The sequence below is a fragment of the Pirellulales bacterium genome, from assembly GCA_036267355.1.
Classification (GTDB): domain Bacteria; phylum Planctomycetota; class Planctomycetia; order Pirellulales; family DATAWG01; genus DATAWG01.
The window spans coordinates 57,672-115,342 of the sequence record DATAWG010000003.1; the positions used below are offsets into that span (position 1 = coordinate 57,672).

Consider the following 57,671-nt stretch of genomic DNA (forward strand, 5'->3'; position numbering starts at 1 on the left):
CCCAGCAACACCAAGTGGCCGGCGACCATATTGGCCAACAAACGCACGCCGAGCACCGCATGGCGGATCAGCGTGCCCAAAATCTCCAAAACAAAGATCAGCGGCCAAATGATGATCAGAATCGGCCAGGGCATCTCCATGTGCGGAACGAAGTGCGTGAGCCAACCGATGGGGCCAAGCTTGTAGACGCCCATCAGCACCCCGGTTGCTAACGTCACCACCGCCAACGCGAGCGTGACACTGGCCGAACCAGTCGGCGAACCCGCCCACGGGACAAGCCCCATCAAATTGCAGCCGAGAATGAAAAAAAACAGTGTCCATAGCAGCGGCACGAACCGATCCGCATCGTGTTCGCCGATCGAGGGCCGAGCCACTTCGTCGCGCAAATAGACCAAAAACGCTTCGAGCAAGTTCCAAATCGTGCCGCGCGGCCGATCGCCGTTGCGAGCTCGCGACGCCAGCCTTGTGAACACGAAAACGAGTACCACGGCGACGAATAGCTCGATCACCATGAATTTCGAAACACAAAGTCCGCTGCCCGGCTGATAGAGGGTTCGCGGCGTGCCGAAGAATTGCGGGATGAGCACCTTGCCCGCCATGGCATCGTTGAACTGATGGACGTTCACGATTTCCGGGTGTTCGGCCCGGACGTATTCTGGAACCTCGGATAGCTTCGTCCAATGATGATGCCAAAGGCTTTTTGGCACCTGAAAGAAATAGCCGTCCTTGATGTGCAGCAGCGGCTCAGCCATGCGTCGCGCTCCCTTCGGCCGGGGCCGATCGGGCGCAAACCGCTTGCGGGGCCGTTCGCATCAAGGCCACCGAGAGACACGTCTCGATCGCCAGCGTTACCAGGTAGAACACGACCAACTGGCCGGCCAAACCGGCTTCGGCAAGCCGTCCGCCCTGCATCGTCGCCGCGGCGATGATCCCCAATGGAATCGTCATCCGCACGAGCATGCCGAGCATCGCGCCGGCCATCGGCGAACCACGCATCCGCAGCACGTGCAGCAACACGAGCGACACCATTGCCCCGATCCAGCAGATTGCTGCCGCCAGGGCGCTGACGGCCCAAGTCGAGCGGTCGGCGAGATTCGTCGTCACGATCGCATCGACCATCCAGGCGGCGGCGAGCAGCCCGCTCAAAATCGCGCACGCCCCGGCGAGGCCAAACGCTCGGCTTCGGCTCGCAGGCGGCTTTATAACTGGCAGCGGGTCACTCACGCGTCGAATTCCTTCGGTAATCTTCTCAGTGTTCTTTTGGGTGTTCGTCCCCGGATCGGTCCGTTTCGCCGGGGGGCGATTTTCGCGTCGGACTGGTCTTCTTGCGATCCGCGGCCGTCATGGCCAATAGATGGACAATCCCGATCCCGATGCCTACCGCAAATCCGAGCAGGGCGAACAACGGTTTGACATGCAACCGGTCGTCGAGCCAGATCCCGCCCAGCCCAAACACCACCATCTCAATGCCGACCACGGTCAGCCGAGCGACCCATTCCGCCGCCATGCCGATTGGCGAGGAGTCGTTTGGCTTCGGTGGCACGGCTCACCGCTGCGGGTGGAATCGGATGTGCGTCGACCGCTTGATTGGTGTGCGGCTCTTTTGCAGAGGAGGGAGCCGCGCACGAAGAAAGCGGAATGATCGCTGCCCCGTCCAAGGCGCGAAAAGTAGGTGCCGCTCAAGTGTTAAACCAAGGTGGGGCTCAATCTAACGGACGATTTTGGCGCCGTCAACGAGTCGCCGCCGGAATTTGTGATTTTTTTCACAAATCAGTATTCGTTGATGAATCAGAATTTTCTCCTGCGACGCAACTTTCGCCCCCCCAATGTTTTGGAACTCCAGAACCACGCCTGCCCGCAATCCGTCGCCCCGCCGAAAGTTGCGTTTTGCAAGGCAAATGGTTAGACTGGACCGAGTGGGTGGTAGAGGCGGACCCAAACGCCTACGGACTACCCCCAAGCGGGGGCGCGGGCGTTCGACAATCCCAACGAGAACACTCTCCTCGGCATGGATGCTTTGAGGACGGTCAATCGCGTAACTCAATCCCACAGTCAGGGACGACTCCCGAAGCGAAACGTTGCCTGCGCCCCCCCTTCCCGGTGGCCACGCGGGCACAGCGGAGGAAGCCCTGATTTATGACCGCTACCACCCTGCGAAGCTACACGCTCAAAGACCTCGGCCAACTGGCCAAACGACGTGGAGTCAACGGCTGGCACTCCATGCGCAAAGACCAGTTGGTCACGGCCATCTTGCGGGTTAAGAAACCGAAGCCGGTCGCCAAGGCGGCGCCGGTCAAGAAGACATCTGCTTCTGTCCGCGGGATCGCGGCGGCAAAGAGCGCTGCTCAAAGCCGCAACGGAGCTCGAGTTCGTGTCGCAGGCTCGTCACGAGCGGCGGCTGTATCCCGCAGCGGCACATTGGCCCATGTCGGTGCCGCACGCCGCAACGGTGTGGCTGTTCATAATGGCGTTGCCAAGCGCGGTGGCGTCGCGGGGCGCAGTAGCGTCGCGGGGCGCGGTAGCGTCGCCAAGCGTAACGGCGTCGCGGGGCGCAACGGGGCAACGGTCAACGGCCGGTCGTCGGCCAGCCATTCCGCAGCGAGCCATTCCGCAGCGAGCCATTCCGCAGCGAGCCACGCAGCAGCCCTGCGGCGCGACACTTCGCGGCGGCTTGCCGAACGGGCACAAGTCGCTCATCGAATCGAGCAAGCCAAGCTCCGCCTGAGCCGATCGAAGAATCTGGCCTTCGAGCAAGCCCAAGGCAAGGCGGCAGCGCCGACCAAAGATCGGCTGGTGGTCATGGTGCGGGGGCCGTTCTGGCTGCATGCCTATTGGGAGCTCACGCCGCAAGGAATCGTTCGAGCCCAGGCCGCATTGGGGCAAGAATGGCACGGGGCCCAGCCGATGCTGCGGGTTTTGGTTGTAACCTCGGGAACGGCAACGACCACGTCGGAGCGCGTGCTGCGCGAGATTCCGATCCACGGCGGTGTGCAGAACTGGTATGTCGATGTGCAATCGCCGCCGCGAACGTATCGGCTCGAAATCGGCTATTTGACCGCCAGCGGAAAGTTCCACTCGTTGGCCCGCAGCAATGTCGTGAGCACGCCTGCCGGCGCCGCCACCGACACGCTCGATGCGCATTGGGACGACGTTTTGGGAGATTGCGACAAGGTTTATGCCATGAGCGGCGGTTTCGCTAGCGAAGGATCTACCGAATTGCAAGAGTTGTTCGAGGAACGGCTGCACCGTCCGATGGGCAATGGCAATGGCAATCAGTTTGGCGCCGGTGCGGAATGCCTTGCCCCGCGGATGAAAGAGTTGCGGTTCCAAGTCGATGCAGAAATGGTGATCCACGGCACGACGCAAGCCGATGCCCGGGTAACGCTGCAAGGCGAGCCGCTGAAATTGCGTGCCGATGGCAGCTTTTCCGTTCGGGTCGATCTGCCCAATCGCCGGCAAGTGATTCCCTTGGTGGCTAGCACCAAAGACGGCGCTGAACAGCGAACGATCGTTCTGGCCGTCGAGCGAAATACGAAAGTGATGGAACCGCTGACGCGCGATTCCGGCGACTAGGCCACCATCGACGAATGCCTAAGGACGAAATGCCTCAAGGATGACGAATGACAAAGGCCTAATGGCAGTTGTGGGCCACGTGTTGGCTCCTTCCCATTCGTGCTTCGTCATTCTTTAGACATCGTCATTCGTGCTTCGTCATTTCTCGCCGGCCGTTGGGCACGAAAGCTGCTCTAGTTGAGCCGTTGGCCAATTCATCGTTCGTTCTCCGCACAGGAGGTGGGTTTCATGGCAAATCATACCCGGTCGGCCCATGCCGATCCGCTCAAGCGCCGTCTCCATTGGCCGTTTCTCAATGCCCAGGCGGTATTGGGTGTGCCGCTCGTGTTTCAGGACGACGAGCATGCCGACACCTTTACCGACTATTTTGCCGCGGCCATCGACGAACTCGATAAGGTTCTTGCCGCTTCCGGCGCGGCTCCGGCCGGCGCGATCCGCCAATGGATGATGCAACTCACGCCGGAGCAACAGCAGCATTTGATTCTCGGCCTCTATTCTGGTCCGGTGCCTGATTTCATCGCTTCGGCCGGCAAGGTGCTCGAATCACACAAGACGCACTATGGCGAAAAGGAGCCGCCGACCGAAGGGCGCTGAGCAGAAAACCCATCAGGCTTGAGAGAGCCCATCAGGCTTGAGAGAGCCCATGGCTTGAGAAATGTTCTGTCGCGGCGGCGGCCGATCGCAGTTGCGTTCGTGGCGCGCCGCAGCCCGCCAATCGAATATCGTTTCGTTTGCGGACGACGGTCAACAAACGGCACACGAAAGCCAACTCGCGCAGAGGCGCGGATCCGCGGAGAGACCAGTGGATCGAAGTGGCGAAGACACATTAGCCCGCAGCGCAAGCAAGGAAGAAAGAAAAACCGCTTGGAATTGCGGCGTTATTTCCGCATGCTCCACGTCCAATGCCGATCACTCGTGGCCTGTACGGTTGCGGACGGACACTCCAGTGTTTCGACAAGCATGCGAATTTCCTCCAGGCTGAGCGCGGCACGGAGCGATGCATCGAACAAGGCTCGTTGGCGTTCGTTGGCTCCGGCGGCATACGTCTCGACCAAATAGCCGACCGTTGCGTCGTCGGCCGGGCGGAGCAAATCGCGCACGAAAACCAACCCGCCGCGGCGAACCACGCGCAGCGCCTCAGCCAGCACGCTGCGCGGCTCGGGAATATGATGCACGATGCTGTTGGAAATCACGGCGGCAAACGAGCCGTCGGCATACGGCAGCCGCTTGCCATCGACGCGCTCGAGCCGAATCCGAGTCTGCATCCCGGCCCGATCGACATTTGCCCGGCCCAATTTCAGCATCTCTTCAGCCAGATCGATGGCCACGACCTGCACGCCGCGGTTCCGCCGACAAAGCTCGACCGGAATCAGCGCCGTGCCGGTGCCGAGATCGAGCATCTCTGTTGCCGCGGCGCTCGGAGCTCCGGCCAAAGAGAGGAACAGCCCCGCGTTTGCCGCCGCTTGCAAAAGATCCTCGACGAACGCGCGATTCACGGTCGAATGGTCCATCGAGTCGTAATCGCGCGCTTCCTCGGCCGAATCCATCACCTCCGGTTCAAGAATGCGAGCAAGCATGGCAAACTTAATCGTCGCTGTCGTTGATTGTCGCCGAACGAGGCCATCGATCGCGGCGCCGATCGGCGCACCTTGCCGATCGAGCCGTCTCAGGCCCACCAACCGCTGCAATGCCGCGAACGCGAAATGGAATTCTGATTTTCGGCAATTTACCGCTGGCACAATTCTTGAAGAAACTTTGCCGAGGTCGTCCTCGTCCAATCCCTCCGCACAACCGCCGCCTTCGCTTGCGGGCCCCTCGCCCTTCGCCCCTCGCCGCTCGCCCCTAATCGCTCGCTCCTTTCCTCTTCCAGCCTAGACTTTCCGCACTGCGTCTGCTATAGTTTGACCAGTTCGATCCTCTAGGCACATGGCCATTGGATTACTGCCAGGTCCAATGGCCTTCAAGTACGGACGCAAATTTGCGTCCCTCGCCTTCGGTCCTGGGAAAGCTCCCAAGAGACCGGCCAGCCTTTGAAAAAGGGGACTGGCTCCGAGCCGCGTATTGGCTCACAGGCTGTTTTGCGTTGTTCCAGTGCCTGTCCCCTTTTTCAAACCCCCCACGCAATACCGCCAACGTCGCGAGCGGTAAGCCGTCGCCGAGTTCTTGAAAACTCGGCCGTAGCGGCAGAGCGTCGGAATTCGCTTTGAATTCCGCTACGTGCGACAGAATTTTTTTTAGGAAGTCAGAATGAGTTTTGATGTGTTCGGGCTGGCGCAGCCCATCTTGCGCGCCGTTGCTGCCGAAGGCTACACCACGCCGACGCCGATCCAATCGCAGGCCATCCCGCATGTGATCGCCGGCCGCGACCTGTTGGGCTGCGCCCAAACAGGCACCGGCAAGACCGCCGCCTTCGCGCTACCCATATTGCACCGCTTGCTGCAATCCGCCCCGGCTCCGGCCGCCGCGCACGCAACCGGCCCCACCGGCCATCACGCGGGCCAAGCCGGCGATTCCCGCAAGCAGGGCCATGCCTCGCGCAGCCATTCGACGCGCAGCCGCCGCAAGATTCGCACGCTCGTGCTTTCGCCGACCCGCGAATTGGCCGCCCAAATCGGCGAAAGCTTCGCCGCCTACGGCCGGCACACGGGGCTGCACCACACGGTCGTATTCGGCGGCGTGAATCAACGCCCGCAAGTGCGCGATTTGCAGCGCGGCGTTGACACGCTGGTCGCCACGCCCGGCCGGCTGTTGGACTTGATCAACCAGGGATTCATTGATCTGGGCACGGTCGAGATTTTTGTGCTCGACGAAGCCGATCGGATGCTCGACATGGGCTTCATGCCCGACGTTCGCCGCATCATCAGCCGCCTGCCGCAAAAACGGCAGACGCTGTTTTTCTCCGCCACGATGCCGCCGGAAATCGAGCGGCTGGCCGACGCGATCTTGCACGCGCCCGAGCGCGTGCGCATCGCTCCGGTGAAGGAAACCGCGGCCCTCGTCGAACATTCGGTTTATTTCGTGCCCAAGGCCGCCAAGCCGCAATTGCTCACCGCCCTGCTGTCGCAATCGGCGATCACTCGGGCCTTGGTCTTCATGCGCACCAAGCATTCCGCCGACCGCGTCGCCCGGCAATTGAACCGCGCGGGCGTTGGGGCCGAAGCGATCCACGGCAACAAAAGCCAGGCCGCTCGGCTGCGAACGCTGGCCAATTTCAAGTCGAATCGGCTGCGAGTGCTCGTGGCCACGGATCTGGCGGCTCGCGGCATCGACGTCGACGGCATTTCGCACGTGTTCAACTTCGATTTGCCGCACGAACCGGAAACGTATGTCCACCGCATCGGCCGCACCGGGCGGGCCGGAGCGACGGGCAGTGCCGTGTCGTTCTGTGCCGGCGACGAACGGAAGCAACTCATGCACATCCAACGCCTGATCGGCCAGCGGTTGACGGTCGAAAAATCAATGCCCGAGGGGATGGCAGCGATTGCTGATAGTTCGCAGCAACAAGAGCCCCAGGATGACGATGCAAGGGGCCACGACTCAGCCAACAGAAGCCATCAGGCGGCGAGCGGCGAAAAGCATTCCGCTCATAGCGCCGGTGGTGGATCCCATTCTAACGGCCGCAATGGCGTCTATTCCGGCGAGCGGCGAAGCGGCGGCTACGGCGGCCGCAGCCGTGCCAGCAGTGGCCGAGGGACATCAGGCCGTAAGCCGAATGGCGGGCATGCCGGCGGCTACCGCGGCGGTAAAAGCCACAAACGCGCGAAATCGGCTGCGGGAAGTTGATTGCAGCAGCCTGTTCCGGCCCCGGCTGCGGCTCTTGACGGACCCGCGAACGGAAGTCACATTTACAGATCGGCCAAACCGCATTGGGCTTGGCCTTCTGCGGGCGATTAGCTCAGTTGGTTAGAGCACCAGCTCGACAAGCTGGGGGTCACAAGTTCGAGTCTTGTATCGCCCATGCCCCCGTTTTGCGGGTTGTCGCTTTTATTCGCCGACCTAGCAAAGCCGGGGCTTTTTCATGCGCGGTGTTCGGCTCATGCGCTCCCCACTACGCTCCGCACATAAATGGAACGTCCTGCGGCGTGCGTCCCTCGCTAACGCTTCGGGCTACAATGCAATCGCCGGTGGCACACCGGTTCCCTTCTCCCCCTTCGCGGGAGAGGGGCTAGGGGTGAGGGGGCGTTCGCCGGTGTGCCGCTGGCCAGCGCAGTCGGCCAGTGCGAGCGCCGCTTGAGTTCGCACATAAATGGAACGTCCAGCGGCGTGCTCCCTCGCTAACGCTTCGGGCTACAATGCAATCGCCGGTGATTCGTACCTCAAAGTCTCGCAGTCTCAAAGTCTCACAGCCTCCCGAAGCGGCGTTGCACTGGGTTGGCATTCGCATAAAGCCGTCTTAATCCGCACTGTGAATGGGCCATAAAAAGCTTTGCTATGCATCGATTCATGGCAAGCTTTTTATTACGCATTCGGGCTCGGCACACTCCGTGTGCCGTCTGCGCTTCGCGGTGGGTTGGGCACAGAGCGGGGCAGACGGCACACGGAGTGTGCCTGCTACGTTGGGTGCGGCCTTACGGCCGCGCGCTACGCGGCTTTGATTTCGACGGCGATATTTCCCGGCAATGCCATCGCGCCGATCGCGTTGCGGGCGACGATGAATTTCGAATAAGGCACCAACGTAGCAGGCACACTCCGTGTGCCGTCTGCGCTCCGCGGCGGGTTGCGCACAAAGCGGGGCAGACGGCACACGGAGTGTGCCTGCTACGTTGGGTGCGGCCTTACGGCCGCGTGCTACGCGGCTTTGATTTCGACGGGGATATTTTCCCGGCAATGCGCCGGCGCTGACCGTGCTGCGGGCGATGATGAATTTGTCGAGGACGAAGGCGTCAACGTAGCAGGCACACTCCGTGTGCCGTCTGCGTTCCGCGGCGGGTTGGGCACAGAGCGGGGCAGACGGCACACGGAGTGTGCTTGCTACTTTAGTTGCGGCCAAAGGCTGCGCTGTGTGCCGTCTGCGCTCTGCGGTGGGTGGCACACAGACCGAGGCCCCTTGAAAACGGTTTTCAGCCACTGGCCGGCTCTCCGCCATGTTGACACCCCCCTTGGACGCCTTAAAATAGCGTGTTTCCTCCGGCCGCGGGCGCGATGCTCCGCGGCGTTTGATTTTTGAGGGACCGCGGCTTGGCCGACACCACCCAACAACGTGCCATTCACAAAGCCGACGTGCTCATCGAGGCCCTCGGCTGGATCCGCCGGTTCCGCGATAAGGTGACGGTCATCAAAATCGGCGGCAGCGTGATGGAGTCCGAAGCCGCCCTCGGCCACCTGCTGCTCGACATCGTGTTCATGGAAACCGTCGGCATGCGGGTCGTGCTCGTGCATGGCGGCGGGGCAGCCATCAGCCGGGCCATGGATGCCGCCGGTCTTCAGCCCCGCTTCATCCAAGGCCGCCGCTATACCGACGACGCCACGCGCGACATCGTCGAGCAAATCCTGGCCTACGAAACGAATGAAAACCTTGCCGCCAAAATCGAAGAATTCGGCGGCCGGGCCATGCCGCTCAATTTCCGTACAACCAACGTGCTCTTCGGCGAACGGATGACGCTCGAAGGGCCGGGCGGCGCGCCGATCGATCTGGGGCACGTCGGCCGGGTGACGCGCGTCGACCGCACGACGATCGACAATCTTTCGTATGCCGGCACCGTGCCCGTGATTCCATCGATGTGTCTTGGCCCCGACGGCGGCAAGCTGAATGTGAATGGCGACACGGCCGCCACGGCCGTGGCCCAAGCGCTCGGGGCCGAAAAGCTCGTATTTCTCAGCGACGTCAACGGCGTGCGGCTCAAGAAAGACGATCCCTCGACGCTCGTGCATTCGCTCACCGCACGGCAAGCTCGCGAACTGATCGGCAACGGGGCGATCGAATCGGGCATGATTCCGAAAGTCGAGGGTTGCTTGGAAACGCTCGACAAAGGCGTCCGCAAGATCCACATCATCGACGGCCGCCTGCGGCATTCGCTGATGCTCGAAATTTACACCAACCAAGGCGTGGGAACGGAAATGGTTCGCGATGAGTGAGACAGGGATCAGAGGCCAGGGGTCAGGGGCTAGGGGTCAGGGGCCAGATGACGCGCAAGCGGATGGATAAGAAACTCGGTTCGAAACCTGTGCCCTATTGGTCCAATCGTAATCACTCCTGCTGCTTTCTGGCCCCTGGCCCCTGACCTCTGACCCCTTGCCTCAGGATTTTCCTATGGCCACTGCGACTGGGATGACGACGGCGGAAACGCTCGAATTGTTCAACAAATATGTCGTGCCGAACTACACACGATATCCGATCGTGCTCGTGCGCGGCGAAGGCTCATATGTGTGGGACAACGAAGGGAATCGCTATCTCGATTTCTTTCCCGGCTGGGGCTGCAATCTGCTCGGGCATTGTCCCGAGCCGGTGGTGCGGGCCGTGCAGCAGCAAGTGGCGACGTTGATCCATGTGCCCAACACTTGGCACACCGAGGCGCAAGGGCTGTGGGCGCAGGCGCTGTCGGAGCGAAGTTTTGGCGGAAAGGCGTTCTTTTGCAATTCGGGGGCCGAGGCCAATGAAGCCGCGATCAAGCTGGTTCGCCTGCATTCGCCGAAAGAACGGTACAAGATCATCACGTTTCGCGGCGGTTTCCACGGCCGCACGTATGGCGCCACTACCGCGACGGCGCAGCCGAAATATCACGAAGGCATCGGCCCGCTCTTGGCCGGCTTTCAATATGCCCCGTTTGGCGATTTGGGTGCCGTGGCGAAGCTGATCGATCGCGAAACGGCCGCGATCATGGTCGAGCCGGTGCAAGGGGAAGGGGGCGTGCAGATTCCACCCGACGGCTTCTTGCAAGGCCTGCGCAAATTGGCCGACGATCACAAACTGCTGTTGGTGTTCGACGAAGTGCAAACCGGCTGCGGGCGCACGGGCGAATGGTTTGCCTATCAACATTTCGGCGTGACGCCCGACATCATGACGCTGGCCAAGGCCGTTTGCGGCGGCATCGCCGGCGCCGCGATGCTCACGACCGCCGAAATCGCCCCCAGCCTGCGGCCCGGCATGCATGCGGCCACGTTCGGCGGCAACCCGATCGCCGCCCGAGCCGGGCTGGCAGCCATCGAAATGATCGAGCAAGAGAACTTGTTGCAACAGGCCCAGCAGATCGGCGAGGTGTTTCGCTCGCGGCTCGGCGAATTGCGAGCCCAATGCGACATCCTGCGCGACGTCAGGGTTTTGGGTGTGATGATCGGCATTGAATTGGCCGTCGAAGGCGCGCCGTTGGTCAAGGCGTGCCTAGAGCGGCGGTTGCTGATCAATTGCACGCAGGGAACCGTGATCCGGCTGTTGCCGGCCATGAATCTCACGGTGCAACAAGCACACGACGGCTGCGACATCCTGGCCGAGACAATCAAGGAGCTGGCCGCCGGAGCCAGACACTAGCCCGAAGCGTCAGCGAGGACGGCGACATGTCGCCCTGGAGATCGGGCCGCGCGGCGGCGCTTCCTCGCTGACGCTTCGGGATAATATGGGAGCGGCGGCGCTTCCTCGCTGACGCTTCGGGCTAATATGGGAGCGGCGGCGATTCCTCGCTGACGCTTCGGGATAATATGGCAGATGCCCGAAGTGGTCGCGAGGAAAGCATGGATGGTTTACGATCGATTTTAGTCGCTTTTGAAATGTCTTCATGCGTCATTTAATCACCGTCACCGATTTCTCGGCATCCGAGATCGAGCAGGTTTTCGCAATCACCGAAGATCTGAAGTCGAAATATCAGCAGGGATTGCGCGAGCCGCTCTTGCCGGGTCGGGTGATGGCGCTGCTGTTCGAAAAGCCGTCGCTGCGAACGCGGGTCAGCTTCGAAACGGCGATGGTCCATCTGGGCGGGGGCAGCCTTTTTCTGGGCGACGACGCGGGCTTCGGCGCTCGTGAAAGCATCGCCGATTTTGCCCGGGCGCTGAGTCAATATGTCGACGTGATCGTGGTTCGCGCCAAGCGGCATGCGACCGTGGTCGAGTTGGCCGATTATTGCACGTGCTCGGTGATCAACGGCCTGACCGACCATTCGCATCCCTGCCAGGCGCTGGCGGATTTGTACACGTTGCAAGAACTGGTCGGCCCCTTGGCCGGCCATACGTTGGCCTATGTCGGCGACGCGAACAACGTGGCGTATAGCTTGCTCGAAGGATGCGCGCTTTTGGGAATGCGATTGGTGATGGCGACGCCGGAACAATATCGCTTCAGCGACGAGGCGATCAAAGAGTTGACCGCGTCGTTGCCGCGTTTGCAACTGCAAGTGACCGATGATCCCTACGCGGCGGTGCGCACGGCGACGGCGATTTACACGGATGTTTGGACCAGCATGGGCCAGGAATCGGAAAGCCAACATCGTCGGGCGCATTTCGTCGACTACCAAGTCAACGGAGATTTGATGGCCCATGCCCCCGGCGCGTTTTTCATGCATTGCCTTCCTGCCCATCGTGGCGAGGAAGTGACCGACGAAGTGATCGACGGACCGCAAAGCATCGTCGTGCAGCAGGCAGGCAACCGGATGCACGTGCAGAAAGGCATTTTGGCGTGGCTGCTCAGCCGAGCAGGCGACGATTGACGGCGAGCGCAAATCCACGCGTGCGCCCGTAGACAAGCAATAGCCGACGCGCGAAACCGCAAGCGAGCTTCGTCTCGTAAGTTATCCTGGCCCCTGACCCCCGACCTCTGCCCCTCGCTCTTCCATGCGACTCGACAACCGTGCAGCCGACGAACTCCGGCCGATTCGCATCACGCGGCGGTTCACCCGCACTTCGCCGGGAAGCGTGTTAATTCAAGCCGGCGGCACGACCGTGCTTTGCACGGCCAGCATCGACACGAAGCTTCCCGAATGGATGGCCGGCCAGGGACGCGGCTGGCTCACCGCCGAATACAACATGATGCCCGGCAGCACCTCGCCGCGAAAGCGCCGCGATCGCGACGGAAAAGTCGACGGCCGCACCACCGAAATTCAGCGCCTCATCGGCCGTAGTCTGCGGGCGATCATCGATCTCGACGCGATCGGCGAACGGCTAATTACCCTCGATTGCGATGTGTTGGAAGCCGACGGCGGAACCCGAACCGCCAGCATTACCGGAGCATTCATTGCCTTGGTCGACGCACTGGCGACAATCGAATTGCCCGATCCGAGCCACCGACCATTTTCGACAAATGTTGCCGCGGTCAGCGTCGGGCTCGTCGAGGGCGAGCCGCTCTTGGATCTGGACTATCGCGAAGACGCCGCGGCCGCGGTCGATATGAACATCGTGATGACCGGGGCCGATCGATTTGTCGAACTGCAAGGGAGCGGCGAAGAGGCAACTTTTTCGGAAGAAGAGTTGCGGCAGCTTGTCGCCCTGGGGCGCCGCGGCATCGAGCGAATCACGGCGATCCAACGCGAATCACTCGGGCCTCTCTGGCCCGGCGATCCGGCCGAAAAAATCTAGTCGCACGGGGCCACCCTCGCCTCCCACCGCGGTCAAGTTCCGTCTTTTCGATTTGGGCGGATTGTCGTGGCGGCGCCGCAAGCAAGCCGATGGCATTTTTGCCCATTTCGGGGGCACCCTGGCGTAGTTTACCGATAGAAAATTCTATACAACGTAGCAGGCAAGTTCCGTGTGCCGTCTGCGCTTCGCGGCGGGTTGCGCACAGAGCGGGGCAGACGGCACACGGAGTGTGCCTGCTACGATTGAGCCGTCGCCGCGCGTCGCAAAGATTTCGCATGTTCGTTTCTTACCAAAGTCCACCTCCGAGAATTGCGGGGTAAGAATGACTCTGGTTCAATTCGATCGCGGGGCATTGGTGCTGCCCCCGAAAGCGGTGTTGGATTTCTTGGCGAAACTGGATTCTCACGAACCCGGCGGCCCCGAGCGCCGCAGTTCCAGACGAAAAAATGCCGTGCTGGAGGTCGCAGTCGTGCCGGTCGGCGAGGATCTGAAGCAAAACGACGAATGTTTCCTCGCAATTTCCAAAGATATTTCGGCCTCGGGAATGTCTCTCATCCATACCCGAGCCATCACCTCGGGCAGCGTCGTGGTGGAGCTTTCCAACCGCGACAATCACTCGCTGCAACTGTTGGCCTGTGTGATCCGTTGCCAGGCGATCCATCGCTTCTACGAAATCGGCCTGCGGTTCATCACCCGCCTGGCAGGCAATTAGGTCTCTCGCCCTCCGCTCGAAACCGCGACACCCCGCCGTCAATTCAACATAAGGACGCAAGCATGGGAATGATCAAAGAGTTCAAAGAATTTGCCATGAAAGGCAACGTGGTCGACATGGCGGTCGGAATCGTCATCGGAGCCGCGTTTGGCAAGATCGTCACGTCGTTTGTCAGCGACGTGATCATGCCGCCGCTTGGGCTGCTATTGGGGCACGTCGATTTCTCCGGTCTGATGCTCACCTTGCGCGAAGCGCACGACAAGACGCCGGCCGTCATGTTGCGCTACGGCCTGTTCATCAACACGATCGTCGATTTTACGATCGTGGCGTTCGCCGTGTTCATCGTCATCAAGCAGGTGAACCGGCTGAAGCGCAGCGACGCCCCGCCGCCGCCATCAACGAAGGACTGCCCCTTCTGCCAGGAAAAGATTCCGGTGAAAGCGACCCGCTGCGGCCATTGCACGAGCGAGCTACGCTAGGGGCGAGGGGGGGCTAGGGACGAGGGGCTAGGGGCGAGAGGCGAGAGGCGAGAGGCGAGGGACGAGAGGCGAGATGCGAGAGGCGAGTAAGGGAGCGGGGCATCGGTCGGCGCTAAAGATCGCTGGCTTGACATTCGCGGCGGGTAAATTTGGCGGACAATCGCTTGCAGCGCGTCGTTCTCACTCGTCCCTCGTCCCTCGTCCCTCGCCCCTTCTCGGCTCGCCCCTTCCTGCCGTCATCAGCGACACCACCACCAGCGTCAGGAACCCGAGGGGCACGGTGACCAGCGCCGGTTGCGAAAAGGGAATGAACGACAGCTTCGGATCGATGTGGTACACGTCTTTGTAGCAATCCGCCGACAATAGAATCCACGCCAGCGACGACACGAGTCCGACTGTGATCGCCGCGGCAATTCCTTTCGCGGTCGTCCGTCTCCAGAAAAGCAGCATCACCAGCGCGGGCAAGTTGGCCGAAGCCGCAATGTTGAACGCCCAGCCGACGAGAAACGCCACGTTGAAATTCTTGAACAGAATGCCGAGCACCATCGCCAGAATGCCCAGGGCGATCGCCGCGAATTTGCCATAGAGCACTTGCTTGTGGTCGTCCATCTTGACACGGAACAGGTTCGCCATCAGATCATGGGCGACCGCTCCCGCCCCGGCCATGATCAAGCCCGAGACCGTGCCGAGCACGGTGGTAAAGGCGATCGCCGAGATCACGGCAAATAGCGTGTTCGAGAACGAGCGGGCCAACAGCGGCGCCGCCATGTTGGCGTCGGTCGGATCGAGCGCGCCGGAGGTCATGGCCCCCAGGCCGAGAATCAACGTGAGCACATAAAACACGCCGATCGCTCCGATGCCGACGATTGTCGATTTCCGCGCGCTGTCCTGATCTTTCACCGTGTAGTAGCGGATCAGGATGTGCGGCAATCCCGCCGTGCCGCAGAACAGGGCCAGCATCAGCGAGAGGAAATTGAGCTTCTTGGACAGATCGTTCGAGCGGACGCCGGCGAATTTCGCCGATGCGCCGGGCGTCAGCAGATCGGAGCCCTTGCGAGGCGATTGATAGTAAACGGTGGTGATGTGCCCGTCCGCATCTTCGATCGCTTCCTTCGGCCAGGTGACAATGGTCGAATCGCCGAGCGTCGTGAGAAAGGCCGTGGGACTGAGCGGACCCGTGCTCGACTTATCGCCGGGCAAGGCCGAAATCGTTCCGACCGAATGCAAGTCGTTTTCGGGCGACTGCGGCAGGCCATTGACGAGCGTCTGGCCGTCTTTACTGCTCACCGTCTGAGCCAGGGCAAGCTGGTTCCAATCCGCCGGCGTCCATTGCGCCATGTCGACCGGCAGTTTTCCGACGAAATCTTTCGGCGCCGACGCGACGGCACGGTAGGTTAGCACCCGGTCCGTTGGCGTTTGAATTCGCACATAGGGTTTTGCTTTCCACTCTCCCGATGGCGCGATGAGCCGCGAGCCGGCCGGCACATGCTCGGCCGCCGTCGTTCCCGGCGGCAGCGGCGCGGCGGGAGCCACGGATAGGCCGCGATTCAAGATCATCACCACCAGCACGAAGCAAAAAATCACCAGCAGCGAACCCTTGATGAACTGCACCCACGTGGTCGAAACCATCCCTGCCGTCACGACGATCAGCGTCACGGTCACGCCGACAATCAACACGCCCGACCAATGCGGCAAGCCCAACAGCGGCGTCACCAGTGCCCCCGCTCCGACCATCTGCGGAATCAGGTAGAAGATCGACACCACGAGGGTCGAGATCGCGGCCGTGAGCTTGATGCCGGGCGAATCGAAGGCCGAATCGAGCGCGTCGGCAAACGTGAATTTGCCCAATCGCTTGATCGGCTCGGCAATCACGAATAGGGCGACGATCCAGCCGGCGAGAAAACCGATCGAATACAGAAACCCGTCGTAGCCCGAGAACGCGATCATCCCGCAGATGCCGAGAAACGACGCGGCCGACAGATAATCGCCGGCGAACGCCACGCCGTTCACGGCCCAATGAATTCCGCCGTGAGCCGCGTAATACCCGCGCGATGATCGGGCGCGGCGCCCCAAATAAAACGACAATCCCAACACCACCGCCACGAAGAACAGAAAAATGCCGATGGCGATGGGCGATGTCGTGTAAAGCATAGATCGTTCAAATGCCTAATGACGGAGCTCGAATGAATGCCCAGAATCGCGATCGCCGCATCAGTGCGGCGAATCGGGCGATTTGGAGACAAGCGAATAGATAAACGCCAGCACCAGCGCGGCGACGATCAGGCCGATCCCATAAACGATCGCCAAATTCAAGCCGGCGATCGCGGTCGGCTTCGCCATTTGATCGGGCGCGAACGCCGCCAGGATCATGAAGCCCACGTACAGCGCCACGTAGACCGCGAAGAGAACGAGGCCCCAGCGCGCATTGTGGCGGTCGATGGGCGTTTGCACGGCCGGTGCGTGGCTCGGTTGCGACATCTTTCACCCCTACGAGACGTCGCTTGCAGATGAGAAGCCGAAGCGGCAAGCGAATTTGAACATCCTAGCCACGCTGGCGAGGGCCTGCAAGCATTTTTCCGCTGCAAGGGCCGTCCATCGGCGATTGGTCGGCAGCGCCGCCGCAGAGGGCCTACAACCGCGAAATCTTCACCCGTTTTTTCGCGTTTTCGCGTCTTTCGTGGTTAATTCCGGCTTGTGGTTCTACGCGTCGGCCAGCCGCAGCAGGGCGTATTTTCGCTTGCCGGAGCGGAGCACGATGACGGTTTCGCTCGCCAAGTCTTGCCGCGTCAGCGAGCGGTCGAGGCCCTCGACACGGCGGTTGTTCACGTAGGCCCCCCCTTGCTCGACCGTTCGCCGCGCATCGCCCTTGCTCTTGGCCAGCCCAGACTCGACGATCGCGTCGATGATGCTCAAGCCGGCCCCGTCGATCCGCGAGCGCGGCAAGAGCTTGCTCGGCACATCGGCAAATATCTCGGTCAATTGGGCGTCGCTCAGTTGATCGATCTCGGCGCCGAACAAGATTTCGGTCGCCCGCCGCGCGGCCGCCAAGCCCGATTCGCCGTGGATCAGCCGCGTCAGCTCCTCGGCCAGGCGGCGCTGGCTTTCGCGGGCCTCGGGTTTGGCCCCCCTGGCCGCGTCGAGCGCTTCGATTTCTTCTCGCGATAGCTCGGTAAGCGTTCGCAGGCAACGGCCGGCATCGGCGTCGTCGACGGTCACCCAGTATTGATAGAACTGATAGGGGCTGGTGCGAGCTGCGGAGAGCCAGATCGCTCCGCTTTCGGTTTTGCCCATCTTCGACCCGTCGGTCTTGGTCAGCAGCGGCCAGATGAGCCCGTAAAGTTGCGTGGCAGCGGATTGCGATTGCGCTGCAACCAGCTGCGCCGCCGATTCCAGCGAACGGAGCCGCCGGGCCAAATCGATGCCGGCCGTGATGTTGCCCCACTGATCGCTGCCGCCGGCCTGCAACTGGCAACCGAAATGCTCGTTCAAATAAACGAAATCGTAGGCCTGCAACAGCATGTAGCTGAATTCGGTGTACGACAGGCCGATGTCGGTCCGCTCGAGCCGCGACTTCACCGAATCCTTGGCCAGCATCACATTCACCGGAAAATGCTTTCCCACGTCGCGCAAGAATTCGAGAAAGCTGAAGCGGCTCATCCAATCGTAGTTGTTCACGAGCCGGGCCGGATTCGCGGCGGAATCGAAATCGAGCACGGATCGCATTTGCGACTCCATGCCTGCGACGTTCGCCCGCAGCAATTCTTCCGAGAGCAGCTTTCGCTCCTCGCTCTTTCCGCTGGGATCGCCGATCATGCCCGTGGCCCCGCCCACCAGCACGATTGGCCGATGCCCGGCCCGCTGAAATCGCCGCAGCATGATGAGGCCCATCAAGCTGCCGACGTGCAAGCTATCGGCCGTGGGGTCGAAGCCGACATACAGCGCCCGCGGCTCGGCGGCCAACCAACCGGGCAGCCCGGCGTCGTCGGTCGTCTGCTGAATCAGCCCACGCCACTTCAGATCATCAAAAATATCGAGCGTCATGCGTTTGAAAAATTTGGTTCTTGTAACCGGCGGCTAGCGCCTCGCCGCTAACGAGTTGGCTCGGCGATTGTTAGCGGCAAGGCGCTAGCCGCCGGTGATTTGACGACTCGCAATCCCTCAGCCGCGCCGTTGCCTTCCGCCGTCAGCGCCACATGTCGTCGTTGGCGAAGGGGTGGGCGGGGCCGTTGAATTTTGGCTTCGGCACCGCCGCCAGCGTTTTTTCCGCCAGCCGCAGGTCTTCGCGTGTCGTGATCTTCATGTTGATCGGCGAACCAGGAACAATCGTCACGGCGTGTCCGATCCGCTCGACGAGCTGGGCGTCGTCGGTGGCCTGAAAATCGCCCCGTTTGGCATATGCTTCCAACAGCAGTTCGCGGCCGAACACCTGCGGCGTTTGTGCTTCCCAAAGGTTGTCTCGCGAGACAGTCTCGGCGATCGTTCGGTCGGCGGCGACGCGCTTGAGCGTGCCCGACACCGGCACCGCGAGGATCGCGGCCCCGCTCTTCTCCGCCGCGGCAAACACTTCGTCGATCCATTCCTCCGCCAGGCAAGGCCGGGCGGCGTCGTGTACCGCGATGAAATCGACGTCGGGCTTCACCCGGGCCAACGCCCGCTCGATCGAATCGGTCCGCTGCTGGCCCCCTTCGACGACATCGATTCCCATGATGGCGACGTTGGCCCCGAACTTGAAATTGAAATCCTCGCGATCCTCGGCGCCGATGACGAGCACGACCTGCTTGACATCGTCGCGATTCAGAAATTTCTCGGCCGAATGGAGCCAAACCGCCTTATTCGCCAGCGGCGCAAACGGCTTCTTATAGCTCTGGCTCTTGAACCGGCTGCTTGCGCCGGCGGCAGCAACAATAACGGCAAATTTGGCCACGGATACAAGCTCGAAAAGGCTGGACAGGTTCGACGTTTCAACGGGCGGTTTATTGTGCGATCTGGCGAAGCAATTGGCAAGGCGAGCGAGAAACCGCCCACTTTAGGCAGGTGGCAGGGACACTCGCCGCGACGCGACTTCGACCGATCACGACGACTGGCCACGATGCCGCCGCGGCGCTCGCGCTGGCCGGCTGCGCTGGCCAGTGGCAGACGTTGGTGCGAGATGAAACCACGAAATACGCGAAACACACGAACGATGAAACCGGCTGCCGCTATTCGTATGGCATCAAGATTTCGTCGGGATGCAGGCCGGCGATCGATTGGAAACCGCCGCTGGCGATGTGTTCGCCGAGACAGGTTGCCGTGCGGAAATAGCGGTCGGTGGGTTCACGACCGGTGAACTTGCGCTCGAAATCCTGGCAGATGCAATCGGCCGCCTGGCGCACGATCTCATCTTCGTGCCGGACTGCATACAGACTGGTGGCCAGCATCACGACCGCGTCTTGAATCCGCTGCGAGAGATGCGCTATGCGGCATTGCCGGTCGGCGAGCGCCAATTGGTGCTTGCGCAACACGCCGTCGATCACCAGCCGTGAGCGCTGCAAGATGTGGGCCGCGAATTCGGCATGGGCCCGCAGCGCCGATGGCATCGGCGGAAGCGCTGGCGGCGACGGCCGGCGGAGCCGTTCGGCGGCCTGCCACCGCAAGTAGGGCGCGATTTCCGATCGCAGCGCCCATGCGTGCCGCGGATTGAATGGGTTCGGCTTGCGGATGTTGGCCGTGGCCAGCGCTTTGCCGATCGGCTCGAAGAACCGCTGGCCATGATGTTTCACCAGCGACTTGAAAAATGCCATGCCGAGCATCTCGCCTTCACCTTCGTAAATGCAGGGGGCCAGATACTCGTGCACGTTGTCGCCGAACATGTGCCCATGAAGGAAGGCCCGGCCGCCGTGCGTTTTCATGAACAGCTCGATGGCGGCTTCCTTCTGGGCTTCGCTGCCGAAGATTTTCGCCACGATGCATTCCATCTCGCCGCGATAGCCGGCATCGATCAGGCCGGAACACCACGCCACGAGCGCGTCGCAAGCGACGATCAATCCCGCCAGTCGGCCCATGCGGCGGCGCACCAATTCGCGCGTGGCAATCGGCGCGCCGTAGGTTTTGCGGAACCGCGACCAGGGAATCATGCTCGCCAGCATCAGCCGCATTGTGCCGGCCGCATTCGCGCACAGGGCCACTCGCCCGAGATTCAAGCCGTGATAGGCGATCGTCAGGCCATCGCCGCGCGGCGGGGTGAGCAAGTTCGCGGCCGGCACGCGAAAGTCCTTGAACACGATCCCGTAGTTGTGGGCATGCTTCAGTGCATACAGCCCGTAGCGGCGCAATTGGAATTGGGCGTTTTCTTCCTGCGGCAAATCGACGATCACCACGGCCGGGCGATTTTCCACAAGGGCCACCAAACCGATCGTCCGCCCCGGTAGCACGTTGGTGATAAACAGTTTTTCACCGTTGACGACGAACGCATCACCGTCGAGCACCGCGCGGGTTCGCAGCGCCGTGAGATCGGAGCCAGCGCCAGGCTCGGTCAGCGCAAATGCCGAAAGACTTTTGCCGCTCGCCAAGCGCGGGAGAAAACGCTGCTTCTGCTCGGCATTGCCGAATGTGCGCACCGGATCGACCGCGCCAATGCAGCCATGCACCGACGCCAGTCCGGCCACCGTCGGATCCATCAGGGCCATTCGCGTCAGAAAGGGGGCGAAACTGGCAAACGGCGCCCCGGCTCCGCCGAATTGCCGATCGACCAACAAACCCCAATAGCCGGCGGCAGACAAATCGGCAATCGCGGCAGCGCTGATTTTCCGCTCGGCATCCAATAGCGTCGCCGCCGATCGATGGCGGCGCACGATGTCGAGCGATTGCTGCATCACGCGATCCGCGTCGGGCGATGCCGCGGGCGGCTTGGAAGCGAACAGCTCGACCGGCAGTTGCCGATCCCACACGGCTCGATGCACGGGGCTGTGCGCGGTTTGAAATCGCGCCGCAAACAGCGACTCGACCTGGTCGTCGGCCTTGTCGATCGCGCCCGTGCGCCGCACCTCCTCATCGCTCTTGCCGCCGAGCTTGAGCGCCGTTTCGGCAAACGACGGCTCGCCCGGCGAATGAGTCGCTTCGGTGTCAGCAGCTCGAGCGTTCATAAGACCTCGCACCGGCGGCTTGCGCCTTGCCGCTAACGAATATTACCCGCGTGTTAGCAGCAAGGCGCTAGCCGCCGGTGTTTTGTCGCGCATTTCAGGCCTCCGCCTGACTCAGTTATTATAACGCGGCACGGAGTCGCCGCATTCATCCTGCATACAGCCGGTCGATCGTGTCGGCAAAATGTTCTTGGATCACGGCGCGGCGGAGCTTGAGGGTCGGCGTCAGTTCGCCGCGTTCGGCCGACAGCGCCCGATCCAATAGCGCGAACCGGCCGATTTGCTCATTTGCCGACAGGCAGGCCAACCGCTCGTCGATCCGCTGGCGGTAGATGGCATGCACGTCGGGATGGGCCAGCGCTTCGGCGGGCGAGAAGACGGCAATCCGCCGCGCGATGATTTCGGTTCGCAATGCATCCGGATTCGGCACGATCAGGGCCGACAGATAATTCCGCCCTTCGCCGAACACGACCACTTGCGCGATCAGCGGTTCGTCGGCCAGAAGCGATTCGATGGCCACCGGCGCAATGTTCTTGCCGCTGGCGGTGACGATCAATTCCTTCTTGCGACCGGTGATCCAAAGATAGCCGGCGTCGTCGAGCCGGCCAAGATCGCCGGTGTGCAGCCAGCCGTCGCGGATCACGGCGGCGGTTTCCGTGGGCCGGCGCCAATAACCGAGCATGACCTGCGGCCCGCGGGTTTGAATTTCTCCGTCGTCGGCAATGCGCACTTCGATGCCCGGAATCGGCCGGCCGACGGAACCCATCCGGTCGGTGTCGGGACGCGCCACCGAGATGACGGGCGACGATTCGGTGAGTCCATAGCCTTGCACGAGCCGCACGCCGTGCCGCCAATAGAAATCGGCCGTGGCGACCGGCAACGCCGCGCCGCCGGAGCTGCAAAGCCGCAATCGGCCACCGAGCAATTCCGATAGCGAACTCGCGGAGTCTTTCGGCAACGATTCAAAATGCCGCCGCACTTTGTCGAAAAAATAGGGGACGCCGTTCAGCAGCGTCGGGTGCAGCGATTGGCAGTTGGCCAAAATCTTCTCGCGGCTTTCGGCCAGGGCCAACTGCGTGCCGCCGATGATCCACGTGTAAAGATCGCAAGTTCGGGCATAAATGTGCGAAAACGGAAGAAACGAGAGGCGCAGTTCGTCGGCCTGATTCGGGTATGCCGCCAGCATGCCGCGGGCATTGGTCACCAGATTCCTGTGGCTGAGCATGACGCCTTTCGGCTCGCCGGTCGTGCCCGAGGTGTAAAGGATGGTCGCGAGATCGTCGGGCTTGGTTTCGGTGAGCGCGGCGGCTTCGAGTTCGTCGGCAATGGCGCTTTCATCCGATTCGTCGTCCATTAGCTTGGCCAGTGGAACGCATCGCGATTGCGCGTCGGCGGCGCGATCGAACGACACGCTGTGAAGAGCAATCGGCAGGGCGAGATTATCCGCTGCGAGCTTGGCGGCTTGCTCGGCGTCGGAAAGAAACACGCACCGCGCGTCGCAATCGCGAATTTGCCACGCGATCTGCGGACCCGAGAGCGCCGGGTGAATTGCCACATGCACGCCGCGCACGAGATGCACGGCCACATCCACCAGAATCCATTCGTAGCGATTCTCGCTTACTTGCACGACCCGATCGCCGGGCCGAATGCCGATCTTCGAAGAGAGCGCGACGGCCAGGCGGCGAGCATCGCGAGCGATTTCGGCCCATGTCCGTGTCCACGACGGTGCGTCGCAGTGCGGAATAAGTAGCCCAGCGCGATCCGGCATCGCGGCGACAGTGTCGCGGAAAATCGAGACGAGAGTTTCGGTGGCGTCGGGCATCGTAGGTCAGGGCTTTCCAGCCTGACAAGCATTCGAGTTGAGCCAAATCAGCGGGCAGACGCGACGCGCGAAACCGCAAACGAGCCGCGGACCGCAGCGGGGGCGTCGCTCGGGCGATTAAATCCGCTCGAAGATCGTGGCGATGCCTTGGCCTAGCCCGATGCACATTGTTGCCAGGCCGAAGCGGGCGTCTTGGTCGATCATCGTGTGCAACAGGGTCGTGGCGATGCGGGCGCCGCTGGCGCCCAATGGATGGCCGATCGCGATCGCTCCGCCGCGGACATTCACCTTCGATTCATCGAGCCCCAGCATGCGGATGCACGCCAAAGCTTGGGCCGCAAACGCTTCGTTCAATTCCACGAGATCGATGTCGGCCAACTGCAAACCCGCGCGATCGAGTGCCTTTCGCGTCGCCGGCACGGGCCCGGTTCCCATCACTGCCGGTTCGACTCCGGCGACGGCGGTCGCCACGATCCGCGCCATCGGCTGCAAGCCCAGCGCATGGGCTTTTTTTTCCGACATGATCAATAGCGCGGCGGCCCCGTCGTTCAAGGGCGAACTGTTGCCGGCCGTCACCGTTCCCAAGCCGGGCATGAAGGCCGGCTTGAGCGCCGCCAAACCCTCGGCCGAGCAATCAAATCGCACGCATTGATCCTGTTCGACCAGAATGCGGTTGCCCGCTTCATCATGGCCCCAGATCGGCACGATTTCGCGGCGGAAATGGCCGCCGACATGGGCAGCGCCGGCCAGTTGATGGCTCCGCAGCGCGAATGCGTCCTGGCATTGCCGCGAGATGTCTTGGGTTTGGGCCAGAAACTCGGCGGTGACGCCCATCAGCAGCGCTCCGCGGCTGGTGCGGCGGAATAGCTTCGGGTTCAGATCGAGCCCGGTTTCCATCGGAATGTGCTGCATGTGTTCCAAGCCGCCGACGATCTGCACATCTTCCGCTCCGGCGATGATCGCATGTGCCGCCTGATTGAGCGCCTGAAGGCTCGAGCCGCAAAGCCGATTGACCGTGGTCCCGCCGCATTCCATCGGCAAGCCGGCCATGAGGGCGGCGAAGCGGGCGACATTGAACCCCTGTTCGCCTTGTTGCTGCGTGTTGCCCAGCACGACATCTTCAATCTGAGCGACGTCGATGCCGGTTCGTTTCACGAGCGCCTCGATCACGGCGACGGCGAGGTCGTCGCTCCGAACATTGCGGAAAATACCGCGCTGTGAATGGGCGCGGCCGACGGGCGTGCGCAGGCAATCGATAACGACGGGGCGGTTCATAGTTGGGCGCGTGAGCTGTAGACGGGTTTGTTTTGGGGCGACGCGCGAAACCGCAAGCGCGGTTCGCGGCCGTGGCAGCCGAACTGGGTCATCGTGATTTCGATTGCGGGCATGTCGGTGAGATAACCAATCTTACGGGCCCGGTAAATAGAATGGCTTGCCGGATTTTGCCATTTCCATCAATAGGGGCGTCGGCTGCATGCGGGCCCCGAGCGGCTCGAATGGCTTGAGCATTTCCACGATGCGATCGAGCCCCTGATTTTGCGCCCAAAACAGCAATCCACCCTTGAACGGCGGAAAACCGAGGCCGTGAATCAGCGCCACGTCGATATCGCGCGCGTCGTGAACGATTCCGTCGGCCAATTCTCGCGTCGCTTCCAACAGCATCGGCAGAAACAGGCGAGCCGTGATCTGCTCGGACGTGAAAGGAACCGGCGGCCGGGCGTAGGGTGCGATGATCTCGGCAAGTCGCGCGTCCGGATCGCCGCGCTCCGAATCGCGGGCATAGGAAAAGAATCCGGCGCCGCTCTTTTGCCCTTTCCGACCGGTTTTGATCAGGGCGCCGACGACCGGCGACACCACGGTCCGTTCGGGAAACGCTTCGTACATCACGCGGCCCGCGTAATAGGCCGTGTCGAGGCCGACCATATCGTAAATTTGCAGCGGACCCATCGGCATGCCGAAATTGCGCGCGGCACGTTCGATGGCCGCCGGCTCGGCGCCGTCCAACAGCAATTCGACCGCTTCCGTGAGAAACGGCGACAGCAGTCGATTCACCAAGAAGCCTGGCCCGTCGTTCACCACGACCGGCATCTTGCCGATGCTCTTGGCATAGGCCACGGCCGTGGCGATGGTTTGATCGCTCGTCTTCCGGCCGCGAATCACTTCGACCAAAAGCATTTTGCGAACGGGATTGAAAAAATGGATGCCGCAAAAGCGATCCGGATGCTTTAGCGCGGCTGCCAACTGCGTGATCGGAATCGTCGAAGTGTTCGACGCCAAAACTGCGTCCGGCCGCAAGTTCGGCTCGAGCCGAGAAAAGATCTGCCGTTTGATCTCCGCATTTTCAACCACCGCTTCGATCACCAAATCCGCCATCGCCAGATCGTCGGAATTCGGCGTGGCGGAAAGAAGCGAAGCGAAATGGACTGCCCGGTCGGGATCGGCGTGCTTGGTTTGTTTGTTGTAGGCGGCCTCTTCGAGCAGCTTTTCAACGCCCGAGTGCAACGCATCCGGCGCCGCGTCGGTGATCGACACGGATACATTTCTCTTGAGATTCGCGGCCGCGATGCCGCGCCCCATGATGCCGGCGCCAATAATCCCCACCGACCGAACGGAACGAGGCTGGATGTCGCTGCGGCCGACGCCGGTGTCTTTCTTGTTCCGATCGACCAGAAAAAAGACGTTGATCAACGCGCGGTTCACCGGCGAGCCGAACAGCGCCGCCATTCCCTCGGCCTCGCGAAGACAAGCCGTTTCGATGTCGAGCGACGCGGACTCGAGCATCATCTCGAGCGCCGCGCTCGGGGCCGGATATTGGCCGCGGGTTTGTTGCTGGATGAGCGCGCTGGCCGTCGCGGCCAGGAATGCCAGTTCGGTATCGTTCACCGCCAGGGGCCGGCTCCAGCGACGGCGGTCTTCGAGATAGGCCCACGATCGCCGTTCACTGCGAATCAGGGCCATGGCGGCATCTTGCAGCCGCTCGGCCGGAACGCGATCGGTCGCCAGGCCCATCAAAGCGGCCGTGCGCGCGTCGACCGGTTCGCCGCTGGTGACCATTTCGATGGCGCTCGCCAGTCCGACGATTCGCGACGCCCGCGCCGTGCCGCCCCAGCCGGGATACAGCCCCAGTTTGATCTCCGGAAAACCGAGCTGTGCCTTGGGCAGATCGGCCATCAGGCGGCGATCACACCAGATGGCGAGTTCGGCGCCCCCGCCAAGCGTCAGGCCATCGATCGCCGCCACGGTAATGAACGGCATCGTCGAAAGCCGCTGAAACAGCCGCCGCCCGCGATGGCACATCGCCACGGTCTGCTCGGCGGGCGAATCGAGCGCAGCAACGAACTCGCGCAGATCGGCCCCCACGATGAACGATCCCGGCTTGCCGCTGCGGATCACCAGCCCGGCCAATCCCGGCTGCTTTTCGAGCCGGTCCAGGTGCGATTCGAACTCCGCGAGCACCGCGGTCGAAAGAACGTTGGCCCCTTTGCGCGGATCGTTGAACGTGAGCAGGGCGATGTCCGATTCGGGCATCGTGAGCTGGATCGTCGGCGTATCGGGCATGATTGTCGCTTGCGAGGGACGGGGAAAACCCATCGACAAGCATACGTGTCGCGGCGCGGGGCGTAAACCCTCGCCTCTCCAGCCGCTGGGGCGGAGCCGCCGGTGTTGACAGGCCGAAAGGCACTCCTATTCTAACGGCTATGAAACATAGTGAATGCCAGCGACTAAATGCTAGCGACCGATGCGCTTGGTCGCCAATATCGACCGTGCAGGGATTGTGGGTCGGTATATTCCTCCTGGCGACGGTTTGCGGTTGCTCGGGCAAAGCGGCCACCGCGCCCGATGCAGTTGCCAAATCGCCGGACAGCGCGGCGGCAGCCGCAGATGCGAAGACCGGTGCCCCAAAGCCTGCCGACGCCAAACCGCGCGCGATTGAACTAACGATCGATTATGGCGACGGCGTGGAGAAGCGCTTTGACGATATTGCCTGGAAAGAAGGGATGACGGTGTTCGATGTTCTCGCGGCCGCCCAAAAGCATTCGCATGGAATTTCGTTTTCCTCGAAAGGATCGGGGGCGACGCTGATGGTCACCAAGATCGACGACTTGGCGAACCAGGGGGGCGCTACGTCCGACAAGAACTGGGTATTCCGCATTAACGGCCATCTTGGCGACGAAAGCTGCGGGGTCGTCGTGCTTCGGCCGGGCGACGCTGTCTTGTGGAAGTTTGGACCCTACGAATAAGATAGAGGCGAGCCTTGCGTGCTGAAACCAACCCGACGGAGTTTTTCAAGTGAATCGCGTTCCAAAGCGGGAGTTGCTGCTCGGTGCGTTGCTTGTGGCGACTGCGGTCGCTGTGCGTTGGCTCGGGGCGTCGGCGGAGTGGACGCTGTTGCCGCCGAACGCTACGCCCGTGGCCGCCATCGGGCTGTTCGCGGGATTCTTGTTCGCCAATCGCACGGCGGCACTCTTGGTGCCGCTGGCAGCGCTGGCGATCAGCAATCTCGCACTCGATTCCTACGGTAGCGTTTGGATGGTCGGCGTGGTGTATGGTTCGTTCCTCGCGGCGCCGCTATTGGGCCGATGGCTGCGCGAGCGGCCGACGGCCTATCGGGCCGTCGCGGCGGTTCTGCTTCCGGCGCTGCTTTTCTACGTAACGACGAATTTCGCAACCTGGCTCGTCGGCTTCGGCGGCCCGCATGCCGCATATGCCGCCAGTTGGCACGGCTTGGCGCTCTGCTACGCTCGCGGCATCCCGTTCTTCCGCTGGATGCTGGAAGGCGATATTGCGTTTAGCGCAATTCTGTTTGGGGGCTACGCCTTGGTCGCGGCGTTGGCTGGCAACCGATCGCCGCGATTCAAGCACCGGCGGCTAGCGCCTTGTCGCTAACGCGCGTTAGGCAAGGCGCTAGCCGCCGACGACGTAACCGTCGCCACTTGGGCGCTCGCCTGACGAACGCGTTCAAGTCGCCCGTGCTTGAACGCCGATGTTAGACGATGCCGGTCACGGATGCTGGTCGGACTGCGCGATGTAAATCGCTCGCTCGCGGCACGGTCGTATCGGAGGTGCCGCTGGTAGCGATCGAGCCATCGTGTCGCCAATCGGTAATGGATTGTTTGCAACTTCGGTTGAACATCCATCGAATGGTGGCCCGTGGCGAAGTCGATTCCGGCTTATCTGAAGTTGCATGACGAGGATGGAGCAGCCCCGCCCGCGGCACAGGCTGGCGATTCAGGCGCAATCGCCGAATTCTGCCGGGCCTTCGAGAGCGCGACCGGTTGGCCACTGCGGTTGCCGAACGGAGCCGGCGGGGATTGCGAAGCCGATAGCGTGTTGCCGAAATTATCCGACTCGATGTGTTCCGCCCCGGTCGAGCCGGGCGTTGGAATTTCTCCCGGACACATCAGGGTCGGCTTTAATTCGGCGGCGCGAAAATTGACCGAGCAATCGCACGTTGCGATTGCCGATGCTGCCGCAGCGCCGCGCGCGGCACATCGCTGCACGGCCGAATCTGCCCGCGGACTGCGCGATGCGGCGGAGCGGCTATTCAACCAGTTGGCCCGTGCTCGGCAAATCATTCGGCGCCGGGACGCGGAGTTGGCCGCCCGCCTGCCGGTCGGGCCGCGGGCGCAGGAACCGGAGCAGTTTGATCGACTGCTAAAAAGCGTGCTCCGGGCGGGTGCCGACGCTTGCGAATGCCAGGCGGCGGCACTCTACACGCTCGACGATGCAACCACCTCGCTCGAACTTCGCGCCAGCGTCGGCCTGCCTTCTGATCGGCTTGAGCAACCCCCGCGCCCGCTGAAGGGGGCGATCGCCGATCTCGAAGCGCTGTTGGGCCACGCGGTGGCACTCGAACGGGCGACGGCGTTCGGGCCGTGGCGCGTGCCCGAAGATTTCGCTGCCGCGCTATGTGTGCCGGTGTCGAGCGCCACGACCGAGCTCGGCACGCTATGGCTATTCTCCGACCGCCGGCGCGATTTCACCGATCGCCAAACCAATCTGGCGGAAATCATCGCCGGCCGATTGGCGGCCGAATTGGAACGTTCGGCACTGCTCGGGCAACTCCGCGAACAACAGCGAACCTAGGGCACGCTTGTGTGCCACTGGCAAGCGCAGCCGGCCAGTGCGAGCGCCGCCGAGCGAGCCCCGTATTGCGACGTGGCCGTTCGAGCGACGCTGGACGATCAGCAGGAGAGTTGGCGGTCCATTTGCGGGGCACACTGGCAGACCGCGCTTGCCAGTGGCACACGCGACGTTCACTTTTAGTGGTATCGCAGGCTAAATTCTGCGCAGCAAAAAGCCCCGGGTGGTTAGCCAGGGGCTTGGGGCCAAGTCGATGGATCGCTTTGTCGAATCAGTCAACCGGCGGTAGTTCTTTCTTAATGGTTCGGCTAAGTGTTTTTCGGCCGTTGATGCCGTCGGGCCCTCGCGCCGGACGCCGCAAGAGGTTTTCCTTGAGCGCCGGAACATCGAGGTGAACCTGCGGCTTGGCGGCACGCTTGCCGTTGGTTTGACCGTTGGCGGCCTGCCCGTTCGACCCGTGGCCGTTGGTTGCGTGGCTATTCAACGCGTGGCCATTGGACGCACTTCCGTTGGCCGCGTGGCCATTGGTTTCGTGCCCGTTGGCTGTCGGTGTTGCGGCGTGGCCATTGGATTTCCCGTTGGCCTTGCCGTTGGCATGGCCATTCGAGTGCCCATTGGCGGCCGCGCCGTTTTTCGCAGCGCCGTTCTTTGCGGCGCTCGATGCACTGCCGTTGGCGGCATGCCCGTGACCGTTTGTGCCATTTCCATTCGTGCCATTTCCATTCGTGCCGTTTCCATTCGTGCCATTTCCGTTTGCGCCGTGGATTGAAATCAACGGAGCAATGCTCGACACGATCGGTGTCGCCGCGGCCACTTTTTGCGCGGCAATCTTGCGGCGGCGGACCATACGGGGGCTGCTCTCGGGCATGAGCGGCCGGCCTTCACCACTCAGCACGCCGCTGACGCCGTCGGCAGCGATCGGCTTGGCCGGCTGCTGCTTGTCTTCCGGTGCGTAGCGGAAGATCATGCCCTCGTAGTTTCGCAGGATCACGGCATCGTCGGAGGCCGAGAGCAAGTAGTTGGGCATGACCGGAATCTTGCCCGCTCCATGCAATCCGTCGACGACATACGTCGGGATGCCGAGTCCGGAAACATGTCCGCGCAGGCCTTCGATGATTTCCATTCCTTTCCAGATCGAGGTGCGGAAGTGGCCCGCCCCGGTCACCGGATCGCAATGGAAGAGATAGTAGGGCCGCACCTTGATCCGCAGCAATCCGCGGATCAATTCGCGCATGATCGGCACCGAATCGTTCACGCCCGCCATCAAAACCGAATGGTTGTTCACCGGCATGCCGGCGTTCACCAGATTGCGGCACGCACGAGCCGTTTCGGGCGTGATTTCCACGGGATGATTGAAATGCGTTTGGATCCAAATCTTGCCGGCCGAGGCCAGCAGATCGACCAATTCATTGTCGAACAACCGTTGCGGCAGCGTCACGGGCACCCGGGTGCCGATGCGGATCACGTCGACGTGGTCGATCGCCGCAAGCTGAGTGACGAACCAGCGCAGCTTGGCAACCGGCAATGTCAGCGGATCGCCGCCGGATACGATCACGTCGCGGATCGAATCGGTTTGGCGGACATATTCGATCATCCGCTGCTCGTCGTGGCTGGGAGCGTCCCAACCATCGCGGTCCATGGTGACCCGTTTGCGAGTGCAGAATCGGCAATACATGCTGCACACCGGCGTGGTGATGAGCAGCGCCCGGTCGGGATAGCGATGCGTCACGCCTGGAACCGGGGAATCCCGGTCTTCTTCCAACGGGTCGTCGAACTCCACGCCCGAGATGTTCGAGTCTTCTTTCGACGTCGGCACCGATTGAATCCGGATCGGATCGTTCGGGTCGTCGACATCGATGAGCGAGAAGTAGTAGGGCGGGATGGCCGTCCGATACTTCGCTTCGAGCGCTTCGAGCGCTTTCACTTCTTCGGGGGGCAGGCGGATCAGTTCGGCCAATTGGGTGGCCGAGCGAATGGCATGCTGCCGCTGCCAGCGCCAGTCTTCCCACTGCTCGTCGGGCACATCTTTCCAGAACGGATGCCGGCGGCCGCTGGCAATGCTGGAAGACGCTTGCGGCAACGGTTGCTGCTGCGGCTGCTCGTGCGATTGCAAATCTGCAACTGTTGTCGAGCTCGCGGGCGGTACGCCGGCTGGCGGGGATCCTCCGGCGGATGCTGGCAAGCTTGACCGGCGAGCCTTCGAAAGCGGCTGCGGCGGAGATTTGCGAGACGATTTGCTTGCCGAGGCGGAGGTGCTCGAAGAAAGGGCTGATTGCGGAAACGGCGAACTCGGAGGCTCGGCATCGCTTCCGGCGTCGGGAGAGAATTCCGTACCCGGAGGGTCTTCGGTTCGAGCGACAATCGAGTCCGACACGGAGGTGGCCGAATCCGAAGTCGCGGTTGAACCGGCGTTTTGCTCGTTCATTTTCAGAGGCTTGAAAGCCTCCTCCATCATGGAATGTTGGCCTCGACGGCCATGTTGTCGAGGTCGATGCTACCATCTAGCGCGCTGTATACCAGCGCATGAAAAAAACTACAAGTGGTTTTCGCAAAAGTAATCGAATCATTGCCGCGCGAACTTGAGCCGAATCGCGAATCGGTCGAAAACCATGCAAAATACACGCCGGTGGGCCGTGAATTCCGGCCAAGCGCGCTGCCTCCCTCGCGAACGCCGTGTGCCACTGGCGCTGCCAGTGTTTTTGTTAGCAGGAACCCTGCGGCGCGCCGCGCCGGCATAGCCAATGGCACTCGGAGGAATTTTGGACACGACCGAGGCGCCGGCGGAAAGAAGGGGGCGGACAAGCCCGCCTAATCGGGCCGGCCCATCCGCCGCAGCAGGCGATAGTGCGAGCGGATGCCGGCGAAGAACGTGTCGTAGGCCTTGTAGTGCAGGCCGAAATCCCGGCAGGTCGCCTCCACCAAAGGGGCAATCGCCGCGTAGTGGATATGGCAGATCCGCGGGAACAAATGATGTTCGATCTGAAAATTCAGGCCACCCACATACCACGAGAGCAACCGATTGCCGCGGGCGTAGTCGACCGTGGTATGAATCTGGTGCACGGCCCAAGCGGTTTGCATGCGGTTGGTTTCGGGTTGGGGCATGGGAAAAGACGCTTCCTCTCCGCAGTGCGGCACCTGAAACACGATGCTCAGGGCCAGCCCTTGCACGAACGACACGGCCACATAACAGCCAAGCGCCTGCCAAAACGAATGCAGCACGAGCGTCGGAATCACCAACGCCAGCATAAAGAACAACGCTTTGCCCGCCAGAAAGACAGCCAGATCGAAGCCTTTCGGCCGTTTGAAACGATGGCCGCCGATGCGGCCCCTCGCGAAATTCACGAAATCGTCGTAGATCTGCCACTTCAGCGGCAGCATGCCGTACAAGGCCCAGAGATAGAATTGTTGCCAACGATGGAAGAAAAAACGCCGTTGGTGCGGCGAAACGCGGCCCATGAAGCCGAGATTGATATCTTCGTCGTGGCCGGTGATATTCGCATAGCTGTGGTGCATGACGTTGTGTTGCTGGTCCCACATATACGAGCTGCCGCCGAGCATGTCGAGCATGCTCGCCATGATTCGGTTGATCCGCGGACTGTCGGAATAAGCGCCATGGCCGCCATCGTGCATGATGTTGAAGCCGATCGCCGCCAGGGCCAGCGATAGCGCAAGGGCCAACGGTACGGCGATCCACCATGTCGGCGCGGCAAAGAGCAGCGCGCCGTACGACGCCGCAAACCACGCGAGAATCACGGCCGTTTTTACGTACATCTGCGGGCAATCGCGCCGCTTCAGGCCGCTGGTCTTAAAATATTCGTCGACGCGCCGTCGCAATTCGTGGTAAAAGTCGTCGGGCCGGGTGAATTTCAATTCTCCCACCGCCGGTCGCACAATCGGCGGCACATCGGTCCGAGTTGGTTCGTGCTTCAAAGTCAAAATCATGTATCGATCCGTCGAGGAAAAGGCAGGGAAAGGTCCGGCAAAAGCGAGACATGGTGCGAATCCTTGCGGCGGGGAGTGCCGGGTACGACATCGCGCGAAAGACTGCGTGGCTTGATTGTGACACAACCGCTTTAAGCTTGTCTACTGGAAAACAACATGCCGCGTCGACCGACTTGTCCGGATAGCGGCTCCTCGCACGCGTGCGGGAAGAAATCGCCGCTGCGCACGCCACCGCTCAGCAGGCAGCCGGGCCGGATGAAATGCGGTAGCAGGCAGCGTGCGGGGGCGACCGCGAATTATTTGCCTGAACTCTGCATCGCCGCCGGGTCGAGCGCGGCGTCGCCCGACACCATTTTCAGTCGGGCCGAATGGAACGTGATTTCGCTCAAATAGGCCCCCAGACCCAATCGCTTGCTGTCCGGCATCACCCAATCGCGTTGGTAACTTAGCGAGGCGTCGTCTCCTTCCCAATGAGGAAAATAGGGCCTGCCGTCGAGCGACACGTCAATGCTCGCCCTATGGTCGGCAAGCAGACGCGTGCGAACGAGGAGTCGATAGCGATGGCCGTTTTCCAGCGTGCCGGGCCGAACGACGATCGGATTATTCGAATTGTTGGCATCATGGCCATCGACCATCATCAGCCCGCTGAGTTCGCCGGACCAGGCGCCGAGCGAGGCGCTGCATCCGTGCGCGTTGGCCGAAAGCAGGGCCACCGCATCGCCCGTTCCCAACGTGCGAGTGAACTCCACCTCAAAATCGTAACCGCCGTTAATGACAACGGGGATTGCAATGCGACTGTCTTCCTTTGAAGTGCAACTTAGCTGGTCTCCCTTTCTCGCCCAATCGCCATTGACGCGATCGCGGGCCGGGTCGACGAGCCCTAGCACATCGACCCATCGATCGCGGGGAAGCGAGCCGGAGCTCGAGGGTTTCTCCAAATCGGCGGGCGAAGCCGACTGAGCATCAACCGTCGCCGGCGCCGCTCCGTCAGCGGTCGCTGTGCCTGAAATCATTCGGAACTGGACGGAATGAAAGGTCGCGACGTTGTTATCCGCCCCGATGCCCAAGTGCTTCGAATCGGGCAATTTCCAGGCCCAATGGTTGTCGAGCACGGCCGGATCGCCTTCCCAGTGCAAGTAGGGCTTGCCATCGAGCAATGCCTCGACGCTGCCTTTATCGCCGCCGTCAACACGCACGTGGATCGTTAGCCGATAGCGATGGCCGTTGTCCAGCGAGCCCGGTTTGATCGAGGTTGGATTCGCGGGATCGCGCGCGTCGTGACCATTGATGGTCATCAGCCCACTGGTTTCTCCCCCGTATGCGCTTAGCGCAAGAACGCAGGGATGCGAACCGACGACGAGCACTGCGGCGATATCGCCGCTTCCAGTGATGCGCGTAAACTCGATTTCGAGATCGTAGCTACCGTCGGCGACAACGGGAACGACGATCCTGCAACACGCACTTGGGGCTGTGGAAATTGCCGCGCCGGCCCGGGCCCAAGTACCTTCGACGCGGTCTTGAGCCAGATCGACCAATTGCAAAATGTCGACCCATTTGCCGACTTCGAATTGCGGCACCGTGGGCGATTTCGTCCCGGGCGGTTTGGTCTCGGCAGCGATTTCGGGCGGATGCTGATCGGCAACGCTCGGCCGAGGCAGATTGGCGACTTCTGCCAGCCGCTTTTCGATGGCAGCCTTTTTCAGCGCCGAAGCGAGATTCGGCATGGCCGCCTGATAAATCTCGGCGGCATGCAGGCGGAGCGATTCGCGGGCGGCCCCGGCATCCTTTTGCGACAAGTCCCACCAGGCATCGGCCAGCGCGACTTGCTGTTCGGCCGTGGGCGATTTTTTCGGTTGCTGCGCTTTTAGCTCCTGCTCGGCGAGCGACTTGAGTTTTTCGTCGCTTCCCTTGGCCAAAAGCGGCAGGCCGCCGGCCCAATCGGCCTTATACAGGCATCGCCATCGGCCGAGCGTCAGGTTGGCGTCCGGGTCGCTGGGATTCTGTTCGTGCGCCGCTTGGGCTTTTTGGGCGGCGGTGTAGATCGAGGCGATGATCCGGATATCGTGGCGACGGCGGGAAAGCCGTTCCTCGGCCTCTTTTCGGGCCGGAATTTGCGACTTGACCGCCGCCCGCTCCGCAGTGGTTCCCAACACCAGCGCCAGATCGTATCGATCCGCCGCGATGGCTTGCTCCATCAACTGCTCGGCCACGGCGACGACCGGTTCAACCTGCTCAGGCTTGCCGACGGCCACAATCTTCTCCAACAGTTTTTGTTTCACTTCCAGCGGCTCGAATTCGTAGTCGGCCGAGAGCGCGTCGATGCCCTGCAGGGCGAGATTCAAATCGCCGGCGGCCGCGGCGATTTCCGCCCCTTTCCTGAGCAGCACATATCGCTCGACGGGAGTCGCCCCGCCTTTGGCCGCCACGTCGTACAATTCTTGCGCTTTCGCGGCATCTTTGGCGCCGGCGCCCGACGTCTTATACAGCTCGTCGAGTTGCTTCGCGACAGCCGCTCGCTCGGCGTCGGCGGGAATCGGCTTTTTCTTCGCCGGGCCCTGCGGCGCAGTGGAAACCGGAGCCGCGACAATCGCCGTCTTCTGCTCCGGAGCCAAGTTTGGCTTCAGCACGCTGCTCGCCCCCTCCGCGAGATCGACTTCTTGCGAAAATGCGATGTAGTCCGGCCGCGAGATGCGAATCGCATGTCGCCCCGGCTTCATGGTCAATTCGAGCGGTTGCGCGCTCCCGCCGACCGTCGATTGCCCGTCGATCGTCAGTTCCGCATCTCTGCGCTGATTGAGCGGCCAATCGAGAACGAGCTTGGCGTCTTTCAAAGGCCGGGTGACGAGCATGTCTTGCCGCTGGCCCGAGGCAACCACCGCGGTCGCGACAAATTGATCGGTGCCCGGCCGCACAACTTCGATTCGGTGCTGGCCGGGATCGACGGCCAATTCGAGCGGATCGTGCGCCGATATTTCGCGTGGCCGGCCGTCGAGTTTCAACATGGCCCCGGCGCGCTCGTCCACGGGCCAGTTCAACACCAGCAGGGCCTTTGCCTTCCAATCCGGCACGACCTTTAATTGCTGCCCCGGCCCAAGATCGACATCCGTTTCGAATTTGTATCCCGGCCGCTGTGCGACAAGATGATGCTTGCCGGGCGGATAATCCTGCTGCCACGAGCCGCCGGCCGCTGGCGCCATTTGAACGTTATCGACCGCGACAGCTACATCAGCTCCCTTGGCGGCGGGCCAAGCGAACACAAGCGTTCCATTGGCGTTGCTCATGAGCGAATAGATTCCGAACGCGGCCCCTGCGAGCAGCACGATCGCGGCCGCGATGCCGAGCGAAATCATCCGATTCTTCGCGTCTCGCTTGGCCATGGCGGCCTTTAGCGCAGTCGATTTGCCTCCGGTTTTTTGGACGCTCTTGGCGGTCTTGATGCCTGGCGTGGCGGCTTCGCCCAGCAGGTCCTCCCATTTGTTGCCGGTTGCTGGCGCGGCGGCGTGTGGCGAAGCGGCTTGGGCCGCCACAGGAGTTCGCGCAGCCGCGACCGCAGCCGCCGGCTGAATTGCCGCAACCGCACCGTCGGCCGCGATTTTGGTGCGAAGTTGTTTGTCGTAAGCCGTCCGTTTCTTGGCGTCGAGCAGGCAAACCCGCGCCGCAGCCACTTCGTTCAACAACCGCTGGGTCAGATCGCCGTTCTTTCCGGCCTGAAACGTTCGCAAATGCGCCATCTGCCGGTCGGCAGCGCTATCGATCACGTCGGCCTTGGCTTCAAAAACACGAATGCCCAACAAACGGTAGTGATTTGCCGGCTGCTCGTCGGGAGCAATTCCGAGCCAAACGTGATAAGGATCAAAAGTATTCGCCATCGCAGTTCTCCGCTATCTCCCGGTTCGCCAGGCGCAAGCCAGCCATCCTCTTAAGTGGGGTATATTATGCTCGCCCGACGGCCTCTCGGCAAGCAGTCGCAACCTACATAAACCCAAACGACAGCGAACCTTAATACGGCCGCGCCAATCGCAGATATGGCAATTTCGATAAAGTTTTCGGCCCGGGCCGCCGATATTCGCCACGGCGTGACGTGCCCAAACCCCGGTTGCAATGCCATGTCGACCGTTCGCAAAGCCGCCGTCCTACTAATGAGCCTGCCCGAGGAGGAAGCCGGGCAGGTGATGGCGAAGCTCACGCCCAAGCAGGTCGAGGCCGTGTCGATCGAGATCGCCAAGCTGGGGGCCATTAGCGGCGAAGAGGCGGAAACGGTCATCAACGAATTCGCCGACGCCAGCCCCAGTTCGTTCAGCGGCGGCAAAGGGGGCTTGGACGTCGCCAAGACGCTCGTCGAACGGGCCCTCGGCAAAAACGCCGGCCACACGTTCGACAACGTTCGCCAGCAAATCGAAGCCCTGCCGTTCGGATTCCTGCAAAAAGTCGACAGCCAAAACTTGCTCACCTTTATCATCGACGAACATCCGCAAACGATCGCGCTCATCCTTTCGCACCTGCCGCCGGCGCAGGCGGCCGACATCGTTGCCGGATTGCCCGCCGAACGGCAGCTTTCGGTGATTCGCCGCGTGGCCACGATGGGGCAAACCAACCCCGAGATTATCCAGGAAGTGGAAAAGGGGCTCGAACACCGGATGTCGAGCGTGATGAGCCAATCGTTCGAGAACGCCGGCGGTGTGCCCACCGTTGCCGAGATCCTCAATGTCGCCGAGCGTGCGACCGAACGCGCGATCCTCGAAAACCTCGCCCAGGAAGATCCCGAACTGGTGGAAGAAATTCGCCGGCTGATGTTCGTCTTCGAAGACTTGACGAAGTTCTCCGACAAAGATGTGCAGGCCGTGCTCAAGAACGTCGAAACCTCGCAATGGGCGATGGCGCTCAAGGGCTCGAGTGAAGAACTCAAGACGAAGATCATGGGCAATATGTCGAGCCGCGCCGCCGACATGCTCCGCGAGGAAATGGAATACCTCGGCCCGGTGAAGCTCTCGAGCGTCGAGCAGACGCAGCAGCAGATTGTCGACATCGTTCGCAAGCTGGAAGATTCCGGCGAGATCTCGATGCAGAACGACGACGCGAAAGAACAGTTGATTCAATAGGCTTTGAGATACGCGCCGGAAGCGGCGGTTGGACCCAGGCCGCCACCGCGTGCGCGGCTCCGGATCGCGAACGACGTTCGCCCAGGCCAGTGACCTCAAAGCCTCAGCGCCTCAAAGCCGGCTCCCCACTTTCATTCTCCGCATCGCGTCGCTACCATGCCCCGGTATGCCTACGACGCCGATGATGAAGCAGTATCAAGACGCCAAGGCGGCGTGCGGGGATGCGATCCTGCTGTTTCGGATGGGCGATTTCTACGAGATGTTTTTGGATGATGCCCAGACGGCCGCCAAAACGCTCAATCTGGCCCTCACCAGCCGCGACAAAGGGGAAAATCCGATCCCCATGGCCGGCTTCCCCCATCATCAACTCGAAAACTATCTCGGCAAGCTCGTCGCGGCCGGATTGCGCGTCGCCATTTGCGATCAAACGGAAGACGCCCGAGAAGCCAAAGGACTGGTGCGCCGCGAAGTGACACGGATCGTCAGCGCCGGCACACTCACCGATGCCGCCCTGCTCGACCCGCGCGAGAGCAACTATTTGGCGGCAATCGTCGTCGGCGAACCGTCCGGCCTGGCGTGGGCGGAACTATCGACCGGCCGATTTCATGCGGCCTGCTTCCCCAGCCGGCAATTGGCCGACCAACTCGCTCGGATCGATCCGGCCGAATGCCTATTGGCCGAAGGGGCCGACTTACTCGCCGCCACCGAAGGCCGGCGCGTCGTGACGCGGCGGCCGGCATGGGCGTTCGGCCAGACCGCGGCCGTGCAGGCGCTGGCCAAACATTTCGGCACCGCCAATCTGGAAGGGTTCGGTTTCGATCCGGCGTGCGATGGCCCAGCCTTGGGCGCGGCCGGCGCGATTCTCGATTATCTCACCGAAACCCAAAAAACCTCGCTCGCGCATCTCGACCGGCTGATTCCCTATCGCGTCGGCCAGACGCTCGAGCTCGACGAATCGACCCGCCGCAGCCTGGAAATCACGCGCACGATCCGCGATGGCCGACGCGAGGGTTCGCTGTTGGCGGCCCTCGATCGCACGACAACCTCGATGGGTTCGCGGACGCTCGCCGATTGGCTGGCCAACCCGCTGGCCGATCTGGCGGCGATCCACGAGCGCTCCGAGGCGATTGCCGAACTGGTCGGCGACGCCCGGCTGTGCGACGACTTGCGGACTCGCTTGGAAGACATTCACGATTTGCAGCGGCTTCTGGCCCGCGTGACGACCGGCCGGGCGTCGCCGCGCGATCTGGCGTGCGTCGGCCGCACGTTGGCCGCGCTGCCGGCAATCAAAGCCCGGCTCACCGCCCGCACGAGTGCGCTGTTGAATCGGCTCGAAAGCGAATTGGATTTGTGCGGCGAAATTCGCGCGCGGCTTGAAGCGGCCCTGGCCGACGATTGTCCTTTGGCGAGCCGCGAGGGCGGCCTGATCCGCGGCGGGTTCCATGCCGAACTCGACACGCTTCGCGATCTCTCGGCGGGCGGAAAGCAGTGGATGGCCCGCTACCAGGCCGACGAAATCGCCCGCACCGGCATCCCCAGCCTGAAGGTCGGGTTCAACAAGGTGTTCGGCTATTATCTCGAAGTCACGCACACGCATGGGCACAAGATTCCCGACAACTATCAGCGCAAGCAGACCGTCAAGAACGCCGAGCGCTACGTCACGCCCGAATTGAAAGAGCACGAGGAAAAGGTGCTCACCGCCGAAGAGCGTGCCAAAGAACTCGAATACGAACTGTTCGTCGCACTCCGCGAGACGACCGCCGATGCGGCAAAACGATTGCAGGCCAGCGCGGCCGTGCTCGCGCAGCTCGACGTGCTCGCGGCCTTGGCCGCGTTGGCGCGGCAGCGCGGCTATTGCCGGCCGCGGTGCGTTGCGGAGCCGGTGCTGCGCATCATCGACGGCCGCCATCCGGTGCTCGATGTTCTCGTGCCAGAGGGCACGTTTGTCCCGAACGACACGATCTGCGGCCGAGAACTGGAGAATGGCCGGGGACTGTCCCCTTTTCCGGAGTCTTCGGAGGAAAAGGGGACCGTCCCCGTTGGCGCCCAAGACCGCGACGCCGGCGGCCAAATCATGCTCATCACCGGTCCAAACATGGCCGGCAAAAGCACGTACATCCGCCAAGTCGCTCTGCTTACGCTCATGGCCCAGATCGGCAGCTTTGTTCCGGCGCGCGAGGCGGTGATCGGCCTGGCCGATCGAATTTTTGCCCGGGTCGGCGCGGCCGATGAATTGGCGCGCGGCCAAAGCACGTTCATGGTCGAGATGACCGAGACGGCCAGAATTCTCAACCTTGCCACGCCGCGGAGCCTCGTGATCCTCGACGAAATCGGCCGCGGCACAAGCACGTACGACGGCGTGTCGCTGGCTTGGGCGGTGGTCGAGCATCTGCACGACCGGATCGGCTGCCGCACGTTGTTCGCGACGCATTATCACGAACTGACCGATCTGGCCCAATCGCTATCGGGAGTGCGGAATTTGAATGTCGCGGTGCGTGAATGGGCCGAGCAACTGGTGTTTCTGCATAAGATCGTTCCCGGGGCGGCCGACAAGAGCTACGGCATCCACGTGGCCCGGCTGGCGGGCGTGCCGAAGGAAGTGAACCACCGGGCGATGGAGATCCTGGCCCGTTTGGAGCAGGAGCACGTAACGAGCGACGGCCGGCCGAAGCTGGCCCGCCGGCCGACGCGTCGCAGCGGCGAATTGCAACTCACCCTGTTCGCCCCGCAAGAGCATCCGCTCTTGGACCGCATCCGCGAGCTGGACCTGAACGCACTCACGCCCCTTGACGCCGTGCGATTGCTTGAAGGCTGGCAGACCTCGCTCGTAGAAAACCGGCCGATCAAGCCGCATTGAGGGGTGATGCTGGTTGCCGGCCGCGGCAAACTTCGGCTAAAGGCTGACAATGGCTCGCCGGGCGGGCCCGACAGGCCGGCGATCGATCCTACTTTGCCCCGGCGGCGCCGAGCCCGAGGGCGGCCAGCACCCGCGGATGCACCACCTGCCCGTCGCAAGCCACCAGCGTTTCGCGCGTGATTTCATCGTCGGTTTCCAGGGCAATTTTGCCGTCGCGGACCAAATGGGTGAGCAGGGTGGTGATGTTTTTGGCGAACATTTGACTGGCGTGAAACGGCACGTCGGCGGGCAGGTTCGCCGGTCCGAGGATGGTCAGGTTGCCGTGCTGAACGGTTTCGCCCGGTTTGGTCAATTCGCAGTTGCCGCCGCGCTCGGCGATGTCGACGATCACCGAGCCGGGCGGCATCGCGTCGGCCATTTCGCGTGTGATTAGCACCGGCGCCTTCTTCCCCGGTATGGCGGCCGTGGTGATGACCACATCGTTTTCGGCCACCACGCGGATCATCAATTCTCGTTGGCGGCGATAGAAGTTTTCGTCCATCGCTTGGGCATAGCCGCCTTGGCCTTCGGCGGCGGCGGTGTCGAGCGGCATTTCGACGAATTTGGCGCCGAGGCTTTGCACCTGTTCTTTCACCGCCGGCCGTACGTCGTAGGCCGACACGACGGCGCCAAGCCGCCGAGCCGTGGCGATCGCTTGCAATCCGGCCACCCCGGCGCCGACGATGAACACCTTGGTAGGCGTCACGGTGCCGGCGGCGGTGGTCAACATCGGAAACATCTTTCCAATCGTCGTGGCGGCAAGCAGCACGGCGCGGTAGCCCGCCAGCGTGGCCATCGAGGAAAGCACATCCATGCTTTGGGCCCGCGTGATTCGTGGAATCAGTTCCAGGGCGAAGAGCGACACGCCGGTTTTCGCCAGTTCGGCGGCAGCCTGTGGATTCCAGAGCGGTTCGCACATGCCGATCACCACTTGGCCCGGATGCAGCAGCGCGAGATCGGCTCGCCCGGCCTCGGGATTGCAGCCCAGGGAGCGCACCTGCAAGAGGGTGTCGGCGGCGAAAGCTTCCTGGCGAGCGACGATTTTGGCCCCCCGGGCGGAAAATTGCTCGTCGGGAAATCCGGCCGGGATTCCCGCCCCGGCTTCGACGAGCACTTCCATCCCGGCCTTAACCAGCGACGGCACGACCGTCGGCACGAGCGCAACGCGTCGCTCACCGGGAAACGTTTCGCGGACGACGGCAATTTTCATAAGGCTTCGATGATCGGTCAGAGAGTGGTTGTTGCTGTGCCGGCGATTGGTATTGCCGACCATACTAACCAGAAGCCCAAACGAGGGCGACACCTCGATCGCGCAATTTTCGGCAGATTGCCGAAGTGCAGCCGCCGCTATTCGCCGAGATACGCGTCTTTCACGCGTTGGTCGGCCACCAGGCTGGCGGCCGGCCCGGAGAGCGTGATCCGGCCGGTTTCCATCACATAGCCGCGAGCAGCGATTTTGAGGGCCATTCGGGCATTTTGCTCGACCAGCAGCACGGCAATCCCACGAGCGTTCAACGTGCGGATGCAATCGAAGATCGTCGCCACCACCAGCGGCGCCAAACCGAGCGACGGTTCGTCCAAGATCAGCAGTCGGGGCCGGCCCATGATGGCCCGCGCCACGGCCAGCATCTGCTGTTCGCCGCCGGAAAGTGTGCCGCCGGCCTGCTTCGCTCGTTGGCGAAGGATTGGAAACAGCGCAAACGCCTGTTCCAAATCGTCTTTGACGCCGCGCGGATCGGAGCGCGTGAAAGCGCCCATCTGCAGGTTTTCGAGCACCGTGAGACGCGGGAAAATCTTCCGCCCCTCGGGACAATGACACAACCCACGGCGGACAATTTGATCCGCGGCAACGTTTTGCAATTCTTGGCCGTCGAACCGCACCCGGCCCGACCAGATCCGATTCACGCCGGAAACGCACATCAGCGTCGACGTCTTGCCGGCGCCGTTGGCTCCGATAATCGTGACGATTTCGCCCGCGCCCACTTCGATCGAAATGCCCTTGAGCACCTCAATCGGCCCATAGCCGGAATGCAGATCCTCGATTTCCAATAGAGCGGGCATGGCAACGTTCAGTGATTCGGGAGTGGGGCCTGTATCGCGCTTGCGGTTTCGCGCGTCGCCGAGCCTACGATGTTTCTTCCTGCCCCAAATACGCCGCGATCACCTTTGGATTGGCCCGCACTTCGGCGGGCGTTCCCTCGGCGATTTTCACGCCGTGGTCCAATACGGCAATGCGGTCGGAAATGCCCATCACCACATTCATATGATGCTCGATCAAGAGCACCGTGGCGCCGCGGTCGCGGATGCCGCGGATCAACTGCGTGAGTTCGACCGATTCGGTCGGATTCATTCCAGCAGCCGGCTCGTCCAACAGCAACAGCTTCGGTCGCAGGGCCAAGGCGCGGGCAATCTCCAATCGCCGCTGCTGGCCGTAGGCGAGCGAGCCGGCGAGCGACGACGCCCGGGATTGCAAACCGACGATGCCGAGCACATCGAACGCCAGACGGGCCGATTCGCGCTCGTCCGCATGCTTGAGCCATTGGGCGCGGCCGAGCATCGCGAACGGTGGAAGCAGCAGCAACAGGAGGAATTTGGTCGTTCTCGGCGGTCCGGGCGGCAACATCGCGGGAACGGCGACCAATGCCAGCCCGCCGGCCACGAACAGCCAAACGACCGCGAACGTCAGCCACCGCCGCACGCCGCGCCCCAGCCGGCGATCGATCGCCACCTGCACGTTTTCCAGCACGGTCATGCTCGATAGCAAGCGGATATTTTGGAACGTGCGGGCGATACCGCCGCCGGCGATCACGTCAGGCGTTCGCCGCGATCGGCTCCATATTGCAAACGAACCGGCGCTGCCGACCAGCAGTCCAAGGATCGCGGCAATCCACTCGATGCGCAATTGCGAGGCACGGGCAGCAGCCACATCGGCCAGCATTTGCGGATTGGCCAACAGTCGCCTTGTGCCGCCGGCGGGCCCCGCGCCGACCGACCTGCCGTCGATTAACCGTTGGAAATAGACCGACATGATCCACGCCTGCGAGCGCTCATCGGCCACGCCAAGAACAGGCCGCGACGCGTCCCAGGGGACGACGGCCCACCGGCCTTTCCATCGCTCCGTGGCCAATTGGCCGCTCATGTAGCCGCGGAAATCGGCCCAGGCCTGTTTCGCCGAAAACCCAGCAGGGCCTTCCTGCATGTTGCGCACGATCGTCGCCCGCCAGAGTTGGTTGATATCGACCGATAGCAACAGTGCGGCAATGCTCGTGGCAATGCCGATCGCGGCGCAGAACAGCACCACGCGAAATCCAAACGGTCGCCGCAAGTCGCTGCCGCCGCATTGGATCGTGCCCGTGGTCGGTTCGTAGATGCCGGTGATCGTGTTGAAAACGGTCGTCTTGCCGGCGCCATTGGGCCCGATCACGGAAAAGATCGAATCCCGCGGCACGTCGAGATCCACATCGCTAACGGCCGTCAGGCCGCCGAATCGCATCGTGAGCTTGTGGACTTCGAGCAGGGGCATCGGAGGAAGGCTGAGGGTGAGGGTGAGGGTGAGGGTGAGCGGTTAGGGACGCGCGGGCGGTAGGCAGCGCTGCGCGGCGGAGCTAGGGGAGGTCTTTGGGTTCTATGTTCGAGGCGGGGGCGTGGTATTCGTGTTGGATGCGGCGCGAGGGCAATAGGCCTTCAGGGCGGAAGCGGACCATCAGAATCAGCACCACCCCGAACGTGAGCAGGTTCCACTGCTTCAGCGTCAGCGACCAATGCAAGGCGTGGGCCCATTGGTCCAACTGCGGAACCAAGATCAGTTCATATCCCTGCAACAGCAGCACGCCAAGCAACACGCCCCGAATGCTCCCGAGGCCGCCAAGGATCAGGCAGCACAACACGGTGATCGAAAGATTGAAGCTGTACGTGTGCGGATCGGAAGTAGTGGCCAGCTTGGTGGCGAACATGCCCCCGGCCAGACCGGCGAGCGCTGCGCTCAAGGCAAATGCGGCAAGCTTCACGCGCGTCGCCGGGATGCCCAAGCAGGTGGCAGCCAGTTCGTCTTCGCGAATCGCCACCCACGCTCGCCCGAGCCGCGAATTCTCCAAATTTCGCAACAGCAGAACCACGCCGGCCAGGATCGCCAACGAGAGAAAATAAAACGGCCGGTAGTCGTTCTGAAACGTGATCGGCCGATGCAACAGCGAACTCAACCAGGCGGGCATCGCCGGCGGGGGCAGCGGGTTGAGCGTTTTCATGCCGCCCGTGATGGCGTCGAGATTCTTGAGCGCGACATTCACGACTTCGCCGAACCCGAGCGTCACCAGCGCGAGATAATCGCCGCGGAGCCGAATCGTCGGGGCGGCGAGGATCAACCCCGCCAGCCCGGCGCCAAACGTGGCAAGCACGATCGCGGCGCTGAAGCTGAGTTGAAAGGGATACGCGCCCACGGTGAGGATGCCGATGATGTAGGCCCCGATGCCGAAGAAGGCCGCGATTCCCAAGTGCAACAAGCCGGCGTATCCGACGACGACATTGAGCCCCAGCGCAAGAATCGCGAAGACGAACAGGTCGGTGATGCTGCCGCCGACGGTGGTTTTTTGCCCAAGCACGAACGGCAGCAGCACGAACACGATCAGAGCCGCAAGCTCGGGAAGGAAGTGCCCCCACCGCGGCCGCGCGATGCGATTGGGCACGGGAGCCGCGGGGGTCGGCGGGATTTGGGCCACAGAATTAACGGCCTGTTCGCTCATCGTGATTCAGCACCGCATGGTTTAGTTCTGCCGCTCGACACTCGTTAGACGGCCCTACCCTAGACATCGCGTTTTGGCATCGCCCCCTCGCTAACGCTTCGGGCTAGTGTGCGACTCGGCGGAATACTAGCCCGAAGCGTAAGCGAGGAACGGCCCCAACTCCGAATTCACTTTTCTTTCCAGCCCGTCAGCGGGGCACGCTGCCGCACAATCCTGCAGCGGCACCTCGACGCATGCCGCCGCGCATCACACTTTTTCTCTCGCCCGTTCGCCGAGCAAACCGGTCGGGCGGAACACGAGGATTACGATCAGGATGCCGAAGATCAAGGCGTCGACCCAGTGCTGGCTGACGTAGCCAATGCCCAGCGATCGAACCACCCCGATCACCAATCCGCCCAGCACGGCACCAGGGATATTGCCGATGCCGCCCAACACCGCGGCCGTAAATGCGTACAGCCCGGTCTTGTAGCCCATCTGGAATTGGATCGTGTTGATATACAGTCCGTAGGTCACACTGGCGATGCCGGCCAGGCCGCCGCCGATGAGAAAGGTGGCCCCGATGACGCGTTCGACCGGAATGCCCATTAGCCGGGCCGCGACCGGGTCTTGCGACGTGGCCCGCATCGCCCGGCCCAGCTTCGACCGCTTGACCAGGATCGTCAGGCCGATCATCGTCGGCACCACGACGAGCACCAGCAGCAGATCCTTGAGCGTGAATTGCAGCTCGTTCAAGTGCAGCGGCAACGACAAGCCCTCCAGCAGATTCTTGCGCGGGATTAGATCGGGAAAATCGCGATCGGCCGAGCCGCCCCACAACTGCCCGATGTTCATGAACGAAAACGAGACGCCGATGGCCGACACCAGCGGGGCAAGCTTCGGCGCATTGCGGAGCGGCTTATAGACGACCCGGTCGACCGACCAATTCAGACCCGCGCCGAATAGCGGCGTGAGCACTAGGATCAGCAGAATTCCGCCAATCGTGGCCGCCGGGCCCGCGCCTTCCAAGTGCAGCAGGCCGAGTAGCGTCAGGGCAAAAAAAGAGCCCAGCATGAACAAATCGCCGTGCGCGAAGTTGATCAGCCCAATGATCCCGTAGACCATCGTGTAGCCGAGAGCGATCAGGGCGATCAGGGCCCCAAACGTCAGTCCGTTGATGCACTGCTGAAGAAATTCAACGTGCCAATACGAGGCATCCGCGGCAGCGAGCAAATGGGGCATCATGCGGCGGGCCTGGGGAATCGGACGATTGACGCGCGGATGCAATCGCAAACCACGAACCACGTAGCCGGCACTCTCCGCGTGCCGTCGGCGATGCCGATTCGCTCACCGTTGCAATCAGACACCGCTAAAACTCTGCTCCATCAACCATCCGCATTTCCCATTCTTGCTCGCCGTCGAATCGCTCGAACGGCACGGTGGCACGCGTTTCAAGCGGCCGACCGCAAACGGAGCGTGCCTGCTACAATATCAGTCGCCGAGAAGTCTGTCGAATTCGAACTTGCCGCGGCGAACGATATTGCCGCTCAGCCGGTGGAGCGTCGTGTCGCCGTTGGCGTCGAACGACCATGTGCCGAGCGCACCATGGAAATCGCGGATCGCCAGGCATGCGGCAATGATCGCCGCGCGGTCTTTGCTGCCGGCTCGACGGATCGCTTCCAGCGCCACCTTCGCGGCTTCATAGCCATACACGGCGTAAGCCTCGGGCAGATGGCCGAACCGCTGCTTGTAGTGGTCGACGAACTGTTTTTGAGCCGCATGCTTTTCGTTGAACGCCTTGTCGCCGGTTTCAAATGCTTCTGAAGGCAAGCCGCCGAACGTGACGTAGCAGCGCCCGTTCAAATTCTCGGCCCCGGCCGATTCGATAAAGCCCTGTTCCATGCATCCGTCGGGCACCATCAGCTTCGCTTTCAGCCCAACAGCGACCATGTCTTTGGCGATCTGGCCCCCCTTCGTTTCCGTCGTGCCGCCGAAATAGATCAGATCGGGGTGCAGGGCCTTGATGCGCGTCATCAGCGAACGGAATTCGAGTTCATGAGCATCGACGCTGTCGTAGCCGATCACGTTCAATCCAATATCGTCGCAGCGTTGGGCGAACAGTTGGGCGAGCCCTTGGCCATACACCTCTTGGTCGTCGAGCACGAAGATTCGCTTCATGCCCATCGCCTTCGCCCAATCGGCGCCCAAGGGGCCTTGCAGATCGTCGGTCGGCACGACGCGGACGTAGTTGATTTTGCCGGTGGGGCGATACACGCCCGGCTCGCGCGGATCGAATGGGTTCGGCTTGGTCAGGCCCGGAGAGGTGTTCGACGGGCTGATCATCAGCAGCCCGGATATCTTGCCGTTCGGGCTGCCATCCGCCGTGGCCTGGTTCAAGATGGGCATCGAGATTTTGGCGGCCCCGGAATTGTAGGGGCCGATGTAGATCATTACATCGGGATCGGCGGTCGCGGCGTTGGCGTTGGCGGTTTCCAACTCGGGGGTCCATTCGCCGGCCGATGCCGTGGCGTCGTCGCGATCGACGTAGTCGATTCGAAAATCACCGACCCGGTCATGCGCTTCTTCGAGCGCCATGCGGATGCCATTGACGATCGTGTCGGTTTGCTGGCGGGCGCTGCCGGTGCGCGGAAGGCTGGACACGATGCGGATCAGGCGCGGATCGCCTTGCTTGGCCGGCGATGTGGTGGAATCGTTCGCGGCGCCGCTGACCGCTCGCTCGGCGCAGCCGGCCAGCAGTGTTGAAGCGATGGCAAAGGTCCAAAAGAGCGGAGACCGAATGGCTGCCATATTCATTCCCGAGAAGCGAATCGCCTGCTGGGCGCTGGCATTTTAGAGGCTATGCCGCCGGGGCGTCAATTGTTGCACGGCGAGCGGTGTGCGAATACCGCTGCTTCACGCGGATCGGACATGCTGCTACCAGCATTTTGCGGCTTGAGTCAAGCGGTCGTGCTTGATGGGCGTCGAGAATCCGACCAGCGCGACATCGCCGGCCGATCGCCGGGCGGCAACCGATGGCCGATTTGGAAATGCAGCAGCACCGCCAGAAGCGTCAGGGCCAGCCCGGCCAGCATACGGTTCAAGATCAGGTGGGCCATGTGCGGGTGCATGGCCGTCGCCGGTGGTCCGCAGACGAAGCCCAGGACCGTCAGCACCATGGTGAGGCCCCAACCGCCCCAAAGAAGTCGTCGGCTGCGGGTCCAGGCACAGAAAAACAGCGGCACGATGTAAAGGATTGCGAAATAGTAATTGGCGGGCGAGAAAAAATCCGCGAGCGCGATCCCCGCCGCGAACGCCACGCCGAGGAGCACGGCCAGCGTTTCGTCGGTCTCTTCTTCCTCGCGCCGCATCGATTCGGGAATCTCAACGTCGGCGCTCAAGCTTGCCGTCGACATCCGCAGCTTCAGCAGCACTTCCAACATGCATATCGTCAGCACCACGAAGGTGCGGTTGACGAGATGAAAGTCGAACGGGGTTTGAGCCGCCGGGCTGCCTGCCGAATAGAGGGCCCATTTGAGAAAGTAGACCGCATATACGGCCACGACCAACGCGACCGTTACCCAGCGGAGCGAATTCGCGTATCCGGCCCGAACCAATACGACGAGCGGCACGGCATAAAGAATCGAGACAATCACGCCCCGAGAACCGATATCCGCGATCGTGAACAGCGCCAACAACGCAATTGCCGCGGCCATCAATCCGCGAGACTTGACCGGAGCTTCGACGGCCGACTCCAAGCGAGGTTGTCTCTCGGCAACGGGCTTACTCATGAATATCATTTTCGAATTACGTTCAACACGTTGAGCCCCGAACCACGCGACATTCTATTGTGCCGGTCTGGCCAGATCGGCAAATACCAATTCAACACTTCAAAGGTAGCTGGAGTATCGCCGGTTTTCTACATTTTCGGCGATATTTCTATTTGTAATGGTTGTGCGGGGATGGCGGAAACCAGTAGCCGAAAACGAAGAAAGCGACGATTCGGCAAGCGATTCACAAAAACGCGCGGCAAGCGTTGCGGTGGGTGTTCGCAAAACCGTGCGTGCCCTGGGCACTATTTCCGGCAGGCGCCTACGGCCCGCGATCTTCCAGCAGCTTGACCTCCCACTTGGCCAATTGGGCCTGAATCTCGTCCCAACTCAACGAGACGCGCGGGAAGCCTTTCAACTGAGGAATGCAGTGATCTTCTTGCGGAGGTGTTCGTCGCGTGACGCATGAATCTCGCATTCCCAAACTACTAAAACATGCCACCCGCTGCGTTGGAGCGACCGCCGGACGGCCTTGTCTCTTTCGGCGTTGCGCCCCATTTTCGCGATCCAATATTCGCGCCGTGATGATGGCACACGGCATCGCGCGCACCCATGCATGTGCCAAAAGCAGCCATTGACGTTAATGATCTTGCGGAATCGGGGAAAAACCAAGTCGGGTGTCCCAGGAAGTGAACGGACATGCAGCCGGTAGCGGTAGCCCAACGAATGTGCGATGCGGCGGACCACCAATTCCGGCTTGGTGTCCTTCGACTTCACCGCCGCCATCACGCGGGACCGATCGGACGGAGTTAGATTGTCTGTCATCTTGTGATTCGTGCGGGCGAAATGCTGCGCGAGACCGCGGAACGCCGCGGTCCGGGTGCGCCCCTTCCAGTTGGCTGGTCGGCCCACGCCATATTCCGCCTACTTGATCAGGATTCGGATTCCGGGCGTGCCGACGTTCGCGACCCAACGCGTGTTATATAGGTCGAATAGCGCTTCAAGTTGGACCAGCTTGCCCTTAGCCGAGAACTCGCCCAACTCGGTGACGTTTTGTCCGACGAAAGACTCAACGGATGCCACGACAACCCGGCGGGAATCGAGCCCGTCGGACGCACAAATCTCGTTTTTCCATGTAACTACACGATCGACCCTCGTAAGCACCCAAACCTCCGAGTCGGTGTCCTCTAGTACTTCCGCGATTTGCGATATGTGTTTTTCGTCCGGCAATCCGACCGCGACCTCGATCACCGCGTTCTCAATCTCGAAGTCGCCAAGGCGGGCACCGCGGTCCGATCGAGACTTCCGGTCTCCCTTATTCGCTGGAAAAACAGGAATTTCACGGCTGAACCGCAGCATAAGCTTTGCGCCGACGAGATACTGCGCGACATCGCCGGACTTCCCTTTCTCCTCCGCCTGTTTCAGGACGTCATGTAGAGCAGCCTCTGCACTGCGCCCGCGCACCCTGACCTCAAGCGGTTCCTGCTCGAGGATGTCTCGGAGGATTGCAGCGAAGGCGCTCTGCGCTAGGTCAACCAAGCTGTTTCTAACGCCAGGTGATGCGTCCGTGAACCCAGCGGCTCCGATAATATCTAATAACTGCTGTCCCCAATCTTGTAAACTGGACGAGCGTCGACCGTGGTTCCGGTTTATCGGCTCCAAGCTCAGCCGGGAGTGCGCACGGTTTCCGAACGTCTCGTGGGACTCAAGCCCGGAACTGCCCTTGCTTGCGAGATGGTCGTCGAGGTTAAGCGAGGGGCAGTCGCGAAGCTTCTCAAGCAGTGCCAGCGCCGTTTGCAGCCTGGCAGCCACGAAGTGGCTGCCCTTCTTCATGTGGTTCTTGGCGAAGTCGTCGAAGTTCAGGGACACGTTTGTCCCTCGCACTCGTTGATATTGCGGTCCGTTGTGATTTCGGGGGTGAGATAATTCTGCGCGATCCACTCGACAGCAGGAACGCAGACCGCATCGCCGAATCCGAACAGCGCTTGGTTTAACGGCACGTCAATAACGTAACTGTCGGGTACGCCCTGGAGCCGCGCGCACTCGCGGGCGGTTAACAAGCGTACCCTGTAGGTACCGTGTCCCGCCTTCAAAAGGATCTGTCGGCCGCTGCCGCCGCGCGGCGTTCGCAGGCAGCCGGCGAGACCGTCCGTGCGGAGTTCGGCCATGCTCTTCTCGTGCCGCACGCGTCGGAAAGCGGTTGCGTAGGTGAACGAGTCTCCTGCAACCATTTGGCGGGCCTGCTCGGCGTGCTTCGGACTCATCTGGTTCATAAAATACTCGACCCTTGTGTCACTCCACCAATGCTGATCGTCGTCGTGCAAATCCTCAACGACGTCGGCGAGCGTGGTACGTTGTCGCTTGAGTGGTGGCAGATCGCGAATATCCCAGTTGATGTTCGGGTGGGCGCATATAAAGTCGAATAGGCATTGCGGGCGAACATCGCTCATCAGGGCGCATGATTTTGCGCCGCGCCCCCCGCTTTGCTTGGCGATGACAAACAGGCGAACCCGGCTTTGAGGCACCCAATGAATCGCGTTGAGTATGATCGCATCGACCAAATACCCGAGCTCGTTCAGGGCTACGAGCGCCTGCTCTAGATCGCGCCCGCCGTGGCTCATCAAAAAACCGAGGACGTTCTCGAGCATGACGAGTGGTGGCCGGTGCACGCCCATCTCGCGAAGAAGCCTCACAAGTCCCCAAAACGACGACGACTCCTTGCCACGCAGCCCTTCCCATCGCCCTGCAATCGACAGGTCGTTACATGGGAATGATGCGGTAAACAGTGTGCATGGCGGCACGTCGGCAGCGCCGATCAGGTGAACGTCCCCGACAACCAGCCGATCGTCATTCGGCCAGTTGTGTCGGTACATCTCTGCCTTTTTGGGGTCAATGTCGTTCGCAAACTGGATTTGCCATCCACGTCGCTCAAGCGCAAGCCGTACCAACCCGATTCCGGCAAAAAACTCCGCGCAGTCGAGGGTTGGTCTCGGAATCTGTGGCTCGACCGAAAGCCGATAGCTCCGTTGCGATAACCTTTCCAGGGAAAGGACGGTCCCGGCCTTGACCGCGTGGTGATCGAAGAACTGGCGCACCCACCCTCGCCCACGGAAGAACCCTCGCGGCTTTCCCGTTTTCGAGTCACGCCCAATGTCGGTACGGACGGTACGACCGAGCCCCGCAAGGTGAATGTCGATGGTGGGGCAATCGGTCGATCGCTTTGCGGCACCTATGCAATCGGTTGGAAAGAAGTCGTAGTGGCCGTGGACGTACAGATGGTTCTGGCGGACGTTGCCCGCCGTCACCTGCAGCAGCCGTTTCTCAGGAGCCCCGCCCGAGCGTGTCATCAATCCGGTTTCCAGGCTTTGCTTCCGACCCGAGTTGCCAAATAGCGATTGGCGGATCGCGATGACCGACTGCTCAATCTTAGCGGCGGCGAAAACCCTTCGTCAATGCCCACGCGGCGGCCGCCTCCCTACGGCCCGCGATCTTCCAGCAGCTTGACCTCCCACTTGGCCAATTGGGCCTGAATCTCGTCCCAACTCAACGAGACGCGCGGGAAGCCTTTCAGATCGTCGGCCGCTTCGTCGTGCGGCTGAGCGGCCCGCTCCACCTCCTCTTCCAGAATCGCCAACCAGTCGGGCAAATCGAGTCCGGCGCCGCTCGGTTCCTCGGCCATTTGGCCCGCCTCCATTTCCAGCGCGGCAAACGCCTTCGGCGGCAATTGCCGCCGAGATTCCTCGAATGCCGGCCGAATCAGCGCTCGCAAGCGATCGATCGCCAGCGGCTGTAAAAACTGTTCGGCCAGCCGGTCGGCGATCGTTGAGAGCCGCATGCCATATTTCTTTTGCAGGTCCGCGAGCCGTTGAAACTGCTGATCGGCGGTGGCTTGTGTTTCCTTAGCCATCGCGCGAGCCCAAAGCTGCGAGGCCCCATCCCGGCCGCGGCGCACCAACACCTCGTGAACCATCATCACCGGCCGCAGGTTCCAGTGAATCCGCTCGTAAACGGCCTTGAGCCGCAGAAAATCGAGCAGGGTGTAGAGCGATTCACCGCGATCCGACTGCGTGGTGGTGGCGTTGTAGTCGCGATATTCGGCGTAGTTTTCGAGCACGGCCTCGATCACCAGCGACAGATACTTCTTCGCTTGGGGGCGCGGGAGTCGTTCGCCAAGCTCGGCAAGCAGGCGCAGGTCGGCATAGTCGCCGGGCTCGATTTGCAATTGGTCGAGCCAAACGTCGACTCCCTGCTGCAAAATGGCCCGGACATTGGCGTAGTTGAAAAATGCCTGGGTGAACAAGTCGTGGCCATAGCGCTTGATGAATTTCACCAACTCCTGCCAATCCTTGTCGGCGGCGACCTTTTCAAGCACCGATAGGCGCAGCGTGTGGCTATGTGAACTCCATTGGCCGAGCAGCGATTCGGTGAGGCATTGCAGGGCGTCGGTCAGGTCGCCGTCGCGCGGATCATCGTCGCGCGGATCGTCGCCGCGCGGATCATCGTCGCGCGCCTTGTCGTCGGGCGCCTCGGGTTCCGCCCCGCGGTTTTCCGACGCCTCGCCGTCGGGCCAACCGGCCGACGACTCCACGACGCACTCGACGAGCGCTTTGAAGCCCACTTCGAAAAGCCGATCGAACTCGGTCACCGCACCCGGCCCCAAGGGGTTATTGCGCTCCATGGTGCGCGCGGTATGAATCAATTGGCATGTCTCGCGGATCAGCCCCAGCCGCGGAAGCCGCCGCAACAATTGGCGAAACGTCTGCTGTAAGCTGCGCACGGCCGCGATTTTGTCTGGCTCGCCGCCGCGGGCAAGCCGCAGATAGAGCAAAGGATCTTGGCTCACCGCGGTCAAAAACGGCCCAAAATGGATTCGCGTCTCCTCGATATTGCCGGCGATGACGGCCCGCCAAAGCGGCAGCACCGCTCCACGAGAGCGATCGGCCCCTGTCGCCTTTTGGGCATCCCCAGCTTGCTCGCCGCTGGATGCCGTGCCGCCATCGTGCTCCGAACGCTCGCTTGCGGTTTCGCGCGCAACCGCTTCTTCCTGATCCCTGACCCGTGTCCCCTGACCCGTGTCCCCGGCCCCGTGTCCCCGGACCCCCGGCCGCTGACTCCTGCATTCTCCCGCTGCTGCATCCAAGAAGCGGCACGCTTCATCGACGGCGACGATCGTTCCGACGACCCGCTCGACGAGCGATTCCTTGGCATACCAGCGGCGGTCGTATTCGGCCAGCGATTCCGCGCTTGCCGTGGGATTCGGAATCGTTTGCCGCGCTAGGGAATCGGCAAGGGCGCGAAGGCGGTCGCCATTGTGAGTCGCTCGGTCGCGCCAAGCGCCGAGGCAATCGACAAGCGGCATGGAGGGCGCGGCCGACTCGCTGGCCCCGGAAGCAGTTTCCAAGCGAATTTGCGCCCGCGCCACTTGCTTCCATAGGCGGGCGACGGTGGTCAGAAACCCGAGACGGCCGGCCATCCGACTTGTGTCGTTCTCCGTCTCCGATGCGCTCCACGGGTTGAACGATTCGAGCGTGCTCCCTTCGACATTGTCGGCGGTGCTGTCGCGATACACCATTTCTTCATACGCGGCGCTATATAAACTGCGTGGATCATCGTCGGCTTCATCGCCTCCGGCGGCATCCGGCGGGCGGTCCGTCTTGGATGCTCCGCGATTTCCCGAAGGGGACGTTTGCAACTCCGGCACTTCCCAATACGTGTCGGCGTTGGCTTCGAGAAAATCGAAAAACTTGCGCAGCAAACGGCGTCCGGCTGGATCGACCGCAGTCGCACACGCGGCGGAGGCCGGCGGCCGCCGACAATCGTCGAGCGCCATCCGCAGCCAACGTTCTGCGAGGGGTTCGAACGACTGTGGGCCTTCGGCAAGCCGCACTTCGTCGGCACGGCTCAGCCAGTGCACCAACAGCGCCATCGCGGCCGCGAGATCGCGATGATCCAGGAGCGATTCGATCACCCATTGATACGCTTGCGGAGAATCGAAATCGGCGACATACGGCCGCCAAAAGTTGAGGTCTCCGCCGGCCGCGCCTGCCCGGTGCCAGGCGGAGAGCGCCTCGGCGACGCGCTGCGCCGCCGCCAACGACTCTCGCCCCGAAACCCATCGCATTCCGGAAATCGAGTTGCTGGCAAATCGATCCCACCAGTCGGTCAACCGCTGGAAATCGCCGGGCAGCCGAGCCAACACGTCTGCATCATTGCCGGCCGCGGCTTGGTGCCAGAGCCGGGCGTGGGTTTGAAACAATCGCTCCATTAGTTCCAAAAGCTCGTCGACGCGCGAGTCTGGAATGCTGTTTTCCACGGCGGGGAACAAACTGAATTGGCCGCCAAACCCCAAGATATTCCAAGGGTCAACGATCGCCCCGCATTCGATTCCCCGATGTAACAGGTCTTCGATCCGCGTCAGAAATATGGCTCCGTCGGACAGCCGCCCATGGTCCGCCGCCCGATGGGCATCGGTCCTGAGGCAATGAATCTGGCAGATCACCCGCGCGGACACGGCCGGGACGATTTCCGCTTGCCGCTGCGCCGCCTCGGGGAAGCCAAGCTTCGCGAACAGCAACGCCAAATGAACATGCTGCATCTGCAGCGCGCGGCGGCGGGCAAGCTGGGCATTCAGATGCTGCCGCGCCGCGGCAAACGGTTGGTGCAGGGCCGCGACTTCCGCTTGCAATCGTGCCGCATGGGCCCCGCCCAACCGCTGGAATAGTTGCTGATAGAATGCGTCTCGATAAGCGGCGATCTGCGGCAGCAGCGTCGAAAGCGTCGTCGTCGAATCGTGGGCCGACGGACTGCTGCCGCTCGTGCCCGAGGCCATCAAGATCGTGCCGGCCAAAACGGCTGCCGCCTCGAAAAGCAGTTCGTCGCGCGGAATTTCGCCGGCTCGATCGACGCGCTCCAGCAGGCCGTCGAGCGTGACCTGTTGCACGACGAATCGCCGATACCGTCCCTGCCCATCCAAATGATGCGGGTCCCATTGGCCGAAATGATAGTTCGGCCGCTTGTTAACCGGATGGTTGAAGTCGTACGCCCGAGGATCGATTGCCAACTCATCGAGCAATTTTGGATCGAACCAGGCGGCTTCGAGCAACGCCGGATCGGTCTGGTGCAACAGATCGAGGGCCATCGCGATCACATCGTGATAGACGCCGGCGCCGACACCCGCCCCAGCGATCAACCAAGGAATCGGCCGCACGCGCTCGTGTGCATATGGCTCGATCTTCTGCGAGGTGTTGAGCACTGGGAGCGGACGGTGGCCGATAAAATCGTTCAGCCGCCCCAGGGCGCCGGCAATAATTCGCGGCGTGTCTTCCCACGGAGGCCCTTCCGCCAACGCGGCCTCGAACACTCGGCCGATGAAAAATGGCCGCAACAGTTCGCCGTCGGCCAGATGGAATAGCAGATCGCGATGATGTTCGCGGTAGGCCGGCAACACCGCTTCGAACACGAGCCGCAGCACGGCCCGGGCCTGCTCGGCGTCGGCGAAAGCGGGCGATTGGCGAGCCAACTCGGCGAGTTGCGAATCCAACTGGCGCCGCAGCACGGCGGCGGATTCGCCCGGCGGAGTGCCGGCGGCTTCGATGGCTCTCATCAATGCATTCAGATTGCGAAGAAAGCGGCAATCCGACGCGCCCGACGAAAAGTTCAGATAGCCGAGCAACTCCTGCCAGATATTGGGCGCGATGTTCGCGAGAATTTTGTCGGCCATCAATCCCGTCTCCGTTGCCACAAAGCTGTTATGCGGCAAAACAGCGCGGCCGGCAAGGGGAGGGGGGAGCTAGGGTGAGGGGTTAGGGGCAGCGGACGAACGCCGACTCGCGAAACCGCAAGCCAGCTTCCACGCCGATCGAGCCAGAACCGCGCTTGCGGTTTCGCGCTTCCCGTCCCTAACCCCTCACCCTAAATCATATAGTAGAGTGGCTCGCTCGCTTCGCTTTCGCTCTGGTGCAAGCTGTTC

General features: G+C 62.0%; 41 protein-coding genes and 1 tRNA gene (2 of these 42 cut by a window edge). 15 read left to right on the forward strand and 27 right to left on the reverse strand.

Features of this window, described 5'->3' with window-relative positions:
* The 3 genes in view from atpB to VHX65_00480 are tightly spaced (at most 25 nt apart) and all read right to left on the reverse strand, a layout consistent with a single transcriptional unit that may run on beyond the window.
* Positions 1-752 carry the 5' portion of a F0F1 ATP synthase subunit A gene (gene atpB, locus VHX65_00470; GenBank protein HEX3997006.1) on the reverse strand. It extends 184 nt beyond the left edge of the window, so the window shows 752 of its 936 coding nt (coding positions 1-752); its start codon is at positions 750-752; the stop codon falls past the left edge of the window.
* Entirely contained in the window at positions 745-1,224 is a 480-nt protein-coding gene (locus tag VHX65_00475; GenBank protein HEX3997007.1) for a hypothetical protein, read from the reverse strand. The genes atpB and VHX65_00475 overlap by 8 nt, the downstream gene beginning before the upstream one ends.
* Before the next feature lie 25 nt (positions 1,225-1,249).
* On the reverse strand, positions 1,250-1,543 hold the full coding sequence (locus VHX65_00480; protein HEX3997008.1) for an AtpZ/AtpI family protein: 294 nt from the start codon (positions 1,541-1,543) through the stop codon (positions 1,250-1,252).
* Positions 1,544-2,136: 593 nt separating this feature from the next.
* Between VHX65_00480 and VHX65_00485 the strand changes: the two genes are divergently transcribed.
* Positions 2,137-3,573, forward strand: coding sequence for a DUF4912 domain-containing protein (locus VHX65_00485; GenBank protein HEX3997009.1), 1,437 nt, complete (start codon positions 2,137-2,139; stop codon positions 3,571-3,573).
* Between the two features lie 228 nt (positions 3,574-3,801).
* Positions 3,802-4,167 (forward strand): hypothetical protein, encoded by a 366-nt coding sequence (locus VHX65_00490; protein ID HEX3997010.1) that lies wholly within the window; start codon positions 3,802-3,804, stop codon positions 4,165-4,167.
* Between the two features lie 284 nt (positions 4,168-4,451).
* Here VHX65_00490 and VHX65_00495 read toward each other — a convergent pair whose 3' ends face one another.
* Entirely contained in the window at positions 4,452-5,150 is a 699-nt protein-coding gene (locus VHX65_00495; protein HEX3997011.1) for a class I SAM-dependent methyltransferase, read from the reverse strand.
* 670 nt (positions 5,151-5,820) lie between these two features.
* Here VHX65_00495 and VHX65_00500 point away from each other — a divergent pair.
* The 8 genes from VHX65_00500 (at position 5,821) to mscL (ending at position 14,259) form a co-directional block, all read left to right on the forward strand.
* The gene (locus VHX65_00500) at positions 5,821-7,356 is read left to right on the forward strand and encodes a DEAD/DEAH box helicase (GenBank protein ID HEX3997012.1); all 1,536 of its coding nucleotides are present in this window, start codon (positions 5,821-5,823) and stop codon (positions 7,354-7,356) included.
* Positions 7,357-7,457: 101 nt separating this feature from the next.
* A tRNA-Val gene (locus VHX65_00505) sits at positions 7,458-7,531 on the forward strand.
* A 1,220-nt stretch (positions 7,532-8,751) separates the two neighbouring features.
* Entirely contained in the window at positions 8,752-9,648 is an 897-nt protein-coding gene (gene argB / locus VHX65_00510; GenBank protein HEX3997013.1) for an acetylglutamate kinase, read from the forward strand.
* Between the two features lie 175 nt (positions 9,649-9,823).
* Positions 9,824-11,038 carry an aspartate aminotransferase family protein gene (locus VHX65_00515; protein ID HEX3997014.1) on the forward strand — a complete coding sequence of 405 codons (1,215 nt, stop codon included), beginning with the start codon at positions 9,824-9,826 and terminating at the stop codon, positions 11,036-11,038.
* Positions 11,039-11,282: 244 nt separating this feature from the next.
* The gene (argF, locus tag VHX65_00520; GenBank protein HEX3997015.1) at positions 11,283-12,203 is read left to right on the forward strand and encodes an ornithine carbamoyltransferase; all 921 of its coding nucleotides are present in this window, start codon (positions 11,283-11,285) and stop codon (positions 12,201-12,203) included.
* Positions 12,204-12,327: 124 nt separating this feature from the next.
* The gene (rph, locus tag VHX65_00525; protein HEX3997016.1) at positions 12,328-13,068 is read left to right on the forward strand and encodes a ribonuclease PH; all 741 of its coding nucleotides are present in this window, start codon (positions 12,328-12,330) and stop codon (positions 13,066-13,068) included.
* A gap of 385 nt (positions 13,069-13,453) precedes the next feature.
* Positions 13,454-13,780, forward strand: coding sequence for a PilZ domain-containing protein (locus VHX65_00530; GenBank protein HEX3997017.1), 327 nt, complete (start codon positions 13,454-13,456; stop codon positions 13,778-13,780).
* Between the two features lie 62 nt (positions 13,781-13,842).
* Complete coding sequence (mscL, locus tag VHX65_00535) at positions 13,843-14,259, forward strand: large-conductance mechanosensitive channel protein MscL (protein ID HEX3997018.1); 417 nt, start codon at positions 13,843-13,845, stop codon at positions 14,257-14,259.
* A 180-nt stretch (positions 14,260-14,439) separates the two neighbouring features.
* Here mscL and VHX65_00540 read toward each other — a convergent pair whose 3' ends face one another.
* From VHX65_00540 to VHX65_00575, 8 genes are all read right to left on the reverse strand, one after another.
* A complete protein-coding gene (locus VHX65_00540; GenBank protein ID HEX3997019.1) occupies positions 14,440-16,410 on the reverse strand; it encodes a cation acetate symporter in 1,971 nt (656 codons plus the stop codon).
* 60 nt (positions 16,411-16,470) lie between these two features.
* Positions 16,471-16,737 (reverse strand): DUF485 domain-containing protein, encoded by a 267-nt coding sequence (locus VHX65_00545; GenBank protein ID HEX3997020.1) that lies wholly within the window; start codon positions 16,735-16,737, stop codon positions 16,471-16,473.
* Between the two features lie 222 nt (positions 16,738-16,959).
* Positions 16,960-18,300: a tyrosine--tRNA ligase gene (tyrS, locus tag VHX65_00550; protein HEX3997021.1), complete on the reverse strand. Its 1,341-nt coding sequence runs from the start codon at positions 18,298-18,300 to the stop codon at positions 16,960-16,962.
* A 142-nt stretch (positions 18,301-18,442) separates the two neighbouring features.
* A complete protein-coding gene (ispD, locus tag VHX65_00555) occupies positions 18,443-19,183 on the reverse strand; it encodes a 2-C-methyl-D-erythritol 4-phosphate cytidylyltransferase (protein HEX3997022.1) in 741 nt (246 codons plus the stop codon).
* Between the two features lie 274 nt (positions 19,184-19,457).
* Positions 19,458-21,380: an acyl-CoA dehydrogenase family protein gene (locus VHX65_00560; protein HEX3997023.1), complete on the reverse strand. Its 1,923-nt coding sequence runs from the start codon at positions 21,378-21,380 to the stop codon at positions 19,458-19,460.
* A gap of 145 nt (positions 21,381-21,525) precedes the next feature.
* Positions 21,526-23,199 carry a long-chain fatty acid--CoA ligase gene (locus tag VHX65_00565; protein HEX3997024.1) on the reverse strand — a complete coding sequence of 558 codons (1,674 nt, stop codon included), beginning with the start codon at positions 23,197-23,199 and terminating at the stop codon, positions 21,526-21,528.
* 117 nt (positions 23,200-23,316) lie between these two features.
* Complete coding sequence (gene fadA / locus VHX65_00570; GenBank protein ID HEX3997025.1) at positions 23,317-24,474, reverse strand: acetyl-CoA C-acyltransferase FadA; 1,158 nt, start codon at positions 24,472-24,474, stop codon at positions 23,317-23,319.
* 132 nt (positions 24,475-24,606) lie between these two features.
* A complete protein-coding gene (locus VHX65_00575) occupies positions 24,607-26,757 on the reverse strand; it encodes a 3-hydroxyacyl-CoA dehydrogenase NAD-binding domain-containing protein (GenBank protein ID HEX3997026.1) in 2,151 nt (716 codons plus the stop codon).
* A gap of 206 nt (positions 26,758-26,963) precedes the next feature.
* Here VHX65_00575 and VHX65_00580 point away from each other — a divergent pair, with 206 nt between their 5' ends.
* The 3 genes from VHX65_00580 (at position 26,964) to VHX65_00590 (ending at position 29,286) form a co-directional block, all read left to right on the forward strand.
* Positions 26,964-27,440, forward strand: coding sequence for a DUF4430 domain-containing protein (locus VHX65_00580; GenBank protein ID HEX3997027.1), 477 nt, complete (start codon positions 26,964-26,966; stop codon positions 27,438-27,440).
* Positions 27,441-27,489: 49 nt separating this feature from the next.
* Positions 27,490-28,086, forward strand: coding sequence for a DUF6580 family putative transport protein (locus tag VHX65_00585; protein ID HEX3997028.1), 597 nt, complete (start codon positions 27,490-27,492; stop codon positions 28,084-28,086).
* A 264-nt stretch (positions 28,087-28,350) separates the two neighbouring features.
* Positions 28,351-29,286 (forward strand): GAF domain-containing protein, encoded by a 936-nt coding sequence (locus VHX65_00590; protein HEX3997029.1) that lies wholly within the window; start codon positions 28,351-28,353, stop codon positions 29,284-29,286.
* Positions 29,287-29,554: 268 nt separating this feature from the next.
* On the opposite strand, the gene VHX65_00595 is transcribed toward VHX65_00590, so the two are convergent.
* From VHX65_00595 to VHX65_00605, 3 genes are all read right to left on the reverse strand, one after another.
* Positions 29,555-31,396, reverse strand: coding sequence for a KamA family radical SAM protein (locus tag VHX65_00595; GenBank protein ID HEX3997030.1), 1,842 nt, complete (start codon positions 31,394-31,396; stop codon positions 29,555-29,557).
* Positions 31,397-32,091: 695 nt separating this feature from the next.
* A complete protein-coding gene (locus VHX65_00600; GenBank protein ID HEX3997031.1) occupies positions 32,092-33,225 on the reverse strand; it encodes an acyl-CoA desaturase in 1,134 nt (377 codons plus the stop codon).
* Positions 33,226-33,521: 296 nt separating this feature from the next.
* Positions 33,522-37,094 carry a hypothetical protein gene (locus tag VHX65_00605; GenBank protein HEX3997032.1) on the reverse strand — a complete coding sequence of 1,191 codons (3,573 nt, stop codon included), beginning with the start codon at positions 37,092-37,094 and terminating at the stop codon, positions 33,522-33,524.
* 237 nt (positions 37,095-37,331) lie between these two features.
* On the opposite strand from VHX65_00605, the gene fliG reads away from it, so the two are divergent.
* Together fliG and mutS are read left to right on the forward strand one after the other, a co-directional pair.
* The gene (gene fliG, locus VHX65_00610) at positions 37,332-38,324 is read left to right on the forward strand and encodes a flagellar motor switch protein FliG (GenBank protein ID HEX3997033.1); all 993 of its coding nucleotides are present in this window, start codon (positions 37,332-37,334) and stop codon (positions 38,322-38,324) included.
* Positions 38,325-38,490: 166 nt separating this feature from the next.
* Positions 38,491-41,181, forward strand: a complete 2,691-nt coding sequence (mutS, locus tag VHX65_00615) for a DNA mismatch repair protein MutS (GenBank protein HEX3997034.1) — start codon at positions 38,491-38,493, stop codon at positions 41,179-41,181.
* Positions 41,182-41,269: 88 nt separating this feature from the next.
* Here mutS and VHX65_00620 read toward each other — a convergent pair whose 3' ends face one another.
* The 12 genes from VHX65_00620 to VHX65_00675 form a co-directional block, all read right to left on the reverse strand.
* The gene (locus tag VHX65_00620; protein HEX3997035.1) at positions 41,270-42,430 is read right to left on the reverse strand and encodes a Re/Si-specific NAD(P)(+) transhydrogenase subunit alpha; all 1,161 of its coding nucleotides are present in this window, start codon (positions 42,428-42,430) and stop codon (positions 41,270-41,272) included.
* Positions 42,431-42,567: 137 nt separating this feature from the next.
* Entirely contained in the window at positions 42,568-43,281 is a 714-nt protein-coding gene (locus VHX65_00625; protein HEX3997036.1) for an ABC transporter ATP-binding protein, read from the reverse strand.
* A gap of 64 nt (positions 43,282-43,345) precedes the next feature.
* Positions 43,346-44,743, reverse strand: coding sequence for an ATP-binding cassette domain-containing protein (locus VHX65_00630; protein ID HEX3997037.1), 1,398 nt, complete (start codon positions 44,741-44,743; stop codon positions 43,346-43,348).
* An 82-nt stretch (positions 44,744-44,825) separates the two neighbouring features.
* Positions 44,826-45,902 carry a branched-chain amino acid ABC transporter permease gene (locus VHX65_00635; GenBank protein ID HEX3997038.1) on the reverse strand — a complete coding sequence of 359 codons (1,077 nt, stop codon included), beginning with the start codon at positions 45,900-45,902 and terminating at the stop codon, positions 44,826-44,828.
* A 303-nt stretch (positions 45,903-46,205) separates the two neighbouring features.
* Positions 46,206-47,177: a branched-chain amino acid ABC transporter permease gene (locus tag VHX65_00640; GenBank protein ID HEX3997039.1), complete on the reverse strand. Its 972-nt coding sequence runs from the start codon at positions 47,175-47,177 to the stop codon at positions 46,206-46,208.
* A gap of 249 nt (positions 47,178-47,426) precedes the next feature.
* The gene (locus VHX65_00645; GenBank protein ID HEX3997040.1) at positions 47,427-48,743 is read right to left on the reverse strand and encodes a branched-chain amino acid ABC transporter substrate-binding protein; all 1,317 of its coding nucleotides are present in this window, start codon (positions 48,741-48,743) and stop codon (positions 47,427-47,429) included.
* Between the two features lie 149 nt (positions 48,744-48,892).
* Positions 48,893-49,723 (reverse strand): hypothetical protein, encoded by an 831-nt coding sequence (locus tag VHX65_00650; protein HEX3997041.1) that lies wholly within the window; start codon positions 49,721-49,723, stop codon positions 48,893-48,895.
* Between the two features lie 301 nt (positions 49,724-50,024).
* On the reverse strand, positions 50,025-50,180 hold the full coding sequence (locus VHX65_00655; GenBank protein HEX3997042.1) for a hypothetical protein: 156 nt from the start codon (positions 50,178-50,180) through the stop codon (positions 50,025-50,027).
* 446 nt (positions 50,181-50,626) lie between these two features.
* On the reverse strand, positions 50,627-51,571 hold the full coding sequence (locus VHX65_00660; GenBank protein ID HEX3997043.1) for a DUF4928 family protein: 945 nt from the start codon (positions 51,569-51,571) through the stop codon (positions 50,627-50,629).
* Entirely contained in the window at positions 51,562-53,049 is a 1,488-nt protein-coding gene (dcm, locus tag VHX65_00665; GenBank protein HEX3997044.1) for a DNA (cytosine-5-)-methyltransferase, read from the reverse strand. The genes VHX65_00660 and dcm overlap by 10 nt, the downstream gene beginning before the upstream one ends.
* A gap of 128 nt (positions 53,050-53,177) precedes the next feature.
* Positions 53,178-57,422 carry a hypothetical protein gene (locus tag VHX65_00670; GenBank protein ID HEX3997045.1) on the reverse strand — a complete coding sequence of 1,415 codons (4,245 nt, stop codon included), beginning with the start codon at positions 57,420-57,422 and terminating at the stop codon, positions 53,178-53,180.
* Positions 57,423-57,613: 191 nt separating this feature from the next.
* A protein-coding gene (locus tag VHX65_00675; protein ID HEX3997046.1) for a SulP family inorganic anion transporter crosses the window boundary here: on the reverse strand, positions 57,614-57,671 show its final stretch. The gene runs 1,778 nt beyond the window's last position; only the last 58 of its 1,836 coding nucleotides appear in the window; its start codon lies off the right edge, out of view; the stop codon is at positions 57,614-57,616.

Excerpts from the sequence above, each read along its gene's own strand:
- fadA (HEX3997025.1), bottom strand. The coding sequence starts at position 24,474 with ATGAACCGCCCCGTCGTTATCGATTGCCTGCGCACGCCCGTCGGCCGC.
- VHX65_00540 (HEX3997019.1), bottom strand. The coding sequence starts at position 16,410 with ATGCTTTACACGACATCGCCCATCGCCATCGGCATTTTTCTGTTCTTC.
- VHX65_00645 (HEX3997040.1), bottom strand. The coding sequence starts at position 48,743 with ATGGCAGCCATTCGGTCTCCGCTCTTTTGGACCTTTGCCATCGCTTCA.
- VHX65_00565 (HEX3997024.1), bottom strand. The coding sequence starts at position 23,199 with ATGCCCGACGCCACCGAAACTCTCGTCTCGATTTTCCGCGACACTGTC.
- VHX65_00630 (HEX3997037.1), bottom strand. The coding sequence starts at position 44,743 with ATGCCCCTGCTCGAAGTCCACAAGCTCACGATGCGATTCGGCGGCCTG.
- VHX65_00600 (HEX3997031.1), bottom strand. The coding sequence starts at position 33,225 with ATGATTTTGACTTTGAAGCACGAACCAACTCGGACCGATGTGCCGCCG.
- mscL (HEX3997018.1), top strand. The coding sequence starts at position 13,843 with ATGGGAATGATCAAAGAGTTCAAAGAATTTGCCATGAAAGGCAACGTG.
- VHX65_00490 (HEX3997010.1), top strand. The coding sequence starts at position 3,802 with ATGGCAAATCATACCCGGTCGGCCCATGCCGATCCGCTCAAGCGCCGT.
- VHX65_00560 (HEX3997023.1), bottom strand. The coding sequence starts at position 21,380 with ATGAACGCTCGAGCTGCTGACACCGAAGCGACTCATTCGCCGGGCGAG.
- VHX65_00655 (HEX3997042.1), bottom strand. The coding sequence starts at position 50,180 with ATGCGAGATTCATGCGTCACGCGACGAACACCTCCGCAAGAAGATCAC.
- fliG (HEX3997033.1), top strand. The coding sequence starts at position 37,332 with ATGTCGACCGTTCGCAAAGCCGCCGTCCTACTAATGAGCCTGCCCGAG.
- VHX65_00575 (HEX3997026.1), bottom strand. The coding sequence starts at position 26,757 with ATGCCCGATACGCCGACGATCCAGCTCACGATGCCCGAATCGGACATC.
- VHX65_00625 (HEX3997036.1), bottom strand. The coding sequence starts at position 43,281 with ATGCCCGCTCTATTGGAAATCGAGGATCTGCATTCCGGCTATGGGCCG.
- dcm (HEX3997044.1), bottom strand. The coding sequence starts at position 53,049 with ATGACACGCTCGGGCGGGGCTCCTGAGAAACGGCTGCTGCAGGTGACG.
- VHX65_00640 (HEX3997039.1), bottom strand. The coding sequence starts at position 47,177 with ATGCCCCATTTGCTCGCTGCCGCGGATGCCTCGTATTGGCACGTTGAA.
- VHX65_00605 (HEX3997032.1), bottom strand. The coding sequence starts at position 37,094 with ATGGCGAATACTTTTGATCCTTATCACGTTTGGCTCGGAATTGCTCCC.
- VHX65_00620 (HEX3997035.1), bottom strand. The coding sequence starts at position 42,430 with ATGAAAATTGCCGTCGTCCGCGAAACGTTTCCCGGTGAGCGACGCGTT.
- VHX65_00495 (HEX3997011.1), bottom strand. The coding sequence starts at position 5,150 with ATGCTTGCTCGCATTCTTGAACCGGAGGTGATGGATTCGGCCGAGGAA.
- mutS (HEX3997034.1), top strand. The coding sequence starts at position 38,491 with ATGCCTACGACGCCGATGATGAAGCAGTATCAAGACGCCAAGGCGGCG.
- VHX65_00485 (HEX3997009.1), top strand. The coding sequence starts at position 2,137 with ATGACCGCTACCACCCTGCGAAGCTACACGCTCAAAGACCTCGGCCAA.
- rph (HEX3997016.1), top strand. The coding sequence starts at position 12,328 with ATGCGACTCGACAACCGTGCAGCCGACGAACTCCGGCCGATTCGCATC.
- VHX65_00500 (HEX3997012.1), top strand. The coding sequence starts at position 5,821 with ATGAGTTTTGATGTGTTCGGGCTGGCGCAGCCCATCTTGCGCGCCGTT.
- VHX65_00670 (HEX3997045.1), bottom strand. The coding sequence starts at position 57,422 with ATGGCCGACAAAATTCTCGCGAACATCGCGCCCAATATCTGGCAGGAG.
- VHX65_00515 (HEX3997014.1), top strand. The coding sequence starts at position 9,824 with ATGGCCACTGCGACTGGGATGACGACGGCGGAAACGCTCGAATTGTTC.
- VHX65_00650 (HEX3997041.1), bottom strand. The coding sequence starts at position 49,723 with ATGAGTAAGCCCGTTGCCGAGAGACAACCTCGCTTGGAGTCGGCCGTC.
- tyrS (HEX3997021.1), bottom strand. The coding sequence starts at position 18,300 with ATGACGCTCGATATTTTTGATGATCTGAAGTGGCGTGGGCTGATTCAG.
- VHX65_00545 (HEX3997020.1), bottom strand. The coding sequence starts at position 16,737 with ATGTCGCAACCGAGCCACGCACCGGCCGTGCAAACGCCCATCGACCGC.
- argF (HEX3997015.1), top strand. The coding sequence starts at position 11,283 with ATGCGTCATTTAATCACCGTCACCGATTTCTCGGCATCCGAGATCGAG.